Annotated in this window: 58 protein-coding genes, 1 pseudogene and 1 riboswitch (1 of these 60 cut by a window edge); of the genes and pseudogenes, 21 read left to right on the forward strand and 38 right to left on the reverse strand. The window is 39.4% G+C overall.

What is annotated here, in order from left to right; genetic code table 11:
* Positions 1 to 124: 124 nt before the first annotated feature.
* Positions 125 to 721: a peroxiredoxin gene (locus ACYH0O_RS13765; protein WP_482632571.1), complete on the forward strand. Its 597-nt coding sequence runs from the start codon at positions 125 to 127 to the stop codon at positions 719 to 721.
* A gap of 40 nt (positions 722 to 761) precedes the next feature.
* Here the strand turns inward: ACYH0O_RS13765 and ACYH0O_RS13770 are convergent, their stop codons facing one another.
* The gene (locus ACYH0O_RS13770) at positions 762 to 1,643 is read right to left on the reverse strand and encodes an NAD(P)-dependent oxidoreductase (RefSeq protein ID WP_482629168.1); all 882 of its coding nucleotides are present in this window, start codon (positions 1,641 to 1,643) and stop codon (positions 762 to 764) included.
* Positions 1,644 to 1,812: 169 nt separating this feature from the next.
* On the opposite strand from ACYH0O_RS13770, the gene ACYH0O_RS13775 reads away from it, so the two are divergent.
* Positions 1,813 to 2,073, forward strand: a complete 261-nt coding sequence (locus ACYH0O_RS13775) for a hypothetical protein (protein ID WP_482629169.1) — start codon at positions 1,813 to 1,815, stop codon at positions 2,071 to 2,073.
* A gap of 237 nt (positions 2,074 to 2,310) precedes the next feature.
* Here the strand turns inward: ACYH0O_RS13775 and ACYH0O_RS13780 are convergent, their stop codons facing one another.
* A complete protein-coding gene (locus ACYH0O_RS13780; protein WP_482629170.1) occupies positions 2,311 to 2,712 on the reverse strand; it encodes a hypothetical protein in 402 nt (133 codons plus the stop codon).
* A gap of 239 nt (positions 2,713 to 2,951) precedes the next feature.
* Between ACYH0O_RS13780 and ACYH0O_RS13785 the strand changes: the two genes are divergently transcribed.
* Positions 2,952 to 3,638: a response regulator transcription factor gene (locus ACYH0O_RS13785; protein ID WP_188048503.1), complete on the forward strand. Its 687-nt coding sequence runs from the start codon at positions 2,952 to 2,954 to the stop codon at positions 3,636 to 3,638.
* Entirely contained in the window at positions 3,635 to 5,044 is a 1,410-nt protein-coding gene (locus ACYH0O_RS13790; RefSeq protein WP_482629171.1) for a sensor histidine kinase, read from the forward strand. The genes ACYH0O_RS13785 and ACYH0O_RS13790 overlap by 4 nt, the downstream gene beginning before the upstream one ends.
* Before the next feature lie 49 nt (positions 5,045 to 5,093).
* Here ACYH0O_RS13790 and ACYH0O_RS13795 read toward each other — a convergent pair whose 3' ends face one another.
* From ACYH0O_RS13795 to ACYH0O_RS13845, 11 genes are all read right to left on the reverse strand, one after another.
* Entirely contained in the window at positions 5,094 to 6,014 is a 921-nt protein-coding gene (locus ACYH0O_RS13795; protein ID WP_482629172.1) for a DUF1002 domain-containing protein, read from the reverse strand.
* 808 nt (positions 6,015 to 6,822) lie between these two features.
* A complete protein-coding gene (locus ACYH0O_RS13800; RefSeq protein WP_482629173.1) occupies positions 6,823 to 7,599 on the reverse strand; it encodes a sulfite exporter TauE/SafE family protein in 777 nt (258 codons plus the stop codon).
* 84 nt (positions 7,600 to 7,683) lie between these two features.
* Entirely contained in the window at positions 7,684 to 8,811 is a 1,128-nt protein-coding gene (locus ACYH0O_RS13805) for an MBL fold metallo-hydrolase (protein WP_482629174.1), read from the reverse strand.
* 31 nt (positions 8,812 to 8,842) lie between these two features.
* On the reverse strand, positions 8,843 to 9,415 hold the full coding sequence (locus ACYH0O_RS13810) for a sulfurtransferase TusA family protein (protein ID WP_482629175.1): 573 nt from the start codon (positions 9,413 to 9,415) through the stop codon (positions 8,843 to 8,845).
* Positions 9,416 to 9,464: 49 nt separating this feature from the next.
* Positions 9,465 to 9,944, reverse strand: a complete 480-nt coding sequence (locus ACYH0O_RS13815) for a DsrE/DsrF/DrsH-like family protein (RefSeq protein ID WP_324743991.1) — start codon at positions 9,942 to 9,944, stop codon at positions 9,465 to 9,467.
* A gap of 49 nt (positions 9,945 to 9,993) precedes the next feature.
* Positions 9,994 to 10,221: a sulfurtransferase TusA family protein gene (locus ACYH0O_RS13820; RefSeq protein WP_482629176.1), complete on the reverse strand. Its 228-nt coding sequence runs from the start codon at positions 10,219 to 10,221 to the stop codon at positions 9,994 to 9,996.
* A gap of 687 nt (positions 10,222 to 10,908) precedes the next feature.
* A complete protein-coding gene (locus tag ACYH0O_RS13825) occupies positions 10,909 to 12,168 on the reverse strand; it encodes a M24 family metallopeptidase (RefSeq protein ID WP_482629177.1) in 1,260 nt (419 codons plus the stop codon).
* A 132-nt stretch (positions 12,169 to 12,300) separates the two neighbouring features.
* The gene (locus ACYH0O_RS13830; RefSeq protein ID WP_482629178.1) at positions 12,301 to 13,260 is read right to left on the reverse strand and encodes an ArsA family ATPase; all 960 of its coding nucleotides are present in this window, start codon (positions 13,258 to 13,260) and stop codon (positions 12,301 to 12,303) included.
* A gap of 23 nt (positions 13,261 to 13,283) precedes the next feature.
* The gene (locus ACYH0O_RS13835; protein WP_482632572.1) at positions 13,284 to 13,541 is read right to left on the reverse strand and encodes a cory-CC-star protein; all 258 of its coding nucleotides are present in this window, start codon (positions 13,539 to 13,541) and stop codon (positions 13,284 to 13,286) included.
* A 136-nt stretch (positions 13,542 to 13,677) separates the two neighbouring features.
* Positions 13,678 to 15,417: a carbon starvation CstA family protein gene (locus ACYH0O_RS13840; RefSeq protein WP_482629179.1), complete on the reverse strand. Its 1,740-nt coding sequence runs from the start codon at positions 15,415 to 15,417 to the stop codon at positions 13,678 to 13,680.
* A 173-nt stretch (positions 15,418 to 15,590) separates the two neighbouring features.
* Complete coding sequence (locus tag ACYH0O_RS13845; RefSeq protein ID WP_482629180.1) at positions 15,591 to 15,995, reverse strand: sporulation protein; 405 nt, start codon at positions 15,993 to 15,995, stop codon at positions 15,591 to 15,593.
* A gap of 129 nt (positions 15,996 to 16,124) precedes the next feature.
* On the opposite strand from ACYH0O_RS13845, the gene ACYH0O_RS13850 reads away from it, so the two are divergent.
* On the forward strand, positions 16,125 to 16,454 hold the full coding sequence (locus ACYH0O_RS13850; RefSeq protein ID WP_426892095.1) for a YckD family protein: 330 nt from the start codon (positions 16,125 to 16,127) through the stop codon (positions 16,452 to 16,454).
* A gap of 55 nt (positions 16,455 to 16,509) precedes the next feature.
* Here ACYH0O_RS13850 and ACYH0O_RS13855 read toward each other — a convergent pair whose 3' ends face one another.
* The gene (locus ACYH0O_RS13855; RefSeq protein WP_482629181.1) at positions 16,510 to 17,529 is read right to left on the reverse strand and encodes a threonine aldolase family protein; all 1,020 of its coding nucleotides are present in this window, start codon (positions 17,527 to 17,529) and stop codon (positions 16,510 to 16,512) included.
* Positions 17,530 to 17,748: 219 nt separating this feature from the next.
* On the opposite strand from ACYH0O_RS13855, the gene ACYH0O_RS13860 reads away from it, so the two are divergent.
* The 7 genes from ACYH0O_RS13860 (at position 17,749) to ACYH0O_RS13890 (ending at position 26,593) form a co-directional block, all read left to right on the forward strand.
* Positions 17,749 to 19,005 (forward strand): helix-turn-helix domain-containing protein, encoded by a 1,257-nt coding sequence (locus ACYH0O_RS13860; RefSeq protein WP_482629182.1) that lies wholly within the window; start codon positions 17,749 to 17,751, stop codon positions 19,003 to 19,005.
* Positions 19,006 to 19,351: 346 nt separating this feature from the next.
* Positions 19,352 to 20,584, forward strand: coding sequence for an aminopeptidase (locus ACYH0O_RS13865; RefSeq protein ID WP_482629183.1), 1,233 nt, complete (start codon positions 19,352 to 19,354; stop codon positions 20,582 to 20,584).
* A 251-nt stretch (positions 20,585 to 20,835) separates the two neighbouring features.
* Entirely contained in the window at positions 20,836 to 21,669 is an 834-nt protein-coding gene (locus tag ACYH0O_RS13870) for an alpha/beta hydrolase (RefSeq protein WP_482629184.1), read from the forward strand.
* Positions 21,670 to 21,790: 121 nt separating this feature from the next.
* Complete coding sequence (locus tag ACYH0O_RS13875) at positions 21,791 to 22,984, forward strand: class I SAM-dependent rRNA methyltransferase (RefSeq protein ID WP_482629185.1); 1,194 nt, start codon at positions 21,791 to 21,793, stop codon at positions 22,982 to 22,984.
* A 201-nt stretch (positions 22,985 to 23,185) separates the two neighbouring features.
* Entirely contained in the window at positions 23,186 to 23,716 is a 531-nt protein-coding gene (locus ACYH0O_RS13880) for a D-glycero-alpha-D-manno-heptose-1,7-bisphosphate 7-phosphatase (protein WP_482629186.1), read from the forward strand.
* Between the two features lie 205 nt (positions 23,717 to 23,921).
* On the forward strand, positions 23,922 to 25,838 hold the full coding sequence (locus ACYH0O_RS13885; protein ID WP_482629187.1) for a DUF294 nucleotidyltransferase-like domain-containing protein: 1,917 nt from the start codon (positions 23,922 to 23,924) through the stop codon (positions 25,836 to 25,838).
* Complete coding sequence (locus tag ACYH0O_RS13890) at positions 25,838 to 26,593, forward strand: 3'-5' exonuclease (RefSeq protein ID WP_482629188.1); 756 nt, start codon at positions 25,838 to 25,840, stop codon at positions 26,591 to 26,593. The genes ACYH0O_RS13885 and ACYH0O_RS13890 overlap by 1 nt, the downstream gene beginning before the upstream one ends.
* Positions 26,594 to 26,666: 73 nt before the next feature.
* Here ACYH0O_RS13890 and ACYH0O_RS13895 read toward each other — a convergent pair whose 3' ends face one another.
* From ACYH0O_RS13895 to ACYH0O_RS13960, 14 genes are all read right to left on the reverse strand, one after another.
* The gene (locus ACYH0O_RS13895) at positions 26,667 to 27,929 is read right to left on the reverse strand and encodes a glutamate-5-semialdehyde dehydrogenase (RefSeq protein WP_482629189.1); all 1,263 of its coding nucleotides are present in this window, start codon (positions 27,927 to 27,929) and stop codon (positions 26,667 to 26,669) included.
* A gap of 72 nt (positions 27,930 to 28,001) precedes the next feature.
* The gene (proB, locus tag ACYH0O_RS13900; protein WP_482629190.1) at positions 28,002 to 29,117 is read right to left on the reverse strand and encodes a glutamate 5-kinase; all 1,116 of its coding nucleotides are present in this window, start codon (positions 29,115 to 29,117) and stop codon (positions 28,002 to 28,004) included.
* A 118-nt stretch (positions 29,118 to 29,235) separates the two neighbouring features.
* On the reverse strand, positions 29,236 to 30,081 hold the full coding sequence (proC, locus tag ACYH0O_RS13905) for a pyrroline-5-carboxylate reductase (protein WP_482629191.1): 846 nt from the start codon (positions 30,079 to 30,081) through the stop codon (positions 29,236 to 29,238).
* 459 nt (positions 30,082 to 30,540) lie between these two features.
* The gene (locus ACYH0O_RS13910) at positions 30,541 to 31,494 is read right to left on the reverse strand and encodes an LCP family protein (protein WP_482629192.1); all 954 of its coding nucleotides are present in this window, start codon (positions 31,492 to 31,494) and stop codon (positions 30,541 to 30,543) included.
* 170 nt (positions 31,495 to 31,664) lie between these two features.
* The gene (locus tag ACYH0O_RS13915) at positions 31,665 to 32,381 is read right to left on the reverse strand and encodes an ATP-binding protein (protein ID WP_482629193.1); all 717 of its coding nucleotides are present in this window, start codon (positions 32,379 to 32,381) and stop codon (positions 31,665 to 31,667) included.
* On the reverse strand, positions 32,378 to 32,863 hold the full coding sequence (locus ACYH0O_RS13920) for an ECF transporter S component (RefSeq protein WP_482629194.1): 486 nt from the start codon (positions 32,861 to 32,863) through the stop codon (positions 32,378 to 32,380). The genes ACYH0O_RS13915 and ACYH0O_RS13920 overlap by 4 nt, the downstream gene beginning before the upstream one ends.
* Complete coding sequence (locus tag ACYH0O_RS13925; protein ID WP_482629195.1) at positions 32,853 to 33,440, reverse strand: cob(I)yrinic acid a,c-diamide adenosyltransferase; 588 nt, start codon at positions 33,438 to 33,440, stop codon at positions 32,853 to 32,855. Before ACYH0O_RS13925 ends, ACYH0O_RS13920 begins: the two co-directional genes overlap by 11 nt.
* 14 nt (positions 33,441 to 33,454) lie before the next feature.
* Complete coding sequence (locus ACYH0O_RS13930; protein ID WP_482629196.1) at positions 33,455 to 33,892, reverse strand: bifunctional adenosylcobinamide kinase/adenosylcobinamide-phosphate guanylyltransferase; 438 nt, start codon at positions 33,890 to 33,892, stop codon at positions 33,455 to 33,457.
* Positions 33,844 to 34,473 (reverse strand): histidine phosphatase family protein, encoded by a 630-nt coding sequence (locus ACYH0O_RS13935; protein ID WP_482629197.1) that lies wholly within the window; start codon positions 34,471 to 34,473, stop codon positions 33,844 to 33,846. Before ACYH0O_RS13935 ends, ACYH0O_RS13930 begins: the two co-directional genes overlap by 49 nt.
* Positions 34,431 to 35,222 carry an adenosylcobinamide-GDP ribazoletransferase gene (locus tag ACYH0O_RS13940; RefSeq protein WP_482629198.1) on the reverse strand — a complete coding sequence of 264 codons (792 nt, stop codon included), beginning with the start codon at positions 35,220 to 35,222 and terminating at the stop codon, positions 34,431 to 34,433. Before ACYH0O_RS13940 ends, ACYH0O_RS13935 begins: the two co-directional genes overlap by 43 nt.
* The gene (locus tag ACYH0O_RS13945) at positions 35,209 to 35,790 is read right to left on the reverse strand and encodes a bifunctional adenosylcobinamide kinase/adenosylcobinamide-phosphate guanylyltransferase (protein ID WP_482629199.1); all 582 of its coding nucleotides are present in this window, start codon (positions 35,788 to 35,790) and stop codon (positions 35,209 to 35,211) included. The genes ACYH0O_RS13940 and ACYH0O_RS13945 overlap by 14 nt, the downstream gene beginning before the upstream one ends.
* A 43-nt stretch (positions 35,791 to 35,833) precedes the next feature.
* Positions 35,834 to 37,294, reverse strand: coding sequence for an adenosylcobinamide amidohydrolase (locus tag ACYH0O_RS13950; protein ID WP_482629200.1), 1,461 nt, complete (start codon positions 37,292 to 37,294; stop codon positions 35,834 to 35,836).
* The gene (locus tag ACYH0O_RS13955; protein WP_482629201.1) at positions 37,291 to 38,349 is read right to left on the reverse strand and encodes a FecCD family ABC transporter permease; all 1,059 of its coding nucleotides are present in this window, start codon (positions 38,347 to 38,349) and stop codon (positions 37,291 to 37,293) included. The genes ACYH0O_RS13950 and ACYH0O_RS13955 overlap by 4 nt, the downstream gene beginning before the upstream one ends.
* Positions 38,312 to 39,280 (reverse strand): ABC transporter substrate-binding protein, encoded by a 969-nt coding sequence (locus tag ACYH0O_RS13960; protein WP_482629202.1) that lies wholly within the window; start codon positions 39,278 to 39,280, stop codon positions 38,312 to 38,314. Before ACYH0O_RS13960 ends, ACYH0O_RS13955 begins: the two co-directional genes overlap by 38 nt.
* A 134-nt stretch (positions 39,281 to 39,414) precedes the next feature.
* Positions 39,415 to 39,613, reverse strand: a riboswitch (cobalamin riboswitch).
* A 218-nt stretch (positions 39,614 to 39,831) separates the two neighbouring features.
* Between ACYH0O_RS13960 and msrA the strand changes: the two genes are divergently transcribed.
* From msrA to ACYH0O_RS13980, 4 genes are all read left to right on the forward strand, one after another.
* Positions 39,832 to 40,362 (forward strand): peptide-methionine (S)-S-oxide reductase MsrA, encoded by a 531-nt coding sequence (gene msrA, locus ACYH0O_RS13965; RefSeq protein ID WP_482629203.1) that lies wholly within the window; start codon positions 39,832 to 39,834, stop codon positions 40,360 to 40,362.
* Positions 40,363 to 40,418: 56 nt separating this feature from the next.
* Positions 40,419 to 40,574: a hypothetical protein gene (locus tag ACYH0O_RS13970; RefSeq protein ID WP_482629204.1), complete on the forward strand. Its 156-nt coding sequence runs from the start codon at positions 40,419 to 40,421 to the stop codon at positions 40,572 to 40,574.
* Between the two features lie 206 nt (positions 40,575 to 40,780).
* Positions 40,781 to 41,896 (forward strand): glycosyltransferase family 2 protein, encoded by a 1,116-nt coding sequence (locus ACYH0O_RS13975; protein ID WP_482629205.1) that lies wholly within the window; start codon positions 40,781 to 40,783, stop codon positions 41,894 to 41,896.
* 220 nt (positions 41,897 to 42,116) lie between these two features.
* Positions 42,117 to 42,401, forward strand: a complete 285-nt coding sequence (locus ACYH0O_RS13980; RefSeq protein ID WP_482632573.1) for a glycosyl-4,4'-diaponeurosporenoate acyltransferase CrtO family protein — start codon at positions 42,117 to 42,119, stop codon at positions 42,399 to 42,401.
* Positions 42,402 to 42,711: 310 nt separating this feature from the next.
* Here the strand turns inward: ACYH0O_RS13980 and ACYH0O_RS13985 are convergent, their stop codons facing one another.
* From ACYH0O_RS13985 to ACYH0O_RS13995, 3 genes are all read right to left on the reverse strand, one after another.
* Positions 42,712 to 43,569, reverse strand: coding sequence for a CvfB family protein (locus ACYH0O_RS13985; protein WP_149156720.1), 858 nt, complete (start codon positions 43,567 to 43,569; stop codon positions 42,712 to 42,714).
* A gap of 152 nt (positions 43,570 to 43,721) precedes the next feature.
* Entirely contained in the window at positions 43,722 to 44,939 is a 1,218-nt protein-coding gene (locus ACYH0O_RS13990) for an MFS transporter (protein ID WP_482629206.1), read from the reverse strand.
* 114 nt (positions 44,940 to 45,053) lie between these two features.
* Positions 45,054 to 45,587 carry a YhcN/YlaJ family sporulation lipoprotein gene (locus ACYH0O_RS13995; RefSeq protein ID WP_482629207.1) on the reverse strand — a complete coding sequence of 178 codons (534 nt, stop codon included), beginning with the start codon at positions 45,585 to 45,587 and terminating at the stop codon, positions 45,054 to 45,056.
* A gap of 109 nt (positions 45,588 to 45,696) precedes the next feature.
* Between ACYH0O_RS13995 and ACYH0O_RS14000 the strand changes: the two genes are divergently transcribed.
* The gene (locus tag ACYH0O_RS14000; RefSeq protein ID WP_482629208.1) at positions 45,697 to 46,452 is read left to right on the forward strand and encodes a ZIP family metal transporter; all 756 of its coding nucleotides are present in this window, start codon (positions 45,697 to 45,699) and stop codon (positions 46,450 to 46,452) included.
* Positions 46,453 to 46,525: 73 nt separating this feature from the next.
* Here the strand turns inward: ACYH0O_RS14000 and ACYH0O_RS14005 are convergent, their stop codons facing one another.
* The 3 genes and pseudogenes from ACYH0O_RS14005 to ACYH0O_RS14015 all read right to left on the reverse strand — a co-directional run bounded on the left by ACYH0O_RS14005 (position 46,526) and on the right by ACYH0O_RS14015 (position 49,440).
* Complete coding sequence (locus tag ACYH0O_RS14005) at positions 46,526 to 48,460, reverse strand: endonuclease MutS2 (RefSeq protein ID WP_482629209.1); 1,935 nt, start codon at positions 48,458 to 48,460, stop codon at positions 46,526 to 46,528.
* Between the two features lie 426 nt (positions 48,461 to 48,886).
* Positions 48,887 to 49,099: pseudogene (locus ACYH0O_RS14010) on the reverse strand (DUF4395 family protein); the annotation flags it as partial.
* Between the two features lie 62 nt (positions 49,100 to 49,161).
* The gene (locus ACYH0O_RS14015; protein ID WP_482629210.1) at positions 49,162 to 49,440 is read right to left on the reverse strand and encodes a YkvA family protein; all 279 of its coding nucleotides are present in this window, start codon (positions 49,438 to 49,440) and stop codon (positions 49,162 to 49,164) included.
* Between the two features lie 270 nt (positions 49,441 to 49,710).
* On the opposite strand from ACYH0O_RS14015, the gene ACYH0O_RS14020 reads away from it, so the two are divergent.
* The gene (locus ACYH0O_RS14020) at positions 49,711 to 51,312 is read left to right on the forward strand and encodes an ABC-F family ATP-binding cassette domain-containing protein (RefSeq protein ID WP_149156726.1); all 1,602 of its coding nucleotides are present in this window, start codon (positions 49,711 to 49,713) and stop codon (positions 51,310 to 51,312) included.
* 62 nt (positions 51,313 to 51,374) lie between these two features.
* Here the strand turns inward: ACYH0O_RS14020 and recQ are convergent, their stop codons facing one another.
* The 4 genes from recQ to ACYH0O_RS14040 form a co-directional block, all read right to left on the reverse strand.
* A complete protein-coding gene (recQ, locus tag ACYH0O_RS14025) occupies positions 51,375 to 53,504 on the reverse strand; it encodes a DNA helicase RecQ (RefSeq protein WP_482629211.1) in 2,130 nt (709 codons plus the stop codon).
* Between the two features lie 139 nt (positions 53,505 to 53,643).
* Positions 53,644 to 53,775, reverse strand: a complete 132-nt coding sequence (locus ACYH0O_RS14030; RefSeq protein WP_262481757.1) for a hypothetical protein — start codon at positions 53,773 to 53,775, stop codon at positions 53,644 to 53,646.
* Between the two features lie 155 nt (positions 53,776 to 53,930).
* The gene (locus tag ACYH0O_RS14035; RefSeq protein WP_482629212.1) at positions 53,931 to 54,146 is read right to left on the reverse strand and encodes a cold-inducible protein YdjO-related protein; all 216 of its coding nucleotides are present in this window, start codon (positions 54,144 to 54,146) and stop codon (positions 53,931 to 53,933) included.
* 238 nt (positions 54,147 to 54,384) lie between these two features.
* Entirely contained in the window at positions 54,385 to 54,516 is a 132-nt protein-coding gene (locus tag ACYH0O_RS14040; RefSeq protein ID WP_482629213.1) for a YuzL family protein, read from the reverse strand.
* A gap of 154 nt (positions 54,517 to 54,670) precedes the next feature.
* Between ACYH0O_RS14040 and ACYH0O_RS14045 the strand changes: the two genes are divergently transcribed.
* The 3 genes in view from ACYH0O_RS14045 to ACYH0O_RS14055 are tightly spaced (at most 12 nt apart) and all read left to right on the forward strand, a layout consistent with a single transcriptional unit that may run on beyond the window.
* Complete coding sequence (locus tag ACYH0O_RS14045) at positions 54,671 to 56,185, forward strand: spore germination protein (RefSeq protein ID WP_482629214.1); 1,515 nt, start codon at positions 54,671 to 54,673, stop codon at positions 56,183 to 56,185.
* A 12-nt stretch (positions 56,186 to 56,197) separates the two neighbouring features.
* Positions 56,198 to 57,310 (forward strand): GerAB/ArcD/ProY family transporter, encoded by a 1,113-nt coding sequence (locus ACYH0O_RS14050; protein WP_482629215.1) that lies wholly within the window; start codon positions 56,198 to 56,200, stop codon positions 57,308 to 57,310.
* A protein-coding gene (locus ACYH0O_RS14055; RefSeq protein ID WP_482629216.1) for a Ger(x)C family spore germination protein crosses the window boundary here: on the forward strand, positions 57,307 to 57,671 show its start. The gene runs 775 nt beyond the window's last position; the window shows 365 of its 1,140 coding nt (coding positions 1–365); the start codon lies at positions 57,307 to 57,309; its stop codon lies beyond the right edge, outside the window. The genes ACYH0O_RS14050 and ACYH0O_RS14055 overlap by 4 nt, the downstream gene beginning before the upstream one ends.

The following is a 57,671-nucleotide window of genomic DNA, read 5'->3' on the forward strand; positions in this document are numbered from 1 at the left end:
GAAATATAAGGTGGTAAGGAACCGCCATCCAATCATATATTTTGATGAACCGACATATGTTGATAGTACTTTTTCTGAAAGGGGGGAGCCGATGAATAACCGCCACTATTCATTTAATCCTGAAATGAGAAGTGAAGATTGTTCCTTACCGTTTTGTGCCCAAACCAATGATCCAGCACCCCTCTTTGTTGCTGAGGCATATGATAACGTGCAAAAGAACATAAGCACCGTTAACTTAGAATCGTACAGGGGTAAATGGGTTATTTTGTTTTTTTATTCCAGTGATTTCACCTTTGTTTGACCAACTGAACTGGCAGCGGTCGCTGCAATTTATCCTAAATTTCAAGCATTACAAACTGAAGTTTTTGCAATAAGTACTGACAGTGTTTACTCTCACAAAGTATTCACTGAAGTATCCCCATCTGCTTCTAAAGTGCAATTTCCTTTAGTGAGTGATCGAAACCATCTAATAAGTAAATCTTATCGGGTATTAAATGAGCGTGCAGGAGCTACGTTCAGAGCTACGATTATCATCGACCCTGAAGGAATGATATCGTCAAAAGTGGTTTACCCGCCTGAAGTTGGTCGGAATACCTATGAAATATTGAGACTGCTGGAAGGTATTCAATATGGAAGAAAAACGGGCACAGGCGTTCCTGCAAATTGGCTGCCGAACCAATCAGGGATTCAGATACATCCTGACTTCATTGGAAAAATATAAAAAACGGCTCCATTGATTCTTCAATGGGCCGTTTTATATTTTAATTCTCCAACAGTTTTATAAGAGCTTGTGTGCCGCTGTTTTCTTCACCATTATGAGCCAATTCTTCATATAATGAGAGGGCTAACTCTAACCCAGGTGTTTTGATTTCCATCTCCCTGGATGATTCCAGGGCAATCTTAAGATCTTTGATAAAGTGCTTTACATAAAAGCCGGGAGCATAGTCCTCTTCAATCATTCGTGGAACCAAATTACTAAGTGACCAGCTGCCTGCCGCTCCCGAAGTGATACTCTTAAGCACATTATCTGGGTTCAAGCCTGATTTCTTCGCATAAAGAAGGGCTTCACTTACTCCCACCATGTTAGAAGCAATCGTGATTTGGTTACACATCTTCGTATGCTGACCCGCTCCTGACTTTCCTTGATACACGACATTTGAACCTAGAAGGTCTAAAAGCGGCTTTGCCGTTTCGAATGATTCCTCGTCTCCTCCTACCATGATTGAAAGCCTTGCTTCTTTGGCTCCGATATCTCCACCTGAAACGGGGGCATCCAAGGTGGAGATTCCTTTATCCTTGCCTACATCAAAGATTCTCTCTGCTAATTTTGGAGATGAAGTGGTCATATCAATGGCAAGTGAATCACTTTTTAAATGATGAAGAATTCCATTTTCACCGAGGTAAATTTCTTCTACGTCTTTAGGATATCCTACCATCGTAATGACTGCATCCGAAATTTCAGCCAGTTGCCTTGGTGTGTCTGCCCATTTTGCACCTCTATTTATAAGCTTCAATGCTTTCTCTTTCGTACGGTTGTATATGACCACCTCGTAACCGGCCTCGAGCAGATGACCAGCCATGCTTTGCCCCATTACACCTGTTCCAATAAATCCAATGACACTTTGCTTGGTAATATCCTTCATTGACTACTTCCTCCCTTGCTTTACATCTATGTATATTTTTAACTAGAACTCTATAATTGTCCACTCCTGTATCTATTTGAATCTATCTCTAATGTTTAAATTCATGTATGCCGGGAAAATAAAGAACATACTACACAAACTATATTATCCCAGAAGGAGGAAGAATAAAATGAAAGTAAATAAAACCTTACTTGTTGGTGCGACTGTTACGGCTGGTTCATTAGGATGGATCTTATCATCAAAAGAGAAGCGTAATCAGCTGCACAATGTTAAAGAAGGATTGGTAACGAAATTCAAAAAGAGAAGAAAAGAAGATCTACCTGTTGAAAAAGGCGGAAATCCAGACCCTGAAAATATTGAAGACAATTCCATGGTTAGTGAAGGAGCCATGACATCGGTTCAATATTACAATGAAAAAAAACAAGATTAATAAAGCTGAACGAGTGGGTTTAACCCCTCGTTCAGCTTTTTCAATTTAGCATTATTTTACCGAACCGCACACTGGTTTGCACCTTTTTCCATTTCCCCATTGTTCATCTTCTTCCGGATGCATTTTGCCCATGATTGTTTCACGAATTTATTCATAACACACCCCATTAGTTATTAAGTCAAGAACGATGTATCTCCATAGAATAACCGACCCTGCCCTTAGAGTCGGTTTGGTATATTATAGATAATAATAGTATCGTTTATGTGGACCCTTAAATGGGCCATTTACAATCTGTCCTCCAAGGAAGCCTAATCCAAGACCAATCAAACCTGCACCGATTGGATTAATACCATACCCGTAGCCTCCTGCCGGCCCATATGGCGGCGGACCGTAACCGGGCTGTGGAAATCCTTGTGGCGGAAATCCCTGTGGTCCCGCTGTACCATAAGGTCCTTGATTATAATAACCTGGTCCTCCACCGAATCCCCCTCCTTGAAACTGTTTACTTTCCCATGGTACATAGCCTTGATACCCGCCTGGAGGATTGCCGTCATATCCAGTCCCAAGGTTTGGAAATCCGGATCCTGAATTAAATAGGTTCATCAAATTCTTTCTGTATATGGTTCTCCTCTCATACATCTTCGTCACTCCTCTTTATTAGCCTATTAAGAAATGGGAAAAAGGGAAGGGCAAATGTCCATGGTCCGGGAAAAGTAGTTAACCATGAACGGATTTCCACTCCCGAACCCTGCTGTAATCATGCTAAGATGGGAAAAAATAATACGGTAAATGTTTCTTTCATCATAAAAATTTCACTAATTTCGTCTATAATAAAACTTATGCCATTGCATGTGTAGAATGGATAGGAGTGGTTTACGTTGAAAAAATGGAATGTCCTGATTGTGGATGATGAGCCGGAAATGAGGCAGCTGATCAAACTGTATTTAAACAGGGATCAGTATTTCTGCTTAGATGCAGAGAACGGACTCGCTGCCCTTGATCAATTGAAGAAAACGCATGTGGATATCATGGTTGTGGATATCATGATGCCGTTCATGGATGGTTATCAATTACTAAAAGAGGTTCGAGAAAATAACCAGGTGCCCTTTATCTTCCTTTCGGCAAAGGGAGATGATTTAGACAAGGTGAAAGGACTTAAGCTTGGAAGTGACGACTATATGGTTAAACCTTTTAATGCAGAAGAACTTGTTGCACGAATCGAAACGATCCTGAGAAGATCCTATGGAACTCACTCGTCCCAACATTCGATGATTGAACGATATGGACCAGTGTCATTTAATTTGGCATCAAGAACCATTTCAGTTGCTGAACTTTCACCTCGCTTAACCTTAAAAGAATATGAACTTTTCTTATTCCTTGCCCGTAATCGAGGAAGAGTGTATAAGCGAGATCAGCTTCTCGATCAAGTATGGGGAAGTGATTATGAAGGAAGCGACCGAACAGTGGATACCCATATTAAAACACTGCGGCTGAAATTGAAAAGCTATGGACATTTGATCGAAACCGTGTGGGGCCTTGGCTATAAGTTCGAGGGATCCGTTTGAAAAATACAAACCTGACTCTCAATAAAAAAGTCTCTCTTCTATTATTAAGCAGCTTATTTTTAACCATTGTCTTTTCATTTCTTTTTATTCATTTTCTCTATAAGGATTTATATATTGGGACCGTTAAGGAGTCACTGCTTTATCAAGGACAGAGGACAGCTGATCACTATCACTATGGTGACGTAAGCGGGAGTGTAAGGGATAAAATCCTTTGGTATAATGTGATCTCCCCTTACGAAGTGTCTGTTGTGGAGAAACTCGAAGACTTAACCAAAAGCTTCCCATATCGTATTGATCAAAATCCTCTCATCAGTATCGAAGACAAAAGTGAATTGGCTAAAGGAAACCCGGTAATGAAAGAAGGATATGTAGCAGAATTTAATCGGAATGTGATTGGAGCTATCTTTCCTCTTATGAACGAAGAAAGATTAATGGGGTATTTACTCATTTATATCCCCTTGGCTGAAATGACGGAAGTCTTTAGTAAAGGGATCCCTATATTGGTACTCACAGGTGTCATGTTTTATTTCGTATTGTTCTTGATCATTCAATCTTCTTTAGGAACATTATTTAAACCTGTAAGGGAAATGCAACTATTCTCAAATAAAGTGGCTAAAGGTGATTTTTCAAGCAGGCTGAATGTCACCTCGAAAGATGAAATGGCAGAGCTTGCATTGACCTTTAATAGTATGGTGGATTCTCTTCAACATCAAGAGGAACGGAAGCGTCAGTTTCTTTCGAATGTTGCCCATGAATTAAGGACTCCCCTAACCTATATTGGGGGATATGCAAAGGCATTGACTGACAAGGTACAAACGAATCCTGAAGAAATGGAAGAAAGCCTGCATCTTATTCAAAAGGAATCGATACGAATGCAAAAATTAATTACTGAGCTACTTGAATTGAACAAATTGGAGGATACTTCTTTTTCTTTGGATATTGAGCCGATTGTACTCTCTCAGTTAATAATGGATTCATTAACTCTTATACGCCCCCATGCAGAAAACAAGAAAATGGATGTCCAACATGATTTAAATGAAGAATCCATTATTAATGGGGATCCCAACCGGGTTATGCAAGTATTTTATAATATTTTTGATAATGCATTGAAATATTCTCCTGAAGAGAGTTGCATTTTCATTCAATCATACGAAGAAGATGGAATGGCTGTTGTGAAAGTTCGGGATAACGGTATTGGCATTCCTGCAGGTTCCTTATCCCGTATCGGAGAAAGGTTTTACCGCTCGGATTTGTCTAGAACAAGAAATACTGGAGGGTACGGTCTCGGTTTATCAATCGCGAAAGAAATCATGTATAAACACGATGGTTCTTTATCTGTAGATAGTGAAGAAGGCAAGGGAACAACTGTCTATCTAAGGTTTCCTTTACTTGAAATAAAAGACTGAGTCACTTGCAGACTCAGTCTTTTTGTTATTTTAGATACAAAATAGTACATTACCCAAATAGATTTTTAATCGATTTAAAGAAATCAGCGATGGCATTTAACAAGCCAGTAAAGAAGTCAGACACTTTTTGCCCAAACCCTTCATCTTTGACAATTTCCTTAATCGTGGTTTGGATGTCATTCGTTAAATCATCTAATTGTTGTTGAACATTATCAAAGTTAATATCCAGTGACCTCATTTTTTCAAATAAATCGATTAATAACTGGCGATCCTCCGGGCTTAGCTCGATGTTCAGAGTTTGGAGCTTCTCTTCAACGATTTGTTCAACTTCTTCTTTCGTAGCTGGGTCTTGTTCGGCTATTTCCTTCTTTATTTCGGTTAACAGCTTGCTGACCTCTTCCTTATCAATCCCAGCTTCTTTGGCAAGTTCTGTTGCCACGGTTAATTCCTCGTTGGCAACCTCCATACGAACCGTATCAAGTTTCTCTCCACTAACATCATACGCTTTATAAATACCGACTAATGCAGAATGACCACTTACCTTTACAGGGGAGGCCACGTCTACTACTGCGTTCTCTACCCCCGCAGTTAATAGAGCATTGGAATACATTGAATTTGTCACTTCCGTAATATTTTCCGGTGTCACAATATTTACCTTTAGACCTTCGCCTTTCTCTTTGCGAGTAATCATGGCAGAAGAAAACATGCGTGCATTCCGATTTTCACCTTCAATATACTTTACAAGGTCTTCACCTGTTGCGGTAAACTCTTCTACTTGTGTTCCCTCATCAATTCCTAGTTGCTCTTGAACTTCTTTTTTCTGTTTGCTTGAAAGTGTTTCTCCATATACGGCGATAGGCAGTCCGAATTTTTCATTGATGCTTTCTTTATCATTATCTGCAGCTGATGCTGGCTGAATGAGGCCCAACATTAGTGATAATAGTAAGGCAATACTAATCAATTTCTTCATTAATCATTCTCCCTTTTTCATGATGGATAGGTAATAGAGCTATTCCACTCTACCATTGTACTAGTCTCGTTACGTATGTTCATCCATCTAGAGTCTTATTTCTTGGCTCTTTTCGTATAGTTTGTTGCTATTGTAGAGGAGAAAGTAATAGTTGATTTCCGCTACAGGATGCTCGCTTTCCGCGGGGCTGGCGGTGAGCCTCCTCGGCTGCGCCTCCGGGGTCTCACCTGTCCAGCTATTCCCGCAGGAGTCGAGCATCCTTCCGCTCCACTCAACTTTCTGAGCATGAATCCTTAATGGAAAACAATTAAAACAAGAATTTTTAGCAAACAATCTCATTTAAGGTAAGTAGAGATTGATTTTCCTTTTAAGGAAGAAGAATTATTTTTTTCTAGTTACATTGTTTTCTTGCACACCTTGAAGCTCTGTCATGAAAATTCTGTTAAAAATGGTGAGGGGAACTGCGCAGACTCCGGCGGATTTTGGGCGTGCCGAGACCCCGTTCGGCGAAGCTGAGGAGGCTCGGCCGAACGCTAGCTGCAAGCGGAGCAGTTCCCCTCACCATCCAGCATAAACTGGCTGACAGAGCCCTGGCAGATTCTATGTAAGACACACAACAATCTTTGCGAAAAGAGCCTATTTCTTTCTGTTAGTTTGACGAACAATACCAGAGGAAAGTTACAATGACTTTTTTGTCCACTTCTATAACAGCCACGAATCTACAACACAAAAAAGCTTAGTTCTGTTCACTTTAAATCCTCTATAGGGTAGAAGATACTAGGTGAATTTGAACTAAGCTCAAGATGATTTAGAGTATATCAAGCCAGATTTTAATCGCTGTAGCCAGGATTAAAACGGCTAGAATCATTTGAAGAATCTTTGTATTCATTTTCTTTCCTGCTATTGCACCCAGTGGAGATGCAATTAAACTAGCTACAACCATGATCAGTGCTGGTAAATATTCCACTTGACCTGTCGATATCTTTCCGATTGTTGATCCAATTGAAGAAATCAACGTGATGGCAAGGGATGAGGCAATCGTCATTCTTGTCGGAATCTTAAGGACCACCAGCATAATAGGAACTAATAGGAAAGCCCCTGCTGCTCCAACGATACCCGCTCCAATCCCGACGATCAAGGCAAGTATCGCCGCTAACCACTTGTTAAATGTAACGTCTTCGAGTTTTATATCATCAATGCCTTTTTTGGGAATGAACATCATGATAGCTGCAATTAATGCAAGAATTCCATACACAATATTAATTCCGGCCTCACTCATGAAATTTGAACCATACCCGCCAATGAAGCTACCGAATAAAATACTTACACCCATGTAAGTGATGAGGGTTTTATTTAAATAGCCTCCTTTTCGGTAAGCCCAGACCCCACCTAGTGTGGCAAAGAATACTTGAACTGCGCTAATACCCGAAACTTCGTGAGCAGTGAATGTTGCTACTCCAAGCAATGGCGGAATATAAAGGAGCATGGGGTATTTAATGATACTACCACCGATCCCTACCATTCCTGATATATACGAGCCGACAAATCCTATTAGAAAGATTGTCATTATAAATGCCAAATCCATCGTGTTGTTCCCCCTCTTCTAATAAAACGGGAACCTCTCTGGCAGGTTCCCATTTTGATTATTTGCTTAGATTAGTACGATTGATTAACGAACTGCACAACGGTTTGGTCCAATTTCCATTTCTCGCTGTTTCTCTTCATCTGGAGTTACTTTACCCATGTTCGTCTCACGAATTTCTTGATACGCGTTTGGCTGAGGGGGAAGGTTTTCAGATACTAGCTTTCTGAATTCTTCTGCACTCTCGATATTTAAACCATGGTTTTTTGCAAATAATGTTCCCAGTTTTTTACCTACAGATCCATCTTCATTTAATTCATCAATAATCATAAAGTGCGCCGGTAAGACGGTAAGCTCCATAGAAAAGTCTTTATACCGCTTGTAAAGACTTTCTCTAAGATCAGCTACCCAATCTTCTGCTTTCCCGGCAAGGTCAGGACGTCCGATACTATCTATAAAAAGAATATCACCTGATAATAAATACTTTTCGTCAATGACAAATGACGTTGACCCGATAGTATGCCCCGGTGAGTACAGAGCTGTAATATCAATGGTTGCATTTCCAATCACGACTCTATTCCCGTCTTCAAGTGAAGCATATTCAAAGGAAACTTCTTCAGCATCTTTAGGAGGTAACCAATAGGTTGCATTTGTTGCTTCTGCAATGTTACGTCCACCAGAAATATGATCGGCATGCAAGTGAGTATCAAATACATTTGTAATCGTTGCGCCTTTTTCTTTTGCAAAGTCGATAAAGATATCAGTCATACGGGTAGCATCGACGATTGCTGCTTCACCATTTGCCACGACCATATAAGATAGACAACCTTTACCTAAACGTACAAACTGATAAAGTTCTCCGCCATTTGTTAATTCACCCACTTTAACAGGCTCCAAATGTTCGCTCCAAGCTTTCATTCCGCCTTCAAGGTAGGATACGTCCTTCCCTTCATCTGAAAGCATATCCGCTACCATAATAGAAGAACCTTCTTTCGCACACACGACAAGAATGTCTTTCTCCTTTGGAAGTTGCTCCATTATTTCTTCTACACCATCTAAAAGATCGAAGTATGGGATGTTAAGATATTCAAATTTTTCACCTTCAATTTTCCAATCTTCAAAGGCATCTGCATTACGGACATCCAAAATGAATAAATCTTCTTTTTTAATTACTTTTTGTGCTACTTCTTTTGAATTCATTGGTTTAACTGCCATTAATTTAACCTCCAGTATTAGTGGTATCATCTTACTTAACGTTCGATTCTACATCTCCAGTCCAATCGCTCATGCCTGGAACTACATTGATTACATTAGTAAATCCTTTTTCAGCTAATAATTGAGCCGCCATGTCGCTTCTATTTCCTGTTCGGCATACTACATAAATATCCTTGTCTTTATTAAGTTCATCCACTCGGGTTTCCAATTCTCCAAGTGGCATTGAAATCGAGCCTGGAATATGCTTGAATGCATATTCGGCCTTTTCACGGACATCCAGTACGACGATATTTTCATCGCCTAGTTTATCAGACAATGTATCATTATCTGATACTGACTCATGTTTACGCTCTACAGCCTCTTCACCACTAGATTTGCGGACAAAATGCTTCAGAACATCTCCTTCTTCAATGGTTCCGAGATAATCGTGCCCGGAACTTTTTGCCCACGCTTGAAGATCAGCCTTTGATCCTTTGTCTGTTGCCTGAACTTCAATCACTTGGCCTGCTTCCAGGTTATTCATGGCCTTCTTTGTTTTTACGATCGGCATTGGACAGGCTAATCCCTTTGCATCCAATACGAAGTTTGATTCAATCGTGTTCATATATAAAACCTCCAATTACCTCATAGGGTATATTTCGTTGCAAAAAAAATTAGATGAATAGGTTCACGTTACCATTTTCAGCATCCGCTAAATACGCAGCTACTCCAGCATACTCAATTTCTTCTAATAATTCGTCTTTGTGTAAACCTAATAAATCCATTGTCATGGTACATGCAACCAGTTTGATATCCTGTTCTCTTGCCATATCGATTAAATCAGGCAAAGGCATTGCATTATGCTTCTTCATGACACCTTTGATCATTTTAGGACCCATTCCCATGAAATTCATGTTGGATAATCCCAGTTTATCTGCGCCACGAGGCATCATGCCCCCAAACATTTTCTCCATAAATCCTTTTTTCACAGGAACCATTTCTTCTTTTCTTAAAGCATTCAGTCCCCAGAATGTATGGAATATGGTTACGTCATGATCATAAGCCGCAGCTCCGTTCGCAATGATATATGCAGCCATCGCTTTATCATAATCTCCACTAAATAGAATAATATTGGTTGTTTTTCTTTCTGACATTGTATCTCCTCCTATTTACTATAAGGGGTATTGATCCCCTTAAGAAAATTTATCCTTTTTTGATCCAGAATGTAAAAACATCATTTTCTTCATTTGAATCGAGCAATTCATGTCCAGTAGATTTAGCCCATGCTGTTAAGTCACTTTTAGCACCTTTATCCGTTGTTTGAACCTCTAAAATTTGACCAGCCTCAATTTCTTTTATTGCCTTTCGAGTTTTTACAATCGGCATCGGGCAGGCTAATCCTTTTGCATCTAATACTTTATCTGCTTTCATTAAAAATTCCTCCTACGAATGATAGTTTTAAAATACCTATAAGGGTATATTATATGATATAAAAAAAGATGTCAACTCATCTTGTTTCAACAAATGCAAATGATTCTTTTGAGTGTGTGATAATGCGAAAATAAGGACCGTTCCTTTCTTCTATATCCCGCAGGAGTTAAGTGCCTTCCGCTACAATCCACTCTTTGCTTCTACATTTTTCTGCATATAAGTATAGATAGAAAAACACAAAAAAGCTCCTTCTCTAGATATGTTGATTGTTTCTTCCAAACAAATTATCTACAAAGGAGAAAATGAAAATTTTGTTAACTAATATATCAGTGTATCAGTACGTAGAGATTTATAAAAACAGCTAAAAAAAGAGGCCGGGACAAAAGTTTTTTATCCTAAGTCAAACCCGAACAAACCTGCTTCTTGGTGTGCAGATTTGTTCGGGTTTATTATTTATTTTCGAATCATTTGATTTTAGCTGTTTCCAGCGGTTGATTGGAGTGCAAGACGAAGACTCCTGCGGGAAAGTAGCTTATGTGAGACCCCGCAGGCTTGCCGAGGAGGCTCACGGGCTACCCGCGGAAAGCGTAGTCTTGCACGGAAATCATTAGCGGTATGAAGAACCTACACATCTACTCTTCGTCTTTTTATCGTGGTTTTTTAGTTTTGTCCCAGCCTCTTCTCTCATTATATAAGATAGAACGTCATTTGCCTTTTTGCCATATATTCCAAACGGTTTTGAATGAACGCAACGGGTTCCTCAAGATAGATCGGGATAACCTGATTCCATTCAGGAATAAATTGTTTGATGTTGAACTCCATGGCATAGCATGTATTTGCTGTTAGAGGGAGGTCACCTTTTATGGGGATGTCTCTTTGTTGATCATATAATCCCATTAAGGCCCCTGCTTCATGGCAGTGGTTTCCTATGGGGTGAGAATAAAGCATCGCCTCTATCTCCTCATCTCTTGCCTTGTTCATCGCACTTTGAAATACTTCATTTCCTGTTCTTCCCACTTTCATTTCTTCTGTAATGATATCTTCAAACCTTAAGGCTGTTTGTAATGCGGATTGAAGACCTTCAGGAGCTTCTTCCTCGCCTGGATAGAGAATGTATGCGAGTTGCTGGGTGTCTGTCGCTAAACCGAGATAACGAATCCCAAAATCCAAATGTACAATATCTCCACATCGAATGATTTCCCCTTCTAATCGTTCCAACGCTGCCCCTTTTCTTTGTAAATCCACCGTAGGGTAAAATGACGTTTCCATTCCTAAATCCAAGACGCGTTGCCTTATCCAATCGACTACATCTTCTGTCGTTGTTATACCTGGATGGATAACCGCTCCGGATAAAGCCTCTGCCGCTATTTGCCTCGCAAGTTCCGCTATTGAAGGATAGGCTGTGAGTTCCTTCGATGACCGTATTGACAGCCAATCAACTATGATGTGCTGAGCAGACACAAATTTATGTGAGTACTCATCGAGTAATATGCTTAAATGTTGGTAAAACGAATGACTTAAACCATCACTAGCAGCAAACGTCGGGGAATAGTTCAATGCAATTGTATCAGGGTAATGATCTTCTACAATTCGTTTAAGGCACTCCCATTGATCACAATCTTCCGGCTTCCAGACACGTTCATAAAATGGCTCAAAGTTCGGATTAGGATGCAGTACCCACCTTTTCATTTGTTGATCTCCGTCAAGATAAAACACTAGAATCGTCAATCTCCCGGAACCGTCTATTGATGACGGATAGAGACTTTTCAGAACAGGATCTTCATTATACTCTCTGCCCGCAATAATCCACATATCAACATTATGCTTTTTCATTAAGGAAGGTAAAAGGGTATTAAGTCTATGAAATAGCCATCGGTTCTGTGTTTCTTCTCTTTTCTTCAACGGAAGAATTCCCTGTAAATGTTTATGTTTCTTATCACCACTCATGGGTATCACTCCCTTTTTTCATTGATTTTATTACATTTTCGACAAAAAATGATTTTTCCCTTCAAAAAAATAAATATGACCATTAGATAAAATACCCCCAATGGTCAGCAAGTTCCTATGTATACTCTTATGTTAAATGGTTCTTTCACCACTAATTACTTCTTTCTGTAGATAGTCTACAAACTCTTCGAGATGACGGGGTGAACAGATATCTTCTTCTAATAGAGGAATTCGATATAACGTCTGGTTTGTAAACTTCTCCCTCATCAGCTTTAGGTATAACTTTTCCTGGTCCCTCCTTTTTTGCAGGAACTCTCCATCTGCCTGAGTCGGGAGGATCTTATTTATGATCAGTCCTCCAATATTCAATCCGTGCTTAGACATCAATTCAATGGCTTTTTCTGTTTCCAGGATCGGGAGCCTTTCAGGAACCAGTACAAAGATAAATCCGGTTCTTTTTTCATCCAGTAGAATCCCCCGTACTCTAGAAAACTTTTCACGACGCTTTTGCAGGACATCATAAATGGGGTCCTCTACCGGCTCGCCATCATTTAATAGCTGTGAATAGTTCTTGTTTGTTTTCTTCCTTCTTTCAAGCATCCCGTCCATCCAGACTCCCATGAGTTCAGGAAGAGATAAAAGACGTATCGTGTGGCCTGTAGGTGCTGTGTCAAAAATGATCTTATCGAACTCATTTCCTTCTTCGAGAATGATGGAAACCATACGGTCAAATAAGGCAGCTTCTTCTGCCCCGGGTGCTGAAGCAGCCATATCGATTTGACGGTGTACCTCATTCACCATTTTTGATTTAACCATTCCCTTTAGATTTCGTTTCACTCCGTTAATATAATCCTGTGTTTCAATCTCCGGATTAATTTCTATCCCCCATAGATTTTTGAGTAGAGGAGTTTTATCCCCCTTAATTTCCTGGTGAAAAATATCACCCAGATTATGCGCGGGGTCTGTTGAGATGATTAGCGTCTTTTCTCCCATATTCGCAAACATTAACGCTATAGCAGAAGCAGATGTTGATTTTCCTACACCTCCTTTACCTCCTACAAAAAGAATTGACTGTTGTTTTAATTCATTCATGTACATATCCCCCTCCCTATACTTCAACAACATCTGATTCCCTCCAAGGGCGAATGCTCCATTCCCATCCTTAAATGCCAATCGTGAAATTTCTCTATAATATATGGATAAAGTTCCAATGTGTAATAAAAAACGGGATTAGGCAGGCCAAGCATATCTGAATAGAGCAATAATAAGAATAAATCATCCTCATCCCTCAATTCCCTGGCGATTTCCGTTTTGTGAGGAAGGCGAATCATTTCATCGTATAGCTGTATGATTTTTTTAAACTTTTCTTTCATAGACGAATCCATTCGTGTTCCCCTCCCTATTGTTGTGTCTGTAATGTAACATGATAATTTCGATAATCTTGTTCCTCCTTCAATAATAAGTAGAAAAAGGGCACTCGAGCCCGAGTCACCCTTATCTATCTCCTGACTAAGCAGAGAACTGTGAAGGATCATCTCCCTTTTTAGATAGGGAAGATGCTGCAGTAATTAAAATCCATAAGGTGAAAATGAGAATGATACTACCAAAGATAAAGAGTAGCATATTCCCTTCTGATTCACCGACACCTGACCATTCAAACACGACTTGGTTAATCATCGCCCATAAGGTCATGAACATAAGGAATACCATCGGAATTAAGGTAGCGATATAATTCCTTCCTTGACGCTTAAGCCAGATGGTAATCAAAAGTAAACTGATTCCAGCAAGCAATTGATTGGATGTGCCAAAAAGCGGCCATAGAAGGTATCCACCCGACCCGAATCCTTTAGGGCCTTGAGGTAATAAAGTTAAGGCTGCACTTGAAACAACGGCAATCGTCGTAGCAACATGAGCATTAGTTAAAGGATTTACATTGTACTCTTCTCCCAACTCGGCAATGATATATCGCATCAGTCGAACAGAAGAGTCCAATGTTGTTGCAGCGAAGCTCACAATGATCACTGAAACAATCGTAGCTGCGATATCAGCAGGAATTCCAACACCTGTTGCAAGTTGTCCTGCTCCTTGGATGAAGACACCCAGCCCAGCACCGCTTGCTGCAGCAAAACCACTGTAAGTCGCTTGGAATTCTTCCACATTCGGGAAAAATGTAATACATGCAATGATTGCTATCAATGCAAGTGCCCCTTCACCTACAGCTCCTAAATACCCTACAAAGCGTGCATCCGTTTCTTTATCCAACTGTTTTGACGATGTGCCTGATGAAACCAATCCGTGAAATCCGGATATGGCACCGCAGGCAATCGTGATAAATAGTAACGGGAACCAGGAAACATCTGCAGCTCCGTTTGTCATTGGTGCGGTAATTTCAGGATTTGTAAATAGGAGACCAAGATAAAGCAATCCTAAACCAACAATTAATTGATGGGAATTAATATAATCACGTGGCTGTAATAGCTTCCAAACCGGTAGAGTTGAAGCTATGTACACATAAATCATCAGAATGACGATCCACACCAGGAAAGCCATGCTTGTTGAACTCAAGCCAAACAATGATGTGGCCTCTTGTCCACCAAAATAACGAACTAAATCAATTTGCAAAAATTCAATCCGGCTGGCAATGACAGCTGATGCATACATGACTGCCAGTGCAACGATTGAAGGCATTAACATGCTACCATTACGTTTGTAAACTGAATATCCAATCCATATCGCAAGTGGGATCTGAATGAAAACTGATACAACACTTGCCGGGAATGTAATAAAAAGATTTGCGATTACCCATGCAAATACTGCATTTACCATTAATACAAGAATTAATATAATAAACAGAAATAGTACTTTTGCTCTTTTCCCTATTAACTTATTGGCTAATGAACCGACGGATTGTCCTTTATTACGGACTGAAAGAACCAAGGTTCCAAAATCATGCACCCCGGCTGCAAATACTGTCCCTAAAATGACCCACAGAAATGCTGGAAGCCATCCCCAGTAAACGGCGATTGCAGGTCCTACAATCGGAGCCGCCCCCGCTACAGAAGTAAAATGGTGACCCCAAAGAACAAACTTATTCGTTGGGACGAAATCGACACCATCTTTGTATTGGTGTGCAGGCGTCACATAATTCGGATCCAGACGGTACACCCTCTCAGCAATAAGCTTGGAATAATATTTATACCCAAGTAAAAAAACAATCCCTCCTATTACCGCTAACCATATTCCACCCATCAAATTCCTCCTTCTTCTTTTAATTTGTATACATTAAAATATCTGAATTTTTAGAATGTATACGCTTACTACATTTTACATTGGGTTTTTATGGATTTCAATGAGAATATTTACTCTTATTGTCGTATAAACCAAACAAAAAGACAGATTCATTAATAGAATCTGCCTTAGAGTTAAACGACGTATATGCTATCCTCATCTGTCGGATCTACCGCTTGAGGTATATCTACTGTGGTTCTTAAAATGGTTTTGTTAGCATCCGTTGTTTTGGGATGATCGGAAGATGTAGGAAACGTGAAAGAGATCCTCTTTTCTTCAGCCGCACCGATTGTTCCGATCTTATCAAGGATAATCGTATCTAAATCTTTTTCATGATAGGAAAAGTCACTATCATTTTTATCCTCCTCATATTTTTCAAGAAGCAATAAACGAATTTCATTAATAGGCTGATCGGCCATACCACCGATCAAAACGACTTCACCTTCAATTGAATCTCCAGGAGAAATTTTAGTTTTGTGCACGATTGTATCTACTTTAACATGCCCTATCCCAATACTTGACAAAAACTGTTTAAACATATTTCAGCCACCTTTCCTATACCTAATTGTATTTACCCTATCATATACCCCTCTTATTCATCTATTCCTACATATTCTTCGAGTTTTCCGCAAACAATATGAGAGAAACATTGGAAAGGAGTGAATAAAATGAAAAAAATGGTTATAACTATCTTAGCTGTATTCTTGTTTAGCTTGAGTTTCGGTACATTTGCAGCAGCAGAAGGAGAACCACAAACACCTAAGGTAAAACTTACTGAAGAACAAAAAACGGAGCTTGCCAAATTGCATGAACAAATGTATTCAACAAAAAAAGAACTTGTGAACAAATATGTAGAATATGGCGTCTTCTCAAAAGATCAGGGAGATAACGTACTTAAAATGATGGAAGCTAAGTATCAAAAACTGAAAGAAAATGACTACATGATGAGATGGCATCCACATTCACACCATGGAAAAAGACTAGATCAAAAAGAGTAAGCGGAAGGGCTTTTTTTGCCCTTCCTACTTAAATGATCAGAATCCCCTCCAGTAATTAAGAAAGGTTCCTCAAAATTCCAGACACCTTGTTTATTTCTTCCATTGAAACATCATAATGAGTGGTAAAACGTACAAGAGTAGGGCCAAAGGTCACTGCCAGAATCCCCTTTTCTTTTAACTCTTCAATGAATTGCTCTGATGTGCCCCCCCTTCCCTTTACATCTGCAACGACAATATTTGTATCAACTTGATTGATTACTTCTATACCCTTACAGGCTTGAAGGGTTTCTTTAAGTACGATTGCTTTCTCATGATCTTCCACTAATCGTTCCCTCATAGTTGTTAATGCAACCAATCCAGGAGCTGCAATCATTCCTACCTGTCTTAAGCCACCCCCTAACCGTTTTCTCCACTTTCGGGCACGATTTATAAATGTATGATCACCTGCGATAATAGACCCTATAGGGGCACCCAACCCTTTGGATAAGCATATTTGCACAGTATCACAATGATCAGTGAACTCCCTAATATCTCTTCCACTAGCATATACGGCATTAAAGAGCCGTGCTCCATCCATGTGCACGGGAATTGAATGTTTTTTCCCAAGGGCATAGATCGCCTTCATATTCTCTGGAGATACAATTGCTCCACCTGCACGATTATGTGTATTCTCCATACAAATGAGCCCAGTTTCTGGAAAATGCTGATCTTCAGTACGAATAGCCGCTTCTACCTCAATCGGATCCATCTCTCCATTAATCCCATCAATCGTACGTGTTTGGACACCTGCCAATGCAGCAACCGCTCCTGATTCATAGTAGAAAATATGAGAATTCGCTTCTAATAGAATTTCATTCCCTGGACGTGTGTGTGTTAAAACTGCAACTTGGTTGCCTTGAGTACCACTTGTTACAAATAGGGCCGCTTCTTTACCAAGTAAAGTGGCCGCTTCTCTCTCAAGCTTTATGACTGTAGGATCTTCTCCATACACATCATCCCCTACTTCAGCCTCGAGCGCAGCCCTTCGCATTTCTTCCGTTGGTTTTGTTACTGTATCACTTCTTAAATCGATCAAAATGAATACCTCCTCTTAAAACTTTAACTAGATTCATTATAACAAAGGAAGGCGTTTTACGAATCAATCTTCAGATGAATAAAAGACCATACAAAATACCCAGAAAAAATATAATTATAGGAATATTCAAAACATTTACCTTTTTTATATGTTACTATTTTAATAATCAATTACCTGAACGAAATGAGTAAATAAAGCCAGTTAGAGGAGAAGGATCATATGACAATCGGTTCTAAAATCCGCTTTCACAGACTAAAACGAAATTTAACACAAGAAGATTTATCAAAAGGGATTATTTCCGTATCATATCTTTCCAAACTTGAAAACAATCAAGTTACTCCGTCAAATGACATAATTAATTTACTCTGTGACCGATTAGGTGTGAATAATCTTCTTGATACGACTGACCAATTGAACAAACTACTTGAGAGATGGAACCATTCCTTACTGTGGAATAAAACAGAGGACGCCAAGTCGATCAATGAGGTCGTAAGGAAGGACCTTGATCAGACGGATAATCTCATTCCACATTTATTCTATAAGATCCTTTGCTTCCGTGTTCAATTAATTAAAGGGAACCTTCAGAACGCGTTGGAACACATGAAACAAATCCAATCCAATTATAAAGAACTGACCGATACATTAAAATTCTATTATCACAAATACAAAGGTAACTATTATTATTTGATTAAAGAGTACGATAAAGCTAAAGGAGAATTGAAAGAAGCTGAAACCTGCTATGTACTTGGAAATGTGATTAATGAAGAAGAAAGAGCAGATTTATATTATTTATTCAGCCTGGTATTGACCCGTTTAAATAGATATCGTTTGGCAATATTCTACGGAGAGAAGTCACTCTCTATTTTCCAAGGGGTCTACTTTCAGAAAAGATGTGCTGAGGTGCATTTGATTTTAGGAATATGCTATCGGCGTATACATTATAGCGAAGAAGCGTTAAAGCATTATGAGTGGGCCAATTTCATTTCTCAATCCATAGACTATACGTCGTTAAATTCAAAGGTAGAACAAAACCTGGGATATTTAAAATCATTTATGAACAAGAGCGATGAAGCCATTCAGCATTATTTGCGAAGTATTGAATTGAAAGGGTCAGACGAAGAAGGAAAGCTTTACTCTATTCTCTCTCTGGTCAAGGAATATTATAAAAAGAACCAATTTTCCGAGGTGCGTTTCTGGTTACCTAAAGGATTAAACCTTTGTTCTAAAGAAAAGTTCCCGGATAAATTTTATCAATTATCTTATTATCAGTTTGCCTTAAATGATTTCCCACAAGGTTTTGAGGCGTTTATGAAGGAGTATGCACTGCCCTTCTTTAAAAAGAGCGGATCCCATCTATTATATGCTGAGTATTCTAAATTCCTTGGCCAATATTACCAAGGAGTTAGAAAATATAAATATGCAGCATTTCATCTAAATGAAGCTAATCTCATTTATGAAGAAATGTTAACTGTATAGGAGGTGAAAGGATGAAAAAGGTGAAAAAATTATTACTAATCACAAGCCTGACTGCATTGGCACTCTCTGGTGTTGTCGTAATCAACTCAAATGAAGAAGAGTTCCCGCCATACTCAGGAAAATTATAAAAACAATTGAAAAGGACTGGCCTTTTTTGGACCAGTCCTTTTCAATTGTTCAGCTCGTCTCGTATCCCCCATATGTGAACCAGTGCAAATGCGTGTAAAGAAAGTTCACATCCTTTACGTATACCTATATTAATTGATTGGAAATTGCAATTATTCAATGAAATTTTCTGAATAAAGAGATATAGTTAGTATTGAATACATATCAAGGGGGATTTTAGATGAATACAGCATTTGAAAGTAATTTAGAAAGATACGCAGATTTAATCGTACAGGTAGGATTAAATCTGCAAAAGGATCAGGAACTTCTGATTTCTGCACCTATTACAGCTTATAAATTTGTTCGACTTGTTACTAAGAAGGCATATGAAGCCGGTGTATTAAATGTACTAACCGACTTCTACGATGAAGAGCTAAAGAAAATCCGCTTGGACAATTCTTCTGAGGAAGGACTGAAAGCGTTTCCTGATTGGAAGGCAAAAGGATTTATTGAAATGGCGGAAAATAATGTAGCGCTATTAAATTTAGCTTCACCAAATCCTTCACTATTAAGAGATTCAGATCCAAAAAGGGTTGCAATTTTGAACAGAGCTTCCGCTGAAGCAATGAAAGATTTTTCTGCTTATATCGGCGGCGGCAAAATAAGTTGGTTAATAGCGGCATTCCCAACAATCGAATGGGCTCAAACTGTTTTCCCTGAACTCTCTCAGGACGAAGCCATCGATAAACTATGGGAATACATCTTTTATACAACCCGGACGGATCAGGAGAACACGGTTGCTCTATGGGAATCTCATATTAGTAATCTGAATAAGAACGCCGACCGTTTAAATGAAGGCAAATACAAAAAGCTTCATTATAAAGGACCTGGAACAGACCTTTCCATCGAATTCCACCCACAAACGAAATGGATCAGTGCCCAGTTCACAAATGATCAAGGAATTCCCTTTGTTCCGAACCTACCAACGGAAGAAGTGTTTACAATCCCAGTCAAACAAGGTGTGAATGGGACTGTCACGAGTACGAAACCACTTAACTATAGCGGTACGTTAATCAGAAACTTTTCACTGACATTTAAAGACGGTAAAGTGGTAGAGTATACAGCTGAGGAAGGATATGAAACCCTGAAAAATCTGCTGGAAACAGATGAAGGGGCCTCCTATTTAGGAGAAGTGGCATTGGTTCCTCACAACTCCCCTATTTCTAATACAAACATTATCTTTAACAACACACTTTTTGATGAAAATGCTTCTTGTCATATAGCGCTGGGTAGAGCATTATCAGTCTGTGTGGAGGAAGGCAAAAATATGACGGCGGAACAATTACGGAAAGTAGGCTTTAACGAAAGCATGATTCATGTAGATTTCATGATAGGATCGGCTCAGTTAGACATTGACGGCGAAAAGGAAGACGGAACGTTTGAACCTATCTTCAAAGCCGGTGATTGGGTTTAATATTTGAATTCGAAGGAAGAATAAATGTGCAGGCTTAAATAATTTATTTAAGCCTTTTTTTATTGAGGTTTTCGTTAACAAGTTGTTTTTCTCTCTATCACGCTTTTGAAAAAAGGGTTAATAATATAAATTTTTGCCCGGTAATTGGTAAAAGTTACATGTAATATGACAAACAAATTTCTTTTTTAACATATTCAATACTTCACGAATACTTTACAATAGAAGTATACCTTTTTTAAGGAGCGATTTCCTTGTCGATCAATCACAAACATTCGTTTTTATGGAGTGGCATCATTATCTCTTTCTTCACTTTATATATAATATTTCGCACTACAAATGTACAATCCAGTGAAAAACCCTTAACCGTTGAAGAAGAATATCCCACTGTCTTTGTGCACGGGTACAAAGGTACATATAATTCTTTCAGAACGATGCTGGAACGATTTGAAAACCAGCATGGTTGGGGTCAAAAAACGTTGGAGATTTATGTGTCTGAGAATGGCAGCGTTGTGTATAAAGGATCTCTTTCCACCAATCCCACTTCACCTCCACTTGTTCAAGTCATTTTTGAAGATAATCGGGCATCATTGGAGAAACAGGCGATTTGGTTAGAAAATGCCATGAAGCTCTTACATCATCAGTTTGATGTTTCAAATGTAAATATTGTGGGACACTCCATGGGTGGCCTTGCGTCAACAAAATATATTCTAAATACCAGGGATAGCTCGTTTGTCCCGCATACCCATAAGTTTATTACGATTGCTACCCCTTTCCTTGGGGTTACGAAGGAATCCTATGATCAAATCAATACAGGTGCAGCTGTTATAGATTTAAAACCTGAATCTCGTGCATTGAAGAAATTGTTTTTGAATCGCCATTTAATCCCTTCCGATATTAACGTATTATCCATAGCAGGATCGGGTGATGATGTGGTGAATGTTCAAAGTGCTATAGGTAGTCAATCATTATTTAAAAAAAACCAATATCAATCCAGGATCGTGTATGATCCATCCATTTCTCATAGCGGCTTACATGAAACGATAAAAGTAGACCGGCTTGTAGGAGATCACTTATGGGGTAAATGACCTGCTTCCCTATTCAGATAGTTTTATATCTGATTAGGGAAGTTTTTTAATGTGCAGTTGCGTAAACTTTCTTTACGTTCTATACTACACAAGACTAAACCTCAAGGTTAGGATGAGTAGAATGACAAAAGAAAGAATCATTAAAGCAAACCCAAAATACATACAACATTTCCAAAAAGGATTTCCCCTTCTCAATAAAGAAAATGTAATATCATCGATTGAGAATATTCAAGAAGGAGATATTCTCAAACTTGTAGACAATAACAATGGCTTTATCGCCAAAGGCTACTCGGGAATACAGAACAAAGGAATCGGATGGCTTCTGAGTTGGAAGGAACAAGAAGCAATTGATAAAGACTTTATCTTAAAAAAGCTTCTAGCTGCCATTAATCAACGTCTTCACTTCTTTTATAGTGAAGATACGACAGCATTTCGAGTGTTTAATGGTGAAGGAGACGGATTTGGAGGCATCACCATTGACTACTTTGATGGATACTACCTCGTTCAATGGTATTCAAAAGGAGCCTATGCCTTTAAGGAAGAAGTTATGCAAGGGTTAAGAGAATTAACGGATTACAAAGGCATTTATCAGAAAAAGCGATTTGCACAGGAAGGAAAATATGTAGAAGAAGATGATTTCGTTGAAGGAACCCGCCCTTCTTTCCCCCTTCTCGTCAAGGAAAATGGCGTTCAATTTGCAATCTATTTAAATGACGGCGCAATGGTAGGGGTTTTTCTTGACCAACGTGAAGTGCGTAAACGAATTCGTGACTCGTACTCTGAAGGAAAACGTGTATTGAATACGTTCTCTTACACAGGAGCATTTTCGGTTTTCGCTGCACTCGGTGGTGCCCTGGAAACAACCAGCGTTGACCTCGCTAATCGCAGCTTAAGTAAAACGATTGAACAATTCAGTATTAATGGGATCGATTACGAAGCACAAAACATCATTGTGGAAGATGTCTTTAAATACTTTAAATATGCCGTAAAAAAAGAACTCTCCTTTGATCTTGTGATCCTCGATCCGCCAAGCTTTGCCCGCTCAAAGAAACATACATTCAGTGCAGCTAAGGATTATAAAGATTTGTTAAAAGAAGCGATTGCCATTACTGAAAAACAGGGTACCATTGTGGCATCCACTAATTGCAGCACCTTCAATATGAAGAAATTCAAAAGCTTTATTGAAACTGCCTTTAAAGAAACCAATGGAAAATATAAAATACTCGAAGAATACACACTTCCGGAAGACTTTAAAACCCTAAGTCAATACAAACAAAGTGATTACCTTAAAGTCGCCTTTATTCAAAAACTATAAGGGATAGGGACGGACCTTTAAAAGGTCCGTCCCTCCTCCAGTCTTTATATAAAGAAAAGGTGATAAGATTCAATTAATGCCTTTAGGTTTATTCTTTTCCATAGATGACAGAATAATCTGTCATTATTTCCTCGGAAACCGCATAAAGCGACACGTCGCAAGGATTTGTTGGAGAAAAAGATCGAATAAGGAGGTCTACTGATGAAAAAAGCTGTTTTTCTTGATCGAGATGGAGTAATCAACGAGGTGAAAACAGAGAGAGTAACATTTGTTAATCGTCCCGATCAATTTTATTTCCTGGAGGGAGTCCTTGAAGCTATTAAATTATTGACTGATTCTGAGTTCATAATTTTCGTCGTTACCAACCAGGGAGGCGTTGGGTTAGGATATCTATCTCATGAACAACTTCAATCCATTCATGATCATATGTTAAAAGAAATCAAAAGGGCCGGGGGATTCATTCAAGAGGTTTCCTGTTGTACTCACAAGCCGAACGAGGGTTGTGAGTGTAGGAAGCCTGAAGCAGGGATGCTTTTGGACCTTGCCAAAAAGCATGATATAGATATTGCCCAATCGTATATGGTAGGTGATCGCGAGGTAGATATTAAAGCTGGTCGCAATGCGGGATGCACCACTATCTTACTTACAGACAGCCCCTCTCATTTATATGACGCCGATCACATGTTTCCTAACTTAATGGATGCTGCTGAATTTATCCTCACTAATAAGTAATTCCCGAAGGTGCCCCAAAAACGGGACACCTTTTTCTCATTCCTTTTGATCATTAATCGATATCGTGAAGATTTAATAAATTCGACCCTTCAATACTTCCATTCAAACCTCCATCAGGACTTCAGGAAGATCCCGTTTTATCGTTTTCAAAATAGGGAATTCTATGGTAAAGTACTATGGGACTATTGAGAACGGGAGGTATTCGATGAACCAGCAGGAATTATTACAAATTATACGAGATCACTATCCCTTTGATGTTCTGACTACTGAACAGTTAGATTACATTATATCCGGTTCTAAATACACCACTTTCAAGAAGGGCGAATTCCTTTTTCATGAAGATGAAACGGTAGAAGAACTTGATATATACTTCCTTGTCTCGGGACTTGCGAAGAATGTTCTCCATCGTTCAAGCGGCAAACAGTATTCCCTTCGATTCTATTATCCTGGAGACTTAATCGGGATAATGATTATGCTTACAAGCGGTCAAATGACTTTTTCCGTACAGGCAATAGAGGATTGTACCGTGTTCCGCATTCAGAAGGATCGACTATTGGAGATTATGACCAAGAACAATGATTTTTCAAAAATCATCTTCGAAAGCATCGGAAATCGTATGAAAACATTGTACGATGAAATAAAGGTGAAATCAGCCACTGAATCCGACGACGAAAATATAAACCTGTTTCGAACTAAAGTGCATACGTTAATGGATCGCCCCACCTTTATTGACGAAAATACCTCTGTTCTTGACGCAGCCAGAAAGATGAAAGAAGAAGATACATATGGCCTAGTGGTAGTTGATGAAGAGAAAAAAATGCAAGGCATTCTTACTCAACGTGAAATCCTGTCTTATATTACAAACCCGATTTTCAGTGAATCAGTAAAAGACTGGATGAAGAAAAAACCGTTTTGGATTCGTGATGAATCCTTTGCATATGAAGCCCTTTCTTATTTCAAGCATGAAGAAGTAGATTTTGTACCCATTATTCGCAACGATGAAGTTGTTGGAGTTCTGACCAGTACTTCATTTCTCAATATACAGGATTCAAATTACTTGGACCTCTCGTATAAAATCCAAAAAGCCGTTTCGAACCACGAATTGGTAGAACTGGCAACTGTGAAAAGTAAGACTTTTCAACAGTTCATTCAAGATCTACTCCTCCAAGATAATTTTGGCTACGATATTTGCGAAGTGATCTCAAACTATAATGATCGTCTGCACCGAAAAATCATTCAATTAACCGAAAAAGAAATGCGTCAGGAAGGATTCGGATCTGCGCCTATCAATTATTGTTTTATCGTAATGGGCAGTCAAGGAAGAAGTGAACAAGGCTTTCATACAGATCAAGATAATGGAATCATTCTTGATGATTATAACCACTTGTCTGATCTTAAAAAGGTTGATTTGTATTTCCAGGCATTCACCGAAAAACTCAATTTAAAGCTTGCTGCATGCGGTTTTCCTGAATGTACTGGCGGAATCATGGCTAAGGAACAGAAATGGAAACGATCTTATACTGATTGGAAAAAGGCAATTGATGAATGGCTATATGAAATAGATGCACAGGAAGTTCAAAACATTACGATGTTTTATGATTTCCGCCCCATTTATGGTGATTACTCCATCGCAGAGGAAATTCGAATTTATTTAGCGGAAAAATCGAAACGGTCTCTTAATATGCAACAACTATTAAGAAAAGATGCCCTTCGTTTCAAACTTCCTGTAGGCCCTTTGGGACGAGTGAACCTGAAGCCCAGGAATCATTTGTTTAACATTAAAAAGTCGGGGCTTTTGCAAATCGTCAATATGATTCGCATTCATTCTGTAAAATACGGAATAAAAGAAGTAAATACCATAAAGAGGGTTCAAGCATTGAAGAAGATGCAGGCATTCCATCCAAGGGATGCTGAAAATGTAAAAACAGCTATGCATATTCTTCTCACTCTCCGTACAAAACAAAACCTTCTTGAACTTATTGAAGGAAAACCATTAAGTAATGATATTGATGTACGTACTCTTTCAAAAGAGGATCGTCAGAAATTAAAAGAATCCATCCAGATTGCTAATCGACTTCAACAAGTGATGGAAATTAGTTTTAATAGGAACCGGGTGGTTTAATGAATGATATTGGAATTAATGTGGGCTACCGCATTCTGAAATATTATTTATGGCAGCAATTTTTCTTTCGCTTTCAAGTGAAACGGGAAAAAGAAAAGCTTTCTTACCATAAATTATCTCGTGCACTAAAAGAGTTTGAAGAAGAAAAACCCACACTTCAGCAAAAACATTTGTTCGACTGTGACTTTACCATATTTGACCTGGAGACAACAGGCTTTTTTCCGGAGGTAGGGGATGAAATCATCTCGATCGGAGCGGTAAAGGTTAAGGAAGGTAAAGTTCAACGTGGAGACACATTCTATCAGGTCATCAATCCCCTTCAAGCGGTGTCGAGGGATACGAAGCGATTTACAGGTCTGAGACGAAAAGACTTTCTGAATGGTGTTACGTTACCTATCGGATTGGAGCGATTTATTGAGTTCAGTAAAGGAACGATCCTTGTCGCTCACCCAGCCAGTTTCGACATAAATTTTCTCCAAAAACGGATTTATAAATGGCAGCTCCCTTCATTTGATCCTGAATATGTTGACTCCTTTTCGCTTGCCAATGGATTATTGGAACGGGACGATTGCTACCTTGACGCCCTTGTAAAACGGTTTGACATCGATTACAGGACTAGACATCATGCTCTGAATGACGCTATCATGACAGCCGAAATCTTTGAAGAACTTTTAAAAATCTGTTATCAGCAAGAAGTTCATACGATACGGGGATTGAATGAGTTTATACTGGAGGAGACAAGCTCGGGGTTCTGATTTGAACTCTTCCCTCCTGATAAATGAGAAAAAAACGCTTGAGGGAATTTCCTCAAGCGTTTTTTCATGTTTATTATCGGGTTTGTCCAGTTCCATGCATCATATACTTAACAGTTGTTAATGCTTTGAGCCCCATTGGTCCTCTGGCATGAAGTTTCTGTGTAGAGATTCCAATTTCAGCACCAAATCCCAACGCTCCTCCATCAGTGAAACGAGTAGAAGCATTATGATAGAGAGCGGCAGCATCAACAAGCATCATGAATTTCTTCGCTGTTTCTGTGTTTTCCGTGACAATGGCTTCGGAATGCTTTGTACCATATTGTTCGATGTGATCGACTGCTTCATCCAAAGAAGCTACAATCTTCACGGCAATATCCAGACTTAGATATTCATTTGCCCAATCTTCTTCTCCAGCAGGCTTCGCATCTTCGATCGCTTCGACAACTTTTTCATCTCCGTGAATGGATACATTCTGCTCCTTAAGCTTTTCTACAAATGCACTCTTATTTTCTTTAAACCAATCTTCATGCAGGATAACGGTTTCAGCAGCATTACATACCGCTGGACGGTCTGTTTTTGCATTAATGATGATGTTTAATGCTTTTTCCACTTGAGCTTCTTTATCAACATAGATATGACAGTTTCCTACTCCAGTTTCAAGGACAGGAACAGTTGCATTATTAACGACAGCATTGATTAATGCCCCTCCACCGCGCGGAATCAACACATCAATATGCTCTTTCATCGTAAATAACTCACTTGTTGCCTCTCTATCTGTTGTATTAATGAATTGTACTGCATCTTTAGGAATATCCGTTTTCTCAAGTGCTTCATGCATGACGTCCACAATTGCTTTGTTCGAGGTAATGGCATTTGAACCACCTTTTAGGACAATGGCATTACCGGATTTTAGTGCTAATCCGGTTGCATCAACCGTTACATTAGGACGTGCCTCATAAATCATTCCGATGACACCAAGTGGGACCGTTACTTTTTGAACTTGCAGTTGATTTTCAAGAGTCCAATCGGATACTACTTTTCCTGTGGGATCTTCCAAGTCAGCTACTTGACGGAGACCACTTGCGAAATCTTCAACACGTTCTTTAGAAAGTGATAAACGATCCATAAATGCAGCTTCGAAGCCCTTTTCTTTCCCTCTTTCAAGGTCTTTTTCATTTTGCTTTAGTATAGATTCGTAATTCGTCTCTAAATGATCGGCAAGGATGTGAAGGGCTCTATTTTTTTGATCGGTAGTCAGCATACTTAGCGTTTTAGAAGCTTTTTTTGCAAGAATCGCTTGTTTTTTTACACTAGTTTTTTCTATAGTTAAAGTCATCAAATACCTCCTGGTTTTATGAAAAGAATTCGCACGGATTGTGCAAGGGAAGAAGGAGACAAACTCCTTCTTTTATACTCCTACTGGGATGGGTAAATTTACATGACATACTAGTTGGTCAATTTCGACTGCGATTTGATCTGCTTTGATGTCTGTAGGTTTTTTTAGTTGTCCTGAACGAAAATTGACCATCCCCAAACCAATTTCTTCATTTCGATTATCAAGGATTCGCACGACTGCACCTTTATTAAATCGGCCTTTTACAGTATAAATATCATCAATTGTTAAACTTTCTTTTTGTTCCAGAATACGTTCTATCGCATCTGAATCAATGGTGATTTCACCTTCGGGACCTGAGTTGAACGCAATCCATTGCTTTTTGGAATCAAGGTTTACGGAATCTTCTGCAGATTCAAAGTAAGTACCTTTTGCTGTATGTTGGACAGCATCGTAAATAACATTTGAGTTTCCTGATTTACCAAGAAACGCAGGAATTCCAGAAGCCATTGTGATTTTAAATGCATCTATTTTGGATCTCATTCCACCAGTTCCTACAGAACTTCCAGGCTCTCCTGCCATGTCTTCGATATCTTCAGTGATTTCCGTTACGCTTTCTAACAGCTCAGCATCTGGATTTTTACGTGGATCAGAATCATATAGTCCGTCAATGTCAGATAGAATGATGAGTTGATCAGCATCTACTAATGCCGCAACTTTGGCAGAAAGGGTATCATTGTCTCCGAATTTCAATCGGTCAATCGTAACTGTATCATTTTCATTGACAATTGGGATGATCCCTCTTTCAAGCAGGACATTGATTGTATTTCTTGCATTGTTGTATCGGTCTTCATCAGAAAAATCACTACGAGTGATCAGAATTTGAGAAGCCACATATCCGTTAGAAATTAACAGGTCAGAATACGCTTCAATCAATAGACCTTGACCAATAGCTGCTGCTGCCTGCTTCTCTGGAAGAGAGCTTGGACGTGTTAAGCATCCTAATTTACGATAACCGGCAGCAACTGCACCTGATGAAACAAGCAATACTTCATGGCCATCATCCTTTAAACGGACGACTTCATCAACAAGACGTTCCAGTTTTCTACGACTCATTTCTCCATGCAGGCTTGTTAATGAACTACTTCCAATCTTGATTACGATACGTTTCTTCTGATTATTTTGGGACATTCAATCACTCCTAGTAAAAAGGTCCGTCCCTCGCCCCTCTTTATGTGTGTAGGGACAGACTTGTATTTCTTGTTTGGTTGGTATTAGTTATTTGGGGTGTTTACGTTTCGATGTTTGTTTAGCTAGTTACTAAATGTTTGGACTGTAAGGATGAGCTTATTTCTTTCGATCGTTTTTCTGCTCCCTTGACAGCTTCTGAGATAGCCTTACCTCCGCCGAACTCTGCTAGTTTATCAAGTCCTGCAGCTGTAGTACCATTTGGGGATGTTACATTCTCTCTTAGTTGAGTTGGTGATTCTTCACGTTCAAGCATCATTTTGGCTGCACCGAAAATGGTTTGAGCTCCAATTTTACGAGCTAGTTCTGGTTCTAATCCGGCTTCGGTACCTGCCTTTTCAATGTGTTCCATTAAATAGTAAAAGTATGCCGGGCCACTGCCTGCAATTCCGGTGAAAATGTCCATCTTACTTTCTTCAATCACGAACACTTCACCAATGCTTGATAATAACTCTTCTGCAATTTCCATGTCTTCCCTTGAAGTAAAGCGACCTGCACTTATGGCTGTAGCAGATTCTTTCAACATACTTGACGTATTTGGCATGACTCGGATAACAGGCTGACCTGCAGGTAATTGCTCTTCCATATGAGAAGTAGTGATTCCTGCAAGCACCGACATAATCACTGTATCGTTTCTAACCAAGTGATTAATCGAATCTAATGCTTTATCGATATCCTTCGGCTTCATAGCGAGAATAAGAATATCTATCTCATTATAGGGTAAATCATCTTTTGTGATAGCCGTTATATCGTATTTCGCTTTCATTCCCTGAAGTCTTCCTTGATTGCTTCGATTAGAAACAATAATTTGTTCTGGTGGGATCTTTCCGCTTTGTACAGTACCTGAAATCATAGCTTCCGCCATGTTTCCTGCACCTAGAAAAGCTATCGTTTTATGTTTTAACAATCATATCCACTCCTGTTCTAATATTGTTTGTTGGGTTTTTAATCGAACATTCATTGTTTAAGTTTAGTATTAAATATGAAAGAATTGTTTGTTGTTAAATTTCCTGGTTAATGTGTCTAAAAACCTTTGTTGTCGTGTGTTTGTTTACAACGTTTATAATCGTAACATGCTGGTATATGATATCAAGGGCAATAAAGGAAGTAGTTAGGAATTAGCCGAAATACGAAGTGGAAGCGCTATCATTACCATTTATGTTGGTCAGATTCCTTCTAAAGGCTATATATTGGCTCAGAGAGCGTATAATCAGAATTTTTACTTTTGCTTTACTGCTTGAATGAGCGTCCATTTTTCAAACACATACTGTCAGAGCAGTTCTTATCGCTGTATTCATTCCACCTTCCCAATCTACACAAAAAATAAGCCCGTTAAGCATTTTCCAGCTTTACGGGCTTAATAAATTCATTCAGTTGTAGCTTCGTCTGAGCTCTTTCCATTAAGGAAATCTTTCAGAGCTTGTATATTTTCTTCAAAATTAATATCAAGTACAGATCCTACACCGCTATAGCTGCCAAAACCATACGATCCTTCAACTGGAATGGTGAGCTTTTCCATATCACTGCTGTTACTCAACAGGATATCTTTTGCGATGGAAATTTGATCAAGCTTACTCATATTTGTCTGGATATAGGGTTGAATGGATCCCGCCATTTTAGGAAGCTTTGTAACTCCACCTATTGAGAGGACCTCATCTTTAAGAGCGTTTATGACTTTTTGTTGTCTTTCAACCCTTCCAAAGTCTCCCTCTGCATCAGCACGGAACCTTGCATACCCCAATAATTCTTTCCCATTTAAGTTTTGAACACCAGGCTGAAGGGAAACACCAATGTTTTCCGACATCGCCTTTTCCACTTCCATTTCAATTCCATCCGGTGCCAATATATCAACGGATTGTTCAAATCCTTTGAAGTCGACTACCATGAAATATTGAATATCAAGATCAAAGTTGTGTTTGATGGTCTTTCTGAGCAATTCTGGTCCACCTAAATAAAATGCTGTATTCAGCTTGTAGTTTTGGTATCCAGGTATTTCTACATATATATCCCTCATAAAGGAAACGAGTCTGGTTTCATTTGTTTTGGGATCGATCTGTGCGAGCATCATCGTATCGGTTCTGGATTTCTCCTCGCCTCTGCTGTCGACTCCCAATAGAAGTACGTTGACCATACCGTTTTTATCTTTCACACCATTGAAACTATAATCTTCTTGAAGCTTATCGTCGCCAGCCATTTTGTATCCACTATAAAATTGAAAAGCTGCATAACCGAGTAAACTAAATATAATTAATAATAATACCAATATCACTTTTCTTCCGCGTTTTTTCTTTTTAGACTTGCGGTCTAATCGTGAATCCATTTCTTCACCTACTTTTATGACATTCATGAATTACTGATGATAGTAAGAAATAGTACTCTATTCGAATGAAATTGACAATCGAAGAATCTTGGATAAACTAACACATTTCTCCATACTATTTGAAAGTTTATTTTATCACAAATATCCATAAAAGTATTTATTTGTTCTTATCACTGTAAATGAAGTGATTGGAAGAAACCGTTCGTAAGGTCTTTTACATCAAGTTCCTCTGCTTTTCTGTAAGAAATGATGAATGAAGTAGAAGGCCCGCTGGATTTGTCCAAGTCTTGGGTTGAGGTGACATCCTTTCTTCTTAAAGGCTTCCCTAATAAGAGAGAAAGTTCATGAAGAACGCCTTTAGAGCCGACTGGCAATACATCGATGATAGAAGAGTGTTGAACACAGTTCATAAATAGATCTAGTGGAGCAATGGAAGCATGTTGCTTAATCACTTCATTTCCTACCAGGGGAGTTCCAACAAGCGCATAAGCAAGGTTTGTATAAGAGGGGAGTGGTCTCTTTTTGCTTCTTATGCCAATACACGTAACTCCAAGGGCCGATTGATTAAGACCGATATTCGATTCAGTACTCCCCGTAATTGGAATGCCTTCCTGATTCATTTCACTTAAACCTTTCTTCACACCACTGCAATACTGATCCCATACAGCATCACTTGTAAAGTTCAGTAATTGAATAGCTTTGAGCCTTGCTCCCACTGCCAAACATTCCATCGCTGCTACACGGAAACAGTAATACCCCACTGTCTCCGGATCGGCCAGGACTACATCTCCTTCTTTATTTCCAATCCCTCCGCTGCAATCAGTAGCCAGAATCAACTCTTCTTCATCTGAAATTGAAATGGATATAACATCTCGAGGCTTAATCATGCGTTTTCCCCACTTTTCACTCTTGACTTAAGAGGAGGATACAAGAAGTGGGCAATCGTTAAATTGATGAAACTCGCTATTAGTAAGGAAGGTAGAATGGCATAGTAAAATGAAGAACTAAGGATAAATATAAATGGAATTCCCGCGAGTAGACCGTTTCCTATAAAAAAAAGGAAGGCTGCAAGTACCCTTTTCCCATTCGAAAACACATATCCAAATAACCATACAAAGAAGGCCATTTCAGCAGCAATGAGCAAATGAAAAGGGCCAAGAGGGAAGCCTGAGTACATGCTTGAAAGCAAGTGACCCCCACCTGCAACGATTGCACCCCATCTCCCATTGTAAAGGGATGCAATTAATAGTGCAGGCATACTATCCAATGCAACCGTACCTATTACGGCAGGTATCTTCACCATTCCACCGATCGCAGAAAAACCCATAAACAATGAAAGTACCAAAAGAGTCCTAAGATTACTTTTCATTTTTCTGAACTTTACTATTTGAAAATACGTTTGCGCTGCGAATATATTCGACATCTTTAACATTACAACGATAATTGATCACACGGGCCAATGCGAAAAAGTAATCGGATAATCGATTGATATACTGCAATGTCACAGCTGGAAAGTCCTCGTCCGCTTTTGAAAGTGAAACCATGATTCTCTCTGCTCTTCTTGTAACCGTTCTAGCTAAGTGAATACTTGATGAGGCTTTCACGCCACCTGGTAAAATGAACTTCTCAAGTGGAGGCGCTTCCTTCGTAAACCTATCAATCTTAACCTCCAACGCCTGGACGGATTGGGACTGAAGCTTGATTTTTCTATGCTTAGAAACGTTGGATAGGTCACCGCCACAATCAAATAGTTCATGCTGAATCGTCTCAAGATCCTGTAGTATATCCTGAAAACGCTCGACATCCAGTTCTGAAATGGCTTGTCCAACAAAAGAATTCACTTCATCCAATGTTCCATACGCTTCGACACGAATATCATCTTTATCTACTCTTCCACCGATTAAGCTCGTTTGACCTTTATCACCAGTTCTTGTGTAAAGCTGCATACTTACCCTCTCCTTTATCCTTTTAACGATGTAGCAAGGCCGTACCAAACCAGCCATACTTCCTTAGACATTTTCGCCAGATCTTGATAAACCCATCCTGTCATATCCCGCCATTCCCTGGACAGCTTTTCCATTGGGACAATTCCTTTCCCAACCTCTGAACCTATCCAGATCACTCTGCGATCAGGGTCTTCTTCTTCCCACTGTTTTAAGGTTTGCATCAAAATTGAAAAAGTCTTTCGGACTTCGGAATCATAATTTAAAATGGTTGATCGAATTCCATACTCAAGTCCCTCTATTACGATGACAGGGTTTGAAAAGTTGATATCATCCAAATGAATCCTTTCTCCACTAAATAATGGAATCCAGGTTGTATCAGTTTCTTTAAGATTAAAATGGGTTTTCACCCATATGCTTTTCCCATTAAAGGAACCTCCCGTAACGAAGTACATGTTTGATTCCTCCAATCATTTTCTGTTTTCCATACCATTTCATACCCTTCTCCATGGTTGACCTTCCATTCCCAAAACGTTCTGTGAACATTTCTAGGAGATAAAGAAGTTAATAGATGTCGAATGACTCCACCATGAGTAATAACGGCGTACCGCTTCCCATTGTGCTCTTCTATCTGAGCTACGATCTGTGCCCAGGCTAAATCGACTCGTTTTCCAAATTGATCTATCCCTTCCCCATTTGGTGGAGAAATGGATGGGTCCAATAACCATTCTTGATAAACATCGTCACCCTTTAAGCTCTCGTAGGTTAAACCTTCCCAGCCTCCAAAGTGTATCTCTCTTAAAAGGGATGAAGAAATTAATGGAGCATGAGGAAACAGTAAGTGAGCTGTTTCTAAACAGCGATTAAGATCACTCGAAAAGCATCGTTCATACTCTTCAAAAAAAGTATTTCGCCTTTTTAGTAATTCGATTCCATTTCGAGATAAACTGGAATTGGTCCAGCCGAGGTATTTCCCCTTCTCATTTTCCTCTGTTAAACCATGGCGAATACATGCAATAACCATATAGTCATCCATAAACACAACTCCACTCCCTCTACACTGCCCCCGATTGTATCACCGGACATACCGCCAAACCATTTGATGGATCTAGAATAGGCAAACCAGAATAAAGCTAACGTCACCACGGTGAATAAAGCATAAAAATAAAAGTAATTTAAAAAGAAGCTGCCGACTCCACCCAGGAATAAACCAGAAACAATCCAAATAAGATCATAACCCGTCACATTCTTACTGAAACCATATCCCATTCCTGACGTCTGGGCTGCAGGGATAAGAATTAAACTCGCCCCCATCATCATTCGACTTAAAAAGGGAATCGACACAAGGACCATACCAATCAAAATAGTGGAATGGGTTTGAATGATGGTTTCATAAATGAATAAAAACCGGGATGAAAGCAATACCACCAGGGACAAAACGCCAAAGGCACCTACCCTCGGGTCTTTCATGATGTCTAATCGCTTCTCCCTATCTCTATAGGAAAAAAAGGCATCACTTGCATCCATATAACCATCTAAGTGGATACCACCCGTTAATACGATTGGCATTACCCAAATATAGAATGATATTCCTAAAGGGCTTATGTGGGTAAAAGAATTCAGAAAAACATATCCTCCTAGAAGAAACACACCTACAAAAAAACCTAGCAGTGGAAATGTTCTGACCATCCACTTCATTTCCCTTTTGCCTACTGAAAATTCTTTACGGATCGGCAGAATCGTAAAAAACTGCAGGTTAAGGAGAAAGCTTTTAAATATGATCATGAGGCAACCGTCCTTCCTCATTCGGACCCCTCTTTTTCACAACTGGGATTCCCGCCGTCATTTCGATTGCCACACATGCTTTTTTCACCATTCTTATATGTAATGCACCAAGTCGTTTCTGGAAAGTAAGAAGATCGTTTGAATCAATTGGAAGGTCAGAAACCAATTCATTACTAACCAGGATCAGTACATCAACTTTATTTAGCAACTTTAAGATAGACTGATAGATTCTCTCTTCTATATACTGACCTTTCACCTTTCTACTACCATATGTCTCATTTGTTAAAAGAGTCGTGAGGCAATCTAACAGAACTACGGAGTGTTGAGGAATTAGGTTGATTATCCTATCAATTGAATTCGGACATTCAATCGTCGTCCATTCCACAGCATACTCTTGCCGGTCCTGCTGGTGTTTCAAGATTCTTTGCTCCATCTCCCTGTCAGTGTTTACTCCACAAGCAAGATAGACCAATGGAAGGTTTGCCTTTTTCTTCATTATCGCACATTTTTCAGCAAAAGAGCTTTTGCCGCTTCTAACCCCTCCGGTTATAAAATATAGGGTTCCCAACCCGATTCCCCCTCTCCTCTATCACCCTGTCGTTGATATAATTCTACTCTGTTTGATCCAAATAACGTTGAATAGCTTTTTTTGTCACCTCATATACACCGCGCCCAATCAACTTCCCTATTGGTGTAATCGGCCCGGCAAACGGTTCCAGCTCACCCTTTTGACTTGAAGCAATCAGAATACTGTCGGTCGGTGTCCCGGTTGCAGGCTGACCTGTTCTTCTGTCCCTCACATTCATATCGTAAAGGGCCCTCACTTTCGCTTCTGTTGAGGTTACAAGGGCTTCTATATATGCTTCATCTGATAGATTCCCATTTATGAACACCCACGTATTAATCGTGCCTGGCCTTAAATCAATATCATATTGATAACTTGTTGAGACATCAATCGCATTCCCGACACCTGCTGTCACTACAACGAAAACCGAATGCCCCTGAACTTCGAAACGATCGCATACCATATTATTTAAAGGAAGAGCCGTCATCATGCCTACAGAAAATGAGGGATCCAGGCCTTTATGAACAAGAAACTCTTTCATATCCTCTTGATAATCTGAGCAGTCATAATCTGCAGGGACTCTTCGATTGATAAAGTGCCTGTACCACCCGATTCCTGCACCAATAATCCCTGAGGACATGCATTTTAATGGATAAGGGGCAGAGAAATGTATGTATTCTTCCCTCATGTTTAGGTAGCTTTCATCTAACACAAAGCTCTCAGTCGCACTCTCCTCAGGAACAATTACCATTTGAGGTTTTGCCACTAAAGGATGAGCTTGTTTCTGAACCTTTGTATGATACACCTCTTCGATATGTTTCTCTTTCAGAACCTCTTCCGGGTGGTGGAGAAGTTTGGTTTTTCCTTTGTCTAAGAGAAGTAAGCGATCACAGTATAAACTTGCTAAATTTAAGTCATGAAAGATCGCGATGACCGTTAAATTTTCGTGTACCGTTTGATTTTTAATTAAATCCAACAATGATTTCTGATACGAAAGATCAAGATGATTAGTGGGTTCATCAAGCAACAGGACCTGTGGCTCCTGAGCGAGAGCCTGGGCAAGGAATACCCTCTGCCGTTCTCCCCCGGACAACTCGTGAAGGAAGCGGTGCTGAAAGGGCGTAATGCCCGTTTGATCCATTACCTTTGCTACAATTTCGGTATCCCGTTCAGTCGTTCCTTTAAAGAAACCTTTTTGGTGAGAATATCTCCCTAGCATAACCGTCTCCCTCACTTCATAGGAAAAGGATTCTGTCGATATCTGAGGAAGTACCGCTACCTGTCTGGCTAAATCCCTTGAAGAAAAATGATGCAGTTTTTTTCCTTTTAACGTGATGTTTCCACTCATTAATGGAAGCAGACCCGTCACGGCTTTTAACAGCGTCGTCTTTCCACTTCCGTTAGGTCCAAGAATCCCAAAGAATTCTCCTTTATCTATATGAAAATTCATGTCTTCCACTATTATTTTATCGTTATATCCCACTGTCACACCGTTTACATCTATCATGATGAAAACCCTCTTTTCTTCAGGAGAATATAAGCAAACATCGGGGCACCAATAAGAGCTGTTATCACTCCAATCGGAAGCTCGGTTGGTGCAATGATGGTTCTTGAGATGAGATCAGCCAACACGAGAAAGCCTCCGCCTACAAGGATGGACAAAGGAAGTAAGTGTCTATGGTCATGCCCTACTATCCTTCTTAGAAAATGAGGGATTACAAGTCCCACAAATCCAATTGTACCTGAAACGGCGACAGCCGCTCCCGTCAGGATACTTCCTGCAATTAAAATAAGGAGTTTTCTTCTTTGTACGGATATTCCGATATGATGGGCTTGTTCTTCACCAAAGCTCATGCCATTCAGTTCCTTGCCATTGAGAAACAAAACTATCACTCCAATTAAGAAAAAGGGGAATATTATCGTAATGTAATCCCACCCTCTCATGGACACGCTTCCAAGAAGCCAACCGATGATTTGTCTTAATTCCTCTCCCGTCAGGGCGATCATTAACGATATAAAGGAACCTAAAAAAGAGCTGAAAATGATACCTGTTAATATGATGGTTTCTACCTTCATGGTTCTTTCAACCTTCTGTGCAAACCATAATACGAGAAACACGGTTATAATCGAACAAAGAATACTGAGAAAGGGAAGCGTAAACTTTCCAATGAAAGGAATGCTCCAATTAAAGAACAACGTAATAACAGCGCCGACCGATGCTCCTGAAGACACACCCAATGTATATGGATCAGCCAGAGGGTTGCGCAATAGTCCTTGAAAAGAAGCTCCTGCAATTGCTAGGGAGCTTCCAACCAATAATGCCAGTAATACTCTGGGCAATCTTATTGAGTACACTATATTTGCAAACATTGGATCAATTTCTTCCGGTATAGGGAATCCAAACCATTTAGCTCCAACGATGAACAGAATATCCATCGGTGGCACAGAGACGGTTCCTATCGAAATACCGGCAAAGAGAGCGAAAAGTAAAAACGTCACAGCCAATCCGTATGTTATCCATATTTTATTCTGTAAATAACTCCGGATAGATCGACTTTGCAATTTCCTCTACTCCTTCAACTAATCTCGGACCGGTACGTGTGACCAGATCTGAATGTACGTCATGGACATCTTCATTTTTTATGGCGGTTACATCTTTCCAACCTTCTCGGCCCATCACTTGATGTTCTTTAGGATTTTCACTATAAAAACCATAGGTAGTAATGATGACGTCCGGATTGAAAGAGATGACTGCTTCTTGGTTAACTTGGATCCATCCCTCCTGATCACTCATCACATTTTCGGCATTTACAAGTGAAAGCATTTGATCAATAAAAGTATTTTTCCCTGTCGAATATATGTCAGGAGAAGGTGAAACCTCTACATACACTTTTTTCTTTTCAGATACACCACTGACTTTTTCCTTAATGGATTCTAGATCCGCTTTCATCTCAGAAATGACGGATTCAGCTTCGTCTTTTTTTCCGACCAATGTGCCGATGTTTTTCATCGTGGTGTACACTTCCTCAAAGCTATTGGCATCACGTACGATATATATCTTTACCCCTGCATTGCGAAGCTGTTCTAACCCTTCTTCTGCCGACACAGCAGTGGACTCATGAGCAAGAACCAAATCCGGATTCAGACTGATGATCTTCTCAACGTTAAATTCCATTCCACCTATTTTTTCTTTGTCCGCCGCTTCCTTTGGGTAATTATCAAAATCTGAAACCCCTACAATTTCCTTATTCAACCCTAACTCGAATAAGATTTCTGTGTTACTTGGAATCAATGAAACAATATGCTTAGGTTGCTCATCCAGAGTGACTTTATTATTCAGGGCGTCGTTTACTGACAAAGGAAAAGCAGATTGTCCCTGACTGACTTCCCCGCTATTTTCATTTTTTTCTACACTTTCTCCGTCAGTACCGCAAGCTGAAAGGAGTCCTAGAGATAATATTAGTGTAATAATGATTTTGAATGTGTGTTTCATACGTTTTCCTCCTGTAAATAAACTTATTCCCAGACAAAAAAACATCTCCAGTGGGACTAGAGATGCTGTGTAAGATGCATAAAAGGCTTTAAACCGTTAAACATGCATATTACACCTTTCTATCCGCGTAGTATGGGTGCGAGATAAATCAGGCAGGTCTCCTGGCTCATGGTCATTGCTTGCTGCACCTTCCCATGCACATTTGCACAGTGGTTTTTATACAGTTCACTTCCATTTACAGTGGCGGGACCGCGTTGGAATTACACCAACTTCCCTATTATGAAGCGAAGAAGTATCGTCACTTCCGCTTCACCTGATCTCATGTCATATGTAATTATTCCGTTCAACAGAATTATACACAAGATTCTATGGATAGTGAATGGAATTTGATAAACTTTGCTGAAAATAGCAGTAATACTTCTTTTCGAAACATTTACCGGTGCAACCTTTCGAGCTAATAGATTGTCCCCTCCATTCTTTCGTGTTAAAATCTGTTTCAAGCAATCGCTTTACTGCTTTAGAGGAGCACATATGGTACAGGAGGTTCAGCAATGAATGAAAAAAAAGAAATCGCTACCTTTGCTGGTGGTTGTTTTTGGTGTATGGTAAAGCCATTTGATGAATTACCGGGCATTATTGATGTTGTGTCAGGTTATTCAGGGGGACATCTTGAAAACCCAACATATCAAGATATAAAAGCAGGAAAAAGTGGACATTACGAAGCTGTTCAAATCACATATAATCCTGATTTGTTCCCTTATGAAAGATTATTAGAGCTATACTGGCCTCAGATTGATCCAACGGATGATGGCGGACAATTCCATGACCGCGGGGATCAGTACCGCACAGCTATTTTCTATCATAATGAACACCAAAAACAATTAGCTGAAAAAACGAAGAACGAAATAGTAGTCAGTGGACGATTCAGAAAGCCAATCGTCACAAACATTCTTCCTGCCTCCACTTTCTATCCGGCAGAAGAATACCATCAAAAATTCTACAAGAATAATCCAGATGAATATAAACAAGACCGTGCAAAATCAGGTCGCGATGAATTTATAGATAATCATTGGAAGAACTAAATAGTGGGATGAAATAAACTCCTTTCGCCAAACTAATGGCAGGAAGGAGTTTTTGTATGAAGAAAAATGAGAAAAATACAGAAGACAAAGAGCAGGTTATCGGGTTTGAAGGCCCAGGGAAAGTCGTCAATTTCTTTGACCCCTATCCGGATGAAGATGAAGAGAATGTAAATAACTCGGATACGGTAGATAATCATTCTTCAGAAAAATAGTAAAAACATAAAAGGTGAAGATTATTTAAATTTAACCTTCACCTTTTCATATTAACCAATGCCAATGTGTCCATTTTGTAAGACTTCAAACAAATTTGACATGAATTCATATGCACCAAACATCCAGTCCTGATGAATAAAGGTATCACCTTTAACGAAAATGGTTAAAATGTCGGTAAAAAACCAAAAGATCAGAGGGTGAAAAAATGTATATTTGGTTAGGGTCTATTATTCTTACCGTTTTCCTGTTTACTAGAATCCCTACAGTCAAAAAGTCCATTCATGTAAGGAATAGTTTTCTCGTAAAAAAATGCTCCATCATCATTCCAGCCAGAAATGAAGAACAGACGATTGGAAATCTATTATCGAGTATTCAGAAGCAATTTATTCAGCCGTTTGAAGTGATCGTTGTAAATGATGGATCTAAGGATCGAACGAAGGCAATAGCTGAAGGGTTCGGTGCAACTGTCGTGGATACTCCCCCTCTTCCACATGGATGGAAGGGGAAATCTTGGGCTTATTGGAACGGGGCGAAAGCATCAAAAGGTGAATTCTTACTGTTTGTTGACTCAGATACATGGTTCGAGCAAGCAGGACTTCTTAGAATATGTGAGACTTATCAAGAACAGCAATGTCAGGGAGTTCTGAGCATTCATCCCTATCATAGGATGAATAGTGGATATGAGACTTTATCCATGATGTTTCATTTAATGGTATTCGCCGCAACAAGTGTAACCCATCTCCTTTCCGGGTTGGTCAGGCCTTCGGGTGGGTTTGGTCAGTGTTTCCTGTGTACAAGAGATGTATATCAACGAATCGGTGGGCACCAAGCAATCAAAGGAGATATGGTGGAGCATTTTGCTTTAGGTCGACGTGCAAAAAAATGTGGAGAATTAGTAGAAGCAGTCAGCGGACGCAATGCCATATCAATGAGAATGTTCGGGAACGGGTTGAGTGAATTATTCCACGGGTGGTCGAAGAGTTTCGCTTCCGGGGCAAAATCGACAAACATCATCCTTTTGGGACTATCTTCTTTGTGGATTACCTCTCTCACTTCTTTTGTCATACATTCGCCGGTAATGGTATGGACAGACCCATATATTTATATGATTCAGTACTTGTTTTTAAGTGTTTATTTGTATTTCATTCTTAGCAGGATTGGAAATTTCACCCTTCTTGAGACGCTCTTATTTCCAGTCCATATTCTATTTTTCGTTATGACCTTTTCCCACTCGGTGTTTACAACATTTTTGAGGAAAAACACAAAGTGGAAGGATCGATACATTTATTTAGAAAAAGGGAAGGATGAAAAGATGAAATGACCATCCTTATAAATATTTTCGCATGTGTAAGTATTCATTTCGTTATTCCCTTTTTGACATTCAGATTTACCACCAAACAACTCCAAAGGTTGTCCCCCCTCTTTCAGCCTCTTTAAATGGAAGCCAGGGGTGGTATGTTTCGGTTTTTGAAGATTAAAAAATGGAAGAAATATATACCTGATGAGGGGGATGGTTTCGTGGTGGCTTAAATAAGAATGAAATCTGCCTCTCTTCTCAACAGGGGCGGATCACGTTCCTTCACGAATTGAATTGTGCCGAAGTATCCCACTGGCTACAAATGATACCGGCACCTTTATTTTACATTCTAAATAGTGGAGTCGAGTCCTGTGTAATGTTCCTATACGGAATATTATTTAACCTGCCTCATATTCTCTTGCAGCGCTACAATCGAATGAGGGTCGTAAAGATAATAGTTCAATATCCCCAGTTGAAATTTCGGAATCTAAGTCCCCAAATTTCTAACCATTTTACAAATAGTGAATAAATTTATAAGAGTTGGACCATTTTAATGATAAGAACCGAGGAAGTCCTCCACTTCAATCGCCATACATCACCCGATTTGCTCGGTTCCCTCTTCTAGCCCCTCCTTCTTCCAGGACAAATAGTACAACTCTATGGACTCCTTCACAAGGGAGAATCCTTTTTCTCAAATTAAAAGTGGTCAGCGCCGTCAAGCACCGGAGCTTTTGCTGATGTATATAAAAGAGTGCTGACAGTTAGTCAGCACTCTTTTATATATGTTCAAGAAAATCAGGATAGGCTACACTCTCTGGGTGAGCCTCCCATTATTGTTTTTACTTTTTTAAGTAAGTCCAGCCTTCTTCTTGATAAACCCGGTCTTCCTTCATGAGTTTTCCAAGGGCTCGTTTGAAGGAAGCTTTGCTCATATTAAAGCGATCTTTGATATCATCCGGCTGGCTCTTATCCCAAAAAGGAATAGCTCCATTTCTTTCTTCCAGATACTCAAGAATGACTTCTGCATCATCCAGCATTTTGTCCTGCTTTAACGGTAAGAATGAAACATTTAAGTTCCCGTCATCCTTAACGTCAATGACTCTCCCTTCAACCAGCTCTCCCAGTCTCGGCTCCGCCTTGCGTTCATTCTCGTGAACGAAGCATCGATATCCTTGTTCGGATAGGAAGAAGGTTCCGACTCTTAGCAGTCGATACACTCGTCCCTGGACTTTTGCGTTCATCATTTCTGTAGATGCTCTTCTAGACACCTGTTCAATGATATTTTCAGTGGCTAATCGTCCGTATAAGCGATCCTGCTTATCACGATTCAATGTTAAAAACAACTGATCGCCCGGGTTTGGCCAAAGTTCCAGGAATTTAGGAAGATCGTCTGCTGACACTAAAATATCCTTAGGAAGGCCAATGTTAACGAAAACACCTAAATCCTCGCGTTTATCCACTACCTCAGCCCATCCGTAAGCACCGACTTGTACTTTAGGGATACGCATTGTGGCCGTAAGGCGAACATCCTTATCATGATAAAGAAATACCTTCACAGTATCTCCTTCTTGAATTTCTTCTGTTATTTCAGAATGGTGTAATAGCACACGATCTATTTCATTCGTTAAAAAGAAACCATAGGGTACTTCATGATCAACGAATAAATCCACTACCGTACCTGGTTTTAAAGAAGACATTATACTATTTCCTCCTATTTCAATTAAGTATTAACTTAGTCATCTCTCTACTCAAGATTTGTATTCACTAAATATAGCTTTTTTCAATGATTATGTATAGTACATGAGGCGATTTTTATAATAAACCATCAATTTAGAAAATAAAGAATTCGTTAACATTTATGGAAACCTCTTACCGTTTCATCTGATGGTAGCAAGAATGTCATCATACCTAACAAAGGGAGAAAGCTGCAAAGGATCATGACGAAACGAATGGTGAATAGATCGGCGAGTCCCCCGAAGATGACTGCACCTACAGCTCCCATTCCAAAGGCAAGTCCAACGGTTAGTCCTGATACCATTCCAATCTTGTGGGGCAATAGCTCTTGTGCATACACAACGATTACACTAAAGCTTGAAGACAAAATAAACCCGATGCAAAAGATAAATGGATAGACGATACTTAAAGATAAGTAAGGTAAAGCAAGAGTTAACGGGGCAGCACCTAACATTGAAAAGAAAATGATATTCCTTTTTCCAAAACGGTCTGCCAGCGGCCCTCCCAAAAAGGTTCCCAGTACTCCCGCAAACATAAATACAAAAATGTATGCTTGCGCTTCTTTAATTGAAAGACCGTAATCCTCAATTAAATAAAACTGGTAGTAATTGGATAACCCAGCTCCATACCACGAACGGGCAAACACTAAAAACACTACCAACACCATTGCCCATTTAATTCTTCTATGAATCGGTTTTTTCTTCACGTTTGTCTTGTTATGTCGGTTCATCTTCTCATTAGAACGTAATTGTTCAGAGTACCAATTGGATACATGAAATAAAACAATGACCCCTAAGATTGCTACAAAGGAAAACCACAAAGCCCCTTTTTGGCCAAATGGAACAAATATAAATGCCGTAATCAATGGTGCAAGTGACTGCCCGGTATTCCCACCTACCTGGTAAATAGATTGAGCAAGGCCTCTGCGGTTTCCTGCTGCCATATATGCTACCCTGGAACCTTCGGGGTGAAAGATGGCAGAGCCGAAGCCGATGAATAACACAGACAAAATGACCCATAAAAAATGGCCGGATAATGCAAATCCTACCAAACCAATTAAGCTTGATAGCATTCCTAAAGGAAGTAAATAAGGTTTCGAACGTATATCCGCATAATAACCGAATACTGGCTGCAGCAATGAAGATGTCATATTGAGGGCAAATGCGATCCAGCCAATTTGGGTATAACTCAACTGCAAAGATTTCTCAATGATTGGAAACATGGCCGGAACAACTGCCTGTAATGTATCATTTATAAAATGACCAGAGCTAATGGCTAATAGAATTCCGTAAATAGTAGGATTCTGCAGGGGTTTCACAGCTGATTGAGCCATAAATGTCACTCCTCCCTTTTATTTCGTTATTCTAAATAGTATACTGAATTCCCTGTCCATTTCCTACAGATAAATAAAAAAAGCCGAAGCAATGTTCGACTTTTTCCCATTTTATTATTCTCTGTCGGGGAATACTCTTCTTAGCATATCAGCCATCTCTTCGCCAAGTCCTTCTATCGGTTTTCCGTTCTCTGCTTTATCTGCATAATCTCTCATACTATCTGTGAAATCAGGGTTTGTTGAAATATATACATTATTTATATTCCCGTTTACACTCTTCACTTGATCCGAGATTTTCTTCTCCAAATCTTTTGAGACATTATCATTCGTATTATCTTCAAGTTTTACCGCTACATAAGCATTTTGATTTGTTGTTAATACATAAGCACTTTCAACCTCATTTAGACTAGCGACTTTATTTGCCTCTTTATCGGCAAGAGAATAATTTTCTCTCATCATGCCGTCATTTACGTACTCACGATTATTCACATAATCACGATTTGCCTGGTTATTTTTATAGTTCACTTTTTCCAAATTCCTATTATTCATTTCTTGTCCTTCTTCGTTCATGTTATTCCCCATACCACATCCCGCTGATATGCTCATGAACATTATTCCCAAAAGGGAAAGCAATAAATATTTTTTCATTTTGACTACCTCCTAAATATTATTCAAACTTACTATCCCCACAGTTCATTAAAACTATTCAACGACTGATATAGTGTTTAATCCATCACACAATAAGGGAAAACTCGATATGAAGAATGTTTATGGAGGTGAAAAAATGTTCCAGGCTGCTTTTTGGGGAGGAATTACAAGTTTATCCCTACTAATCGGTGCTGTTATGGGGATTTATTTGCACATATCAAAACGAATTGTCGCTTATATCATGGCATTGGGAACGGGGTTGATCATAGGTTCTGCAACCTTTGATTTACTAAGTGAGGCAGAAGGGAAAGCGAACCTGCTCCATCTCACATCTATGTTCTTACTAGGGGCGCTCATATTCACTCTTTTCGAAATCTTTATTTCAAAAAAAGGTGGAAGTGAAAGAAAGAGGTCAAAGAAGAATCCCCATGGACACTCAGGATTAGCTATATATGTAGGAACCATAATGGATGCAATACCTGAATCCATCATTATTGGAGTCAGCTTTATAGGGGACCAACCAATACAATGGGTGTTTATCATCGCCATTTTCATCAGTAACTTACCTGAATCATTATCAAGCAGTATTGGTTTCAAGCTTGATCAATATCGTACAAGTAAAATTCTTACCCTTTGGGGAAGTGTAGTCGTCCTCTCTTCCCTTAGCTCATTGCTCGGTTATACACTCTTACAGGATGCCTCGGAAAGCATATCTTACATAATTGGAGCGTTCGGGGCAGGGGGATTATTAGCCATGGTATCCTCTACGATGCTGCCAGAGGCGTTTGAAGAAGGCGGACCCATTGTCGGATTTTTATCTTCATTAGGAATCATCCTTTCTTATATACTGACAAACCTGTCGTAAACCATTTCCTTTTAATCCCTTTTGGTATCGTAAAAAACGTCCTGAAGCATTCGCTTAAGGACGTTTTTTACGTTTATTCGTCATGATTTATGGTTAAACCCTCAACAAATCGTTTTCCCATCAGCTTATCTTTTTTCCTGTTTTCTTTACTGTTAAAGATAATATCAAAATCATAATCATCGGGGTATAGCTCTTTCGCCGAAACATAAAGGTCCAGTCGTTTATGATTAATAATTCTTTTTTCATCCTTAATTTGCACCGTGTAATCTCCTCTATCATCTGGTCCTTCATATACAATCCCGAATTCTCCACTCGCTGAAATCTTAACATTATCACCTATACTAAATAATTGAACTCCATTCTCCCCCTTTAATGAAGATTTACTATGGTTCCTCTTTTTATATTTGTTTACGATAACCTGCTTTTCCATTTCCTTCTTTGCATGATAATCGATTTCTCCCAGGTCATAGCATTGCTTTTCTCTATACGTAATTTCATGGGCTTTTTCAATGATCTCAGGGTGCATTCCCAGTTTTAACGCAATGGCAAATGCTTGACTCTCGCCTCCCTTACCCACTACGAGCTTATACGTAGGTTGTAATGTATCAATATTAAATTCCATACTCCCGTTCACGAAGCCTTCATGCTCTTCTGCGAAATGCTTTATTTCACTGTAATGGGTAGTTGCGAGTATCGTGGCTCCCTTTTCATATAATTGATCCAGGATGGCTGTAGCCAGCCCCATTCCTTCAAGTGGATCCGTCCCGGAACCAAGCTCATCTAACAGAACCAAGGTATGATCATTTGTATCCTTTAATATATCGATAATATTTTTTATATGGGAGCTGAATGTGCTTAAATTTTGCTGAAGGCTTTGACCATCCCCTATATCTAAAAGAATATCTTGATAAATACTGATTCCACTGCCCTTTTCTGCCGGAATATGAAGGCCGCATTGGGTCATAAGGGTGAGAAGTCCCACCGTTTTAATGGCGACTGTCTTACCTCCAGTATTAGGTCCGGTTATGACTAATGCATGAAAATCCTCACCCATCTGAATGGATAGTGGTACTGCCTGTTTTCCAAGCAGGGGATGAACCGCATTTATTAAATGTATTTGATGATTTTCATTTACTATGGCGCTTACTCCATCATTGGAACGGCTATACTTTGCCTTAGCAAATAGGACATCGTAATGCACCATGGTCTCAATCGCCAGCTTTAATTGAGCTTCATACGTTTGAACCAGTCCTGTTAGCGCCCAGAGGACGTTCTCAACTTCACGGTCTTCCTCAAGTTTATAATATAAAAGCTGATCTTGTTGAATGCTTAATTCCTCAGGCTCAATATAGAGAGTCGATCCTGAAGCAGATGAATCCAATACGGCTCCTTTCATTTTTCCTTTATATTCTTTCTTGATGGGGAGAACATACCTGCCATTTCTCTGACTGACAATCGATTCTTGTAGGTATGATTTATATTTAGCTGACTTTACAATCGCTTGGATTTTATCCTTTAACCGATCCTCTTGAATCCCCATTTGTTTTCTAATCCTTAACAACTCTTTACTGGCGTGATCATCTACTCTTCCATTACGGATACATCGATTAATCTCTTCTCCAATCTCAGGGATCTCTTCAATTGAATAAACATATGAGGATACCCTTGGAGCCACCCATTTTTTATCCTCCATGAATTTTTTAATTTTTTTACACGCATCTAGAAAATAATAGAGGCTTGTAAATTGATCTGGTTTCAAAGGCACCCCTTTATTCAGGTTTGCTACAATGTTTTCAACGCCATCCAAAGCGTGAATCGGTATACTTGCACTTTTTTCCAGGATACTTACAGCTTCCGTTACTTCACCTAAACGCATTTCAATTTGGCGTTTGTTGATGGATGGCATTATATTCATTAATTCCTTTTTCCCCTCTTCTGTAAGGGCATACCGTGTCAATTCTTCCTTCACTTTGTTAAATTCTAATGTTTGAAAAGTCTTTTTGTTCAATGTTTTCTCCTCCATATAAAAAAATAGACCACAACGAACAATGTCCATTGTGGTCTTACTCACTCGTATACTGACTTACCAATAATATTCGCATGTGTCTACGTAAAACGTGAATCGTTCATAACTTGAAGTTAGAAACGACAACACAGATTTCCCGATTCATGTACACAAAAAGAGCTGTGCACAAAGACACAGCTCTCCTATTAAAGGGTTGAGTATGCTATGACCATTGTTCTTAACTACACTTTGAAGGCAAAGCTAAATAAGCTTCTTCAATAACCTGTTTTTAAGGTTATTGCCTGCAAAATGTCCGTATTCATTTCACGGTTAGTTAAGAACGACACCTAACATAAAACATACTCCCTTTGTATACAGTAATTTAATTCATGATTAGTTTACAATGTAGTGGAATTCATTGTCAATAGGCTATTGTACAGACCTTTTATATTGGAACCTTTTCCATTGAAACCGGATAAAGCAACCGACACAGAATCCCCCATGCGCGATGGAGGCTGCAAGTAATACTATTCCTGAGAAAAGGTAGAATCCTGTGCTCCATCCAGCCAGGGCACTCATGATTGCTCCTCCTAAGCAAATCACGGCAATCATGTTGTTAAACCGTTGCTGATTCCGGTTTTTATTATGATTGCTAGTTTGCCTTTATCATTTAGGCAAGCTCTGCCAGTAATGTAGTAATTCGATCATTTCTTGTATTCATAGCGATTCTTTAATTCCTCAGGAGCCATCTTAACGATAAGCTGAAGCACAAACGTAAATACAGCAATATCATCTACAATTCCAAATAGTACAAAAACATCGGGAATCAAATCAAAAGGCAGCCAGAAATAAACGGCTACAATTCCTAACGTCAATACCTTCTTAAAAACCGAAACCTCTTTCGATCGAAAGAAGTCAACCAAAAACGGAACCGATTTCCGAATATTAAAAAGAAACCTTACCCGCTTCATAAACCTCATCATTCGTCTCTCATCACCAATCTTTTTTTATAACGTTAGCATAGCAAACTAAATTAGGAAAGAATTTATCGTATCTATCAGCATCTTCAAGATTTTCGGCTCATTTCCTTCAAGGGGTAGCGAACCCTGCATCCCCCACCCTTTCATTCGAAATCCTTTATCCGCTTATGTAAATAGCCGGTAAATTTCTCCCTGTTCCGGCTAACACTCTATCTTTTTAGCATACTCGCGTGTTATAATCTTTTAGATTGAGTATTAGGAGGTATATCATACATGATTCAAGTATCAGATGTAAGCTTACGTTTTGGTGATAGAAAGCTATTCGAAGACGTGAATATAAAGTTTAATCCAGGGAATTGCTACGGACTTATCGGAGCAAACGGTGCTGGTAAATCAACATTTTTAAAGATTCTTTCAGGAGAAATCGAAGCGCAGACCGGCCACGTATCTATGGGTTCAGGAGAGCGACTTGCTGTATTAAAGCAGGATCACTTCGAATATGAAGAATATGAAGTGCTGAAAGTTGTCATTATGGGGCATACCCGTTTATATGAAGTCATGCAGGAAAAGGATGCCATCTACATGAAAGAAGATTTCTCTGATGAAGACGGCATGAGAGCTGCAGAATTAGAAGGTGAATTCGCCGAGCTTAACGGTTGGGAAGCTGAATCAGAAGCTGCGATCCTACTAAAAGGCTTAGGAATCAATGAAGATCTTCACTCGAAACAAATGTCCGAACTAACGGGTGGAGAAAAAGTAAAAGTATTATTAGCACAAGCACTATTCGGCAAGCCGGATGTTCTTTTACTGGATGAGCCTACCAACCACTTGGACATTCGAGCTATTCAGTGGTTAGAAGACTTTTTAATTAACTTTGAGAACACAGTCATCGTCGTATCACATGATCGTCACTTCTTAAACAAAGTATGTACACATATTGCTGATCTTGACTTTGGAAAGATCCAAGTTTATGTCGGGAACTATGATTTCTGGTATGAGTCCAGTCAATTAGCACTTAAAATGGCTCAAGATCAGAATAAGAAGAAGGAAGAAAAAATCAAAGAGCTTCAGGCATTCGTTGCCCGATTTAGTGCAAATGCATCTAAATCAAAACAAGCTACTTCACGAAAAAAATCGTTGGAAAAAATTTCATTGGACGATATCAAGCCAAGCTCACGTCGTTATCCTTATGTACAATTCAAGCCTGAGCGTGAAATTGGAAACGATGTTCTACGTGTAGAAGGTCTTACAAAAACGATTGATGGAGTAAAGGTTTTAAACAACGTTTCCTTTATCCTGAATAAAGAAGACAAAATCGCTCTTGTCGGAGCAAACGAAATTGCCAAAACGACTCTTTTCAAAATCCTTGCAGGTGAAATGGAGCCGGATAGCGGCACATTCAAGTGGGGAGTGACCACATCTCAAGCTTACTTCCCGAATGAAAACTCCAAGTACTTTGAAGGAAATGAACCTTCCCTTGTAGACTGGTTACGTCAATACTCACCGGAAGATGAGAGTGAAACATTCCTTCGCGGATTCTTGGGTCGCATGCTTTTCTCAGGAGAAGAAGTGTTGAAGAAGCCAAGTGTCCTTTCAGGGGGAGAAAAAGTTCGCTGTATGTTATCCAAGATGATGTTAAGTGGATCAAATGTTCTGTTATTAGATGAACCAACAAACCATTTAGATTTGGAGTCTATTACTGCATTGAATAATGGATTGATTAACTTTAAAGGTGCGATGATCTTCGCTTCTCATGACCATCAGTTCATCCAAACCATCGCAAATCGCATTATTGAAATCACCGAAGATGGTGTCATTGATAAAGAAACGACTTATGATGAATTTCTTGAGATGAAAGCTTCTATGAAAGCTTAATGTGAACCAGAAAAAGCAGGCAGCCGGATGGCACCTGCTTTTTTTCATTCCTCGCTACACGGTCAATCATATTGACCATGTTTAACCAAGTAGCCTTTAATCTGAAAATAGCCTATTTTTTTCGGTAATTCTTCTTTAATGGGCTTTAAGAGGTCCGTCCCTACTTTCTGGACTGCGTCTTCGATAAGTGTTTCTTCTTCTTCTGTAAAGAGGATGGTCCAGTCATTCGTGATGCCTTCCTGATAGGCACGGATAATGTGATTTTCAATCGTTGCTGTACTCATACCCCGTTCTTTCGCAATTTTCTTTATATCCAAGTTATCTTTGAATAACTCATAGCTGATTAAATGGGACGCTGTGTCAGAATGACTTGTCTTCCGTGATCGCGAAGGCTTGACGACCTCAACTTGATGTTCAGGATTCTCACGTAAAAAAACGGAAATTTCGTTTATGAATATTTCACCATACCGATTCAGCTTGTTTTCACCGACTCCGCTAACCTGCAGGAATTCCTCTGATGATTTCGGCATCTTTACACACATGTCCTGAAGCGACTTATCGGAGAAAATAACGAAAGGTGGAACTCCTTCTGAATCTGCAATCGATTTACGGAGTGTTCGCAAGGTCTGGAACAAGCCATCTTCTTTAGGGATGATGGCCGAAACAGTAGGCTGGACCTTTCTCGTTACGCTTCTTTCCCCCATTAACACCTCTTTGCCTTTTGATGAAACTTTCAGGATAGGAAAGCTCCCCCCCTCGACTTGTATGACCCCCTCTGATATCAAATAATCGATGAACAGGCCGACATCCTTCTGAGATTGCTCCTTCATTAATCCATATGTGGAAAGCCTGTCGAACCCCCATTCCAGTATCTTTTTGTTCTTTGACCCCGTTAGTACACCGCTGATGAGTGAGGTTCCAAATCTTTCATTCATTCGCATCATACAGGATAATACCATTTGTGCCTCTCTCGTTACATCCTCAGATTCCCTATCATCCAAGCAATTGCTGCAATGACCGCATGCTTCCTCTACATGTTCACCAAAATACGCCAAAATGTAGTTCTGCAGGCATGCTTCTGTATGGACAAAGTCGACCATTTCGCGTAATTTCTGCATCTCATTATCATGTAATTCCTGATTAACGATATTCTGGTCAATGATATACCGCTGTGTCTGGATATCCTGAGGTGAAAATAATAAGGCACATTCGCTGTCCACTCCATCACGACCCGCCCTGCCAGCCTCTTGATAGTATCCCTCCATATTCTTCGGAATTTGATAATGAATCACAAAGCGTACATTTGATTTATTTATCCCCATCCCAAATGCATTGGTCGCAATCATGATGGTAATGGAATCATTCAGGAAAGCTTCCTGCTGTTCCTGCCTTACTGTGTCAGACAGCCCGCCATGATATTTCCCGACGGAAAATCCCTTTTTCTCAAGATACATACAAAGGTTTTCAACTTCCTTCCGTGTAGCACAGTAAATGATACCGGAATGCTGATGATTCTTTTGTACATACCTTTCTACCCAACGCTTACGATCTTCACCTTTTACAACCTGGAAGAACAAATTCGTCCGTTGAAAACCAGTTAATACTTTATATTGATCTGGAATGTGTAAATGATGAAGGATATCAGCTTGTACTTGTGGAGTTGCAGTTGCGGTCAATGCAAGAATGGTGGGATTCGATTGTAGTTGATTAACAGCGTTGTAAATCCCTAAATAGCTTGGTCTGAAATCATGACCCCATTGGGATAAACAATGCGCTTCGTCAACAGCTACTAGGGGGATGGGTAAAGAATTGAGGAATCGAATGAATCCAAATGATTCCAATCTCTCAGGAGCAATATAAACGAGTTTGTATTCACCTAAGGAAATCTCTTCCATCCTGGTCTCTACTTCACTATTCGATAGCGTACTATTAATGTAGGTTGCTGGAATCCCTTGATGAAGTAACGAATCCACCTGGTCTTTCATTAAAGATATGAGTGGAGAAATAACAAGTGTAACTCCATCAAGCATTAGAGCAGGAATTTGGTAACAGAGCGATTTCCCTCCTCCTGTCGGCATGATCCCTACTGTGTTTTTTCCATCAAGTATGTATTCAATAATACTCGCTTGTCCATCTCTGAATTCGTCGTATCCAAAGTACTGCTTTAATACTTGTTTTGCTTCTTCAATCACATTTTCCCCTCCCAATAAATCTAACTATTCCTTTATTGTATTCCAGAACGGGGAACGTGCCAATAGGTGGATCCCTTTTTTTCAAACAAAAGGCTGTACATTCGTATTCATACACGTAATGTACAACCTTATCATTACATTAAAACCACTTGACTGTTTTTTCTTCTTTATTTACTTCAACAGGCTTAGACAGCTTCCAAAAGCTATCCCATACAGTATCTTTACTCTCAGTTGAAGAACTTTTAACTTCTTTCTCTTTCTTGTTAGACATGGTGCTACCTCCTTTAATACATAAATACATTACATCCTATTCAAATGTAAAAAAAGAGTTTAATAATTTTTTTAAAAACACCTTAGAATATGAGACTCGTTCGGCATCGACACGAAAAAAGAACCAATCAGAATTGATTGGTTCTCTACAATCCATTAGGATGATTTCATTGTAGGATGTGGATTGTCTACAACTTGCAATACCTTTCTAGATGTCACCATATCTTCTTTACAAAGCGGACACTTAGGAGTATCTTCACTTTTGAAGTTATCTCTCATCCAGCCTTTACAATCTTCAGCGGAACAAGCCCAAATCTTTGTTTCCTCTGTTTTAATTTCTTCCTCAACTTGATTTCTACGACCAAAAGCCATTGAACGTCCTCCTTTAAGGTAAGTAGGATTTCCTTGCTATGCTTTCTAACAGGAAAATAATGATTGTGGTAATTTATGCTGCAGATAGTATGTGGTCAGTTATGTGTAGCTAGTGTAATCGAACAATTTCTGCGATTGTTTCCATTATACCATACTTGACTCCAATTTAATATATGAACTCCTAAGTAAAGGTAACAAACGCACCATATGTAATGAAGGAAGAAAAAAAGATCCTTCATCATTTTTTCTTTCTGTTTCTGGAAGAAGGAGCCTTTATTCCACCTGATAATTCCTGGTTGGTCGTACCTTGTCCTTCTACTTGAGAAGAACCCAGCACAGCTTTTGATGGATCTTTTTTCTTGTTGCTCATCTGCATCACCTCCACTCCTACCTTGCCCAAAACCTATACAGAATATGTATGATTTAACCACCTTTCTCTTTAATGAAAAAATGCAACCTTGTGTTTAAGAAAAGGAATCATGGGAAGTCTAATCAATAAATTAAGGTTTAGGGTGTTGAATTCTATGTTTAGACGTAGAGAAGTGAAGAAAGATATTGAAAACGGGTCCCCCCATAGCTTTGATATAGATACATTTCATAAAGAAATACTTTCATTGGTAAGTAATAGTGAAGATTTGGTATTCAGAATCATTACAATAGGCGAACAAAAGCTTGCAGTAGTATATTTTGATGACTTAATCAATACTACATCGATGCAGGACAGCATCATCAGGCCTCTTGAGGAATCCACAGGTGAGCTGAATTATCAAATCATCCAGGATAAGATTAATATTGGGAAACTTACACAAACGAATCAGATTAATGACGTTGTAGATAACATCCTCAATGGAACGGCTTATATTTTCAAGCATGGTGATACTCATGGGATATTAGCGGAAGTTTCCGATAAAGGCACAAGGGGTTTGGAGAAAGCTGAAACAGAATCCCTTGTGTTTGGTCCTAAAATTTCATTCACAGAATCCATCACGAAAAATTTAAACCTAATACGGTCTAATTTAACAGATCCTAAACTATGCGTTGAAACGTTTGTGATTGGATCAAGAGCGAAGAAAAAAGTTCAAATGGTTTACATAAAGGACATTGCTGAAGAAGAGAATGTTAATACGTTTAGGCAGCGCATAACGGAGATTGAAGTTGATAGTATAGTTGATTCCACAGTACTCGCTCAGATGATCGAAGATAATTCATTTACTTTTTTCCCGCAATTTATTACGACTGAACTGCCTGACCGATGTACCATCTCACTCCTGCATGGAAAGATCTGTTTACTTGTCGATCGCAGTCCTACAGCGATCATCGGACCATCTACGTTTATGAATTTCTTTGAATCGACAGAAGACATTTATATGAGATGGAATATGGGGACATTCCTAAGACTAATCCGTTTTGTCGCAATCTTTTTCTCCATCCTTTTGACACCTGCTTATGTGGCGGTCTTGACCTTTCATTATGAGGTCATTCCCTCTGCTCTCCTTGTCTCTCTGGGACAATCAAGATCTAACGTACCATTCCCTCCCGTGTTCGAGGCGATTCTTTTGGAGTTCATCATCGAGCTCCTAAGAGAAGCGGGAGCAAGATTACCAACAAAGGTTGGGCAAACGATGGGGATCGTAGGTGGTATCGTCATCGGGCAAGCGTCGGTTCAAGCCGGGTTCACTAGCAACATATTAATTATTATCATCGCGATATCTGCCTTAGGCTCCTTCACTGCTCCAAGCTATGCAATCGGAACAGCAGTGAGAATCATCCGTTTCCCCATCATCATAATGGCCGGGTTATACGGGGGTGTGGGAATCATGTTTTGCCTATGTTTCATTCTCATTCATTTACTGAAAGTAACAACATTGGGCAGACCTTATCTATCACCAATCTACCCATTTAGGTTTGCAGACTTCAAGTACAGTCTATTCCGCTTACCCTATCAATATTTAGTCCAACGTCCAATTTCCAATCATCCTATAGATCAGGGACGAATACCAGAGAAGAAAGCAAAAGAGAAGAAAGACGTTGATGAGTAAAGGATGAAATGTATGAATGTTAATGTGAATCCAAAGGAAGGGTTAATGTTTAATGCCTTTTTGATAATGTTTATCTTACACACAGCCCAAACCGGCGTCGGGATTGCAGGGCTACCGAGAGTCATTTACATGGAGGCGAACAGGGATGCATGGATTTCAGTCATATTAGCTGGAATTCTTGTATCTATTGTTCTATTTATCATGGTAAAAACGCTTGAAACATACGATAGTACCGATCTGTACGGTATTCACTTGGACATTTATGGGAAATGGTTTAGCAAAGGTTTTAACGTCCTGTACATTGGCTATTATCTCAGTGTCACCTACGTGATCTTAATGAATTATATTGAGATGGTCCAGGCGTGGATATTCCCTAAAATGCCCACATGGCTCTTGATGGGGTTATTGATTTTTTTAATGGTTTATTGTGTGTTGGGGGGAGTCCGGGTCGTGGTTGGTATTGCTTTTTTAGGGCTCATCCTTGCCTTCTGGTTAGTATTTATGATCTATACCCCACTCAAATATACGGACTTCAATCACCTACAACCTGTCCTAACATCTTCCCCGAAGGAGATTATGATGGGGGTTTACAAATCAAGCTTTACTCTCATTGGCTTTGAATTAATGTTATTTGTGTACCCTTACATCAAGGATAAGAAAAAAGCACTTAAATTCGGGCTGATCGGTGCAGGATATTCATGCTTTCTCTTTACTGTTGTGACCGTTGTCAGTATCGGTTTTTTCTCAGAATATGCCCTTTTAAAGACTATCTGGCCCGTCCTGTCCATGTTCAAGATATTGAGGATTCCAAACTTGGAGCGATTTGAATTCATTGCCGTTTCTTTTTGGATGCTGGTCATTCTTCCAAATATCTGTCTCTATTTCTGGGCAGCTTCAAGAGGAATGAAAAGAGTGTTTAATGTATCTCAAAAAAAATCCATTTACCTCTTCGCCATCCTGCTTTGGATATTATCTCTATGCGTGCAGGATCGTATCACGATGAATACCATTACAGACAAAGTTGGGACGTCCAGTTTTGTTCTTTCGTTCGTGTACCCCTGCTTCCTATTCATACTGGTTAAATTGAAACACATCTCTAAGAAGGATAAGGGTGTGGATGTATGATTAGGACCATCATGCTCCTTCTGCTTTGTCTTTGTACATGTTTCTTAAGCAGCTGTGTGGAGTCAAAATATTTAGAAAAGCTCGGTTTGATTACAGCGGTTGGATATGATCAGGCTGAAGACGAGAAAATAACCGGTACAATAGTGCTCTATCAGTTTAACCCAGCCATGGAGGATGTGGAAAAGATACTTATAAGTAAATCAAAGACCAGTAAAGGCATTCGTCTGTCACAGAATTTAGAAACCGACCATAAGCTTGTTTCCGGTCAATTAAGGATTGCTGTTTACGGAAGAGAGCTTGCAGAAAAAGGGATTTCTCACTTGGTTGATACACTGGAGCGGGACTCTTCCATTGGGAATAT

The sequence above is a fragment of the Rossellomorea sp. H136 genome (assembly GCF_056838065.1).

Coding starts and splice junctions, on each gene's coding strand:
- ACYH0O_RS14015 (WP_482629210.1), bottom strand. CDS start 49,440: ATGATGAGGTTTATGAAGCGGGTAAGGTTTCTTTTTAATATTCGGAAA.
- ACYH0O_RS13780 (WP_482629170.1), bottom strand. CDS start 2,712: ATGTATGAGAGGAGAACCATATACAGAAAGAATTTGATGAACCTATTT.
- ACYH0O_RS13885 (WP_482629187.1), top strand. CDS start 23,922: ATGAACCAGCAGGAATTATTACAAATTATACGAGATCACTATCCCTTT.
- ACYH0O_RS13775 (WP_482629169.1), top strand. CDS start 1,813: ATGAAAGTAAATAAAACCTTACTTGTTGGTGCGACTGTTACGGCTGGT.
- ACYH0O_RS13805 (WP_482629174.1), bottom strand. CDS start 8,811: ATGGCAGTTAAACCAATGAATTCAAAAGAAGTAGCACAAAAAGTAATT.
- ACYH0O_RS13770 (WP_482629168.1), bottom strand. CDS start 1,643: ATGAAGGATATTACCAAGCAAAGTGTCATTGGATTTATTGGAACAGGT.
- ACYH0O_RS14020 (WP_149156726.1), top strand. CDS start 49,711: ATGATTCAAGTATCAGATGTAAGCTTACGTTTTGGTGATAGAAAGCTA.
- ACYH0O_RS13865 (WP_482629183.1), top strand. CDS start 19,352: ATGAATACAGCATTTGAAAGTAATTTAGAAAGATACGCAGATTTAATC.
- ACYH0O_RS13880 (WP_482629186.1), top strand. CDS start 23,186: ATGAAAAAAGCTGTTTTTCTTGATCGAGATGGAGTAATCAACGAGGTG.
- ACYH0O_RS13825 (WP_482629177.1), bottom strand. CDS start 12,168: ATGAGTGGTGATAAGAAACATAAACATTTACAGGGAATTCTTCCGTTG.
- ACYH0O_RS13960 (WP_482629202.1), bottom strand. CDS start 39,280: ATGAAACACACATTCAAAATCATTATTACACTAATATTATCTCTAGGA.
- ACYH0O_RS13815 (WP_324743991.1), bottom strand. CDS start 9,944: ATGTCAGAAAGAAAAACAACCAATATTATTCTATTTAGTGGAGATTAT.
- ACYH0O_RS13875 (WP_482629185.1), top strand. CDS start 21,791: ATGACAAAAGAAAGAATCATTAAAGCAAACCCAAAATACATACAACAT.
- ACYH0O_RS13895 (WP_482629189.1), bottom strand. CDS start 27,929: ATGACTTTAACTATAGAAAAAACTAGTGTAAAAAAACAAGCGATTCTT.
- ACYH0O_RS14000 (WP_482629208.1), top strand. CDS start 45,697: ATGAAGAATGTTTATGGAGGTGAAAAAATGTTCCAGGCTGCTTTTTGG.
- ACYH0O_RS14045 (WP_482629214.1), top strand. CDS start 54,671: ATGTTTAGACGTAGAGAAGTGAAGAAAGATATTGAAAACGGGTCCCCC.
- ACYH0O_RS13925 (WP_482629195.1), bottom strand. CDS start 33,440: ATGCAGCTTTACACAAGAACTGGTGATAAAGGTCAAACGAGCTTAATC.
- ACYH0O_RS13850 (WP_426892095.1), top strand. CDS start 16,125: ATGAAAAAAATGGTTATAACTATCTTAGCTGTATTCTTGTTTAGCTTG.
- ACYH0O_RS14030 (WP_262481757.1), bottom strand. CDS start 53,775: ATGTCTAACAAGAAAGAGAAAGAAGTTAAAAGTTCTTCAACTGAGAGT.
- ACYH0O_RS14040 (WP_482629213.1), bottom strand. CDS start 54,516: ATGAGCAACAAGAAAAAAGATCCATCAAAAGCTGTGCTGGGTTCTTCT.
- ACYH0O_RS13930 (WP_482629196.1), bottom strand. CDS start 33,892: ATGTACTTCGTTACGGGAGGTTCCTTTAATGGGAAAAGCATATGGGTG.
- ACYH0O_RS13915 (WP_482629193.1), bottom strand. CDS start 32,381: ATGATTAAGCCTCGAGATGTTATATCCATTTCAATTTCAGATGAAGAA.
- msrA (WP_482629203.1), top strand. CDS start 39,832: ATGAATGAAAAAAAAGAAATCGCTACCTTTGCTGGTGGTTGTTTTTGG.
- ACYH0O_RS13835 (WP_482632572.1), bottom strand. CDS start 13,541: ATGAAAGAAAAGTTTAAAAAAATCATACAGCTATACGATGAAATGATT.
- ACYH0O_RS14050 (WP_482629215.1), top strand. CDS start 56,198: ATGAATGTTAATGTGAATCCAAAGGAAGGGTTAATGTTTAATGCCTTT.
- ACYH0O_RS13950 (WP_482629200.1), bottom strand. CDS start 37,294: ATGATAGATGTAAACGGTGTGACAGTGGGATATAACGATAAAATAATA.
- ACYH0O_RS13995 (WP_482629207.1), bottom strand. CDS start 45,587: ATGAAAAAATATTTATTGCTTTCCCTTTTGGGAATAATGTTCATGAGC.
- ACYH0O_RS13840 (WP_482629179.1), bottom strand. CDS start 15,417: ATGGGTGGAATATGGTTAGCGGTAATAGGAGGGATTGTTTTTTTACTT.
- ACYH0O_RS14035 (WP_482629212.1), bottom strand. CDS start 54,146: ATGGCTTTTGGTCGTAGAAATCAAGTTGAGGAAGAAATTAAAACAGAG.
- ACYH0O_RS13810 (WP_482629175.1), bottom strand. CDS start 9,415: ATGAACACGATTGAATCAAACTTCGTATTGGATGCAAAGGGATTAGCC.
- ACYH0O_RS13820 (WP_482629176.1), bottom strand. CDS start 10,221: ATGAAAGCAGATAAAGTATTAGATGCAAAAGGATTAGCCTGCCCGATG.
- ACYH0O_RS13860 (WP_482629182.1), top strand. CDS start 17,749: ATGACAATCGGTTCTAAAATCCGCTTTCACAGACTAAAACGAAATTTA.
- ACYH0O_RS13975 (WP_482629205.1), top strand. CDS start 40,781: ATGTATATTTGGTTAGGGTCTATTATTCTTACCGTTTTCCTGTTTACT.
- ACYH0O_RS13845 (WP_482629180.1), bottom strand. CDS start 15,995: ATGTTTAAACAGTTTTTGTCAAGTATTGGGATAGGGCATGTTAAAGTA.
- ACYH0O_RS13800 (WP_482629173.1), bottom strand. CDS start 7,599: ATGGATTTGGCATTTATAATGACAATCTTTCTAATAGGATTTGTCGGC.
- ACYH0O_RS13920 (WP_482629194.1), bottom strand. CDS start 32,863: ATGAAAAGTAATCTTAGGACTCTTTTGGTACTTTCATTGTTTATGGGT.
- ACYH0O_RS13910 (WP_482629192.1), bottom strand. CDS start 31,494: ATGGATTCACGATTAGACCGCAAGTCTAAAAAGAAAAAACGCGGAAGA.
- ACYH0O_RS13985 (WP_149156720.1), bottom strand. CDS start 43,569: ATGTCTTCTTTAAAACCAGGTACGGTAGTGGATTTATTCGTTGATCAT.
- ACYH0O_RS13940 (WP_482629198.1), bottom strand. CDS start 35,222: ATGATCATATTTAAAAGCTTTCTCCTTAACCTGCAGTTTTTTACGATT.
- ACYH0O_RS13795 (WP_482629172.1), bottom strand. CDS start 6,014: ATGAAGAAATTGATTAGTATTGCCTTACTATTATCACTAATGTTGGGC.
- ACYH0O_RS13830 (WP_482629178.1), bottom strand. CDS start 13,260: ATGAATGAATTAAAACAACAGTCAATTCTTTTTGTAGGAGGTAAAGGA.
- ACYH0O_RS13890 (WP_482629188.1), top strand. CDS start 25,838: ATGAATGATATTGGAATTAATGTGGGCTACCGCATTCTGAAATATTAT.
- ACYH0O_RS13990 (WP_482629206.1), bottom strand. CDS start 44,939: ATGGCTCAATCAGCTGTGAAACCCCTGCAGAATCCTACTATTTACGGA.
- proB (WP_482629190.1), bottom strand. CDS start 29,117: ATGTCCCAAAATAATCAGAAGAAACGTATCGTAATCAAGATTGGAAGT.
- ACYH0O_RS13970 (WP_482629204.1), top strand. CDS start 40,419: ATGAAGAAAAATGAGAAAAATACAGAAGACAAAGAGCAGGTTATCGGG.
- ACYH0O_RS13935 (WP_482629197.1), bottom strand. CDS start 34,473: ATGGATGACTATATGGTTATTGCATGTATTCGCCATGGTTTAACAGAG.